The 45499-nt window shown below is 72.6% G+C and carries 47 protein-coding genes and 2 pseudogenes; 19 read left to right on the top strand and 30 right to left on the bottom strand.

Going from position 1 to position 45499, the window contains the following annotated elements; all coding sequences use genetic code 11:
* From VF330_RS02695 to VF330_RS02685, 3 genes are all read left to right on the top strand, one after another.
* Positions 1 to 958: ATP-binding protein (locus VF330_RS02695; protein WP_330849859.1), on the top strand; the 958-nt coding region annotated here is incomplete at its 5' end.
* Positions 959 to 1268: 310 nt separating this feature from the next.
* Positions 1269 to 2327 (top strand): ANTAR domain-containing protein, encoded by a 1059-nt coding sequence (locus VF330_RS02690; protein ID WP_330849858.1) that lies wholly within the window; start codon positions 1269 to 1271, stop codon positions 2325 to 2327.
* A gap of 136 nt (positions 2328 to 2463) precedes the next feature.
* Positions 2464 to 2892 carry a VOC family protein gene (locus VF330_RS02685; protein WP_330849857.1) on the top strand — a complete coding sequence of 143 codons (429 nt, stop codon included), beginning with the start codon at positions 2464 to 2466 and terminating at the stop codon, positions 2890 to 2892.
* Here VF330_RS02685 and VF330_RS02680 read toward each other — a convergent pair.
* On the bottom strand, positions 2882 to 3631 hold the full coding sequence (locus tag VF330_RS02680; protein ID WP_330849856.1) for a GH12 family glycosyl hydrolase domain-containing protein: 750 nt from the start codon (positions 3629 to 3631) through the stop codon (positions 2882 to 2884). The two genes, VF330_RS02685 and VF330_RS02680, sit on opposite strands and share 11 nt — an antisense overlap.
* Before the next feature lie 307 nt (positions 3632 to 3938).
* On the opposite strand from VF330_RS02680, the gene VF330_RS02675 reads away from it, so the two are divergent.
* Positions 3939 to 5000, top strand: a complete 1062-nt coding sequence (locus VF330_RS02675) for a spore photoproduct lyase family protein (protein WP_330849855.1) — start codon at positions 3939 to 3941, stop codon at positions 4998 to 5000.
* On the opposite strand, the gene VF330_RS02670 is transcribed toward VF330_RS02675, so the two are convergent.
* Complete coding sequence (locus VF330_RS02670; RefSeq protein ID WP_330849854.1) at positions 4988 to 5581, bottom strand: TetR/AcrR family transcriptional regulator; 594 nt, start codon at positions 5579 to 5581, stop codon at positions 4988 to 4990. The genes VF330_RS02675 and VF330_RS02670 overlap by 13 nt on opposite strands.
* Before the next feature lie 122 nt (positions 5582 to 5703).
* Between VF330_RS02670 and VF330_RS02665 the strand changes: the two genes are divergently transcribed.
* Positions 5704 to 6606: an NAD-dependent epimerase/dehydratase family protein gene (locus VF330_RS02665; RefSeq protein ID WP_330849853.1), complete on the top strand. Its 903-nt coding sequence runs from the start codon at positions 5704 to 5706 to the stop codon at positions 6604 to 6606.
* Here the strand turns inward: VF330_RS02665 and trpB are convergent.
* The 3 genes from trpB to VF330_RS02650 all read right to left on the bottom strand — a co-directional run bounded on the left by trpB (position 6599) and on the right by VF330_RS02650 (position 9569).
* Positions 6599 to 7816 (bottom strand): tryptophan synthase subunit beta, encoded by a 1218-nt coding sequence (gene trpB, locus VF330_RS02660; RefSeq protein WP_330849852.1) that lies wholly within the window; start codon positions 7814 to 7816, stop codon positions 6599 to 6601. The genes VF330_RS02665 and trpB overlap by 8 nt on opposite strands.
* A gap of 68 nt (positions 7817 to 7884) precedes the next feature.
* Entirely contained in the window at positions 7885 to 8661 is a 777-nt protein-coding gene (locus VF330_RS02655; RefSeq protein ID WP_330849851.1) for an AraC family transcriptional regulator, read from the bottom strand.
* 35 nt (positions 8662 to 8696) lie between these two features.
* On the bottom strand, positions 8697 to 9569 hold the full coding sequence (locus tag VF330_RS02650) for a helix-turn-helix transcriptional regulator (protein ID WP_414675322.1): 873 nt from the start codon (positions 9567 to 9569) through the stop codon (positions 8697 to 8699).
* 103 nt (positions 9570 to 9672) lie between these two features.
* Here VF330_RS02650 and VF330_RS02645 point away from each other — a divergent pair, with 103 nt between their 5' ends.
* Complete coding sequence (locus VF330_RS02645) at positions 9673 to 10374, top strand: SDR family NAD(P)-dependent oxidoreductase (protein ID WP_330849849.1); 702 nt, start codon at positions 9673 to 9675, stop codon at positions 10372 to 10374.
* An 8-nt stretch (positions 10375 to 10382) separates the two neighbouring features.
* On the opposite strand, the gene VF330_RS02640 is transcribed toward VF330_RS02645, so the two are convergent.
* The gene (locus VF330_RS02640; RefSeq protein WP_330849848.1) at positions 10383 to 10583 is read right to left on the bottom strand and encodes a hypothetical protein; all 201 of its coding nucleotides are present in this window, start codon (positions 10581 to 10583) and stop codon (positions 10383 to 10385) included.
* 161 nt (positions 10584 to 10744) lie between these two features.
* On the opposite strand from VF330_RS02640, the gene VF330_RS02635 reads away from it, so the two are divergent.
* On the top strand, positions 10745 to 13900 hold the full coding sequence (locus VF330_RS02635) for a S8 family serine peptidase (protein ID WP_330849847.1): 3156 nt from the start codon (positions 10745 to 10747) through the stop codon (positions 13898 to 13900).
* Positions 13901 to 13907: 7 nt separating this feature from the next.
* Here the strand turns inward: VF330_RS02635 and VF330_RS02630 are convergent, their stop codons facing one another.
* Positions 13908 to 14495, bottom strand: a complete 588-nt coding sequence (locus VF330_RS02630) for a histidine phosphatase family protein (protein ID WP_330849846.1) — start codon at positions 14493 to 14495, stop codon at positions 13908 to 13910.
* 51 nt (positions 14496 to 14546) lie between these two features.
* Positions 14547 to 15248 carry an SDR family oxidoreductase gene (locus tag VF330_RS02625; protein ID WP_330849845.1) on the bottom strand — a complete coding sequence of 234 codons (702 nt, stop codon included), beginning with the start codon at positions 15246 to 15248 and terminating at the stop codon, positions 14547 to 14549.
* Positions 15249 to 15304: 56 nt separating this feature from the next.
* Here VF330_RS02625 and VF330_RS02620 point away from each other — a divergent pair, with 56 nt between their 5' ends.
* Positions 15305 to 16126 carry a helix-turn-helix transcriptional regulator gene (locus tag VF330_RS02620; protein WP_330849844.1) on the top strand — a complete coding sequence of 274 codons (822 nt, stop codon included), beginning with the start codon at positions 15305 to 15307 and terminating at the stop codon, positions 16124 to 16126.
* Here VF330_RS02620 and VF330_RS02615 read toward each other — a convergent pair.
* Positions 16062 to 16874 (bottom strand): hypothetical protein, encoded by an 813-nt coding sequence (locus tag VF330_RS02615; RefSeq protein WP_330849843.1) that lies wholly within the window; start codon positions 16872 to 16874, stop codon positions 16062 to 16064. The two genes, VF330_RS02620 and VF330_RS02615, sit on opposite strands and share 65 nt — an antisense overlap.
* 71 nt (positions 16875 to 16945) lie before the next feature.
* Complete coding sequence (locus VF330_RS02610; RefSeq protein ID WP_330849842.1) at positions 16946 to 17683, bottom strand: D-Ala-D-Ala carboxypeptidase family metallohydrolase; 738 nt, start codon at positions 17681 to 17683, stop codon at positions 16946 to 16948.
* Between the two features lie 223 nt (positions 17684 to 17906).
* Between VF330_RS02610 and VF330_RS02605 the strand changes: the two genes are divergently transcribed.
* Together VF330_RS02605 and VF330_RS02600 are read left to right on the top strand one after the other, a co-directional pair.
* On the top strand, positions 17907 to 18095 hold the full coding sequence (locus VF330_RS02605) for a hypothetical protein (protein WP_330849841.1): 189 nt from the start codon (positions 17907 to 17909) through the stop codon (positions 18093 to 18095).
* A gap of 36 nt (positions 18096 to 18131) precedes the next feature.
* A pseudogene (locus VF330_RS02600) lies at positions 18132 to 18467 on the top strand (TetR/AcrR family transcriptional regulator); the annotation flags it as partial.
* Here the strand turns inward: VF330_RS02600 and VF330_RS02595 are convergent.
* The 3 genes from VF330_RS02595 to VF330_RS02585 all read right to left on the bottom strand — a co-directional run bounded on the left by VF330_RS02595 (position 18460) and on the right by VF330_RS02585 (position 20478).
* Positions 18460 to 18834: a cupin domain-containing protein gene (locus tag VF330_RS02595; RefSeq protein WP_330849840.1), complete on the bottom strand. Its 375-nt coding sequence runs from the start codon at positions 18832 to 18834 to the stop codon at positions 18460 to 18462. The pseudogene VF330_RS02600 and the gene VF330_RS02595 sit on opposite strands and share 8 nt — an antisense overlap.
* A gap of 141 nt (positions 18835 to 18975) precedes the next feature.
* Positions 18976 to 19203 (bottom strand): DUF2188 domain-containing protein, encoded by a 228-nt coding sequence (locus tag VF330_RS02590; RefSeq protein ID WP_330849839.1) that lies wholly within the window; start codon positions 19201 to 19203, stop codon positions 18976 to 18978.
* A gap of 90 nt (positions 19204 to 19293) precedes the next feature.
* Positions 19294 to 20478 (bottom strand): GAF domain-containing SpoIIE family protein phosphatase, encoded by a 1185-nt coding sequence (locus tag VF330_RS02585; protein WP_330849838.1) that lies wholly within the window; start codon positions 20476 to 20478, stop codon positions 19294 to 19296.
* A gap of 99 nt (positions 20479 to 20577) precedes the next feature.
* On the opposite strand from VF330_RS02585, the gene VF330_RS02580 reads away from it, so the two are divergent.
* From VF330_RS02580 to VF330_RS02560, 5 genes are all read left to right on the top strand, one after another.
* Positions 20578 to 21063 carry a MarR family winged helix-turn-helix transcriptional regulator gene (locus VF330_RS02580; protein WP_330849862.1) on the top strand — a complete coding sequence of 162 codons (486 nt, stop codon included), beginning with the start codon at positions 20578 to 20580 and terminating at the stop codon, positions 21061 to 21063.
* Between the two features lie 226 nt (positions 21064 to 21289).
* Complete coding sequence (locus VF330_RS02575; RefSeq protein WP_330849861.1) at positions 21290 to 21682, top strand: ATP-binding protein; 393 nt, start codon at positions 21290 to 21292, stop codon at positions 21680 to 21682.
* Positions 21670 to 22893: a PP2C family protein-serine/threonine phosphatase gene (locus VF330_RS02570; protein ID WP_330849837.1), complete on the top strand. Its 1224-nt coding sequence runs from the start codon at positions 21670 to 21672 to the stop codon at positions 22891 to 22893. Before VF330_RS02575 ends, VF330_RS02570 begins: the two co-directional genes overlap by 13 nt.
* A gap of 79 nt (positions 22894 to 22972) precedes the next feature.
* Positions 22973 to 23560 carry a hypothetical protein gene (locus VF330_RS02565; protein WP_330849836.1) on the top strand — a complete coding sequence of 196 codons (588 nt, stop codon included), beginning with the start codon at positions 22973 to 22975 and terminating at the stop codon, positions 23558 to 23560.
* Positions 23557 to 24297, top strand: a complete 741-nt coding sequence (locus VF330_RS02560; protein ID WP_330849835.1) for a hypothetical protein — start codon at positions 23557 to 23559, stop codon at positions 24295 to 24297. The genes VF330_RS02565 and VF330_RS02560 overlap by 4 nt, the downstream gene beginning before the upstream one ends.
* A 16-nt stretch (positions 24298 to 24313) precedes the next feature.
* On the opposite strand, the gene VF330_RS02555 is transcribed toward VF330_RS02560, so the two are convergent.
* From VF330_RS02555 to VF330_RS02540, 4 genes are read right to left on the bottom strand one after another with little or no spacing between them, the layout of a single operon-like run.
* Positions 24314 to 25135: a hypothetical protein gene (locus VF330_RS02555; protein WP_330849834.1), complete on the bottom strand. Its 822-nt coding sequence runs from the start codon at positions 25133 to 25135 to the stop codon at positions 24314 to 24316.
* The gene (locus tag VF330_RS02550) at positions 25132 to 27621 is read right to left on the bottom strand and encodes an Hsp70 family protein (RefSeq protein WP_330849833.1); all 2490 of its coding nucleotides are present in this window, start codon (positions 27619 to 27621) and stop codon (positions 25132 to 25134) included. Before VF330_RS02550 ends, VF330_RS02555 begins: the two co-directional genes overlap by 4 nt.
* Positions 27614 to 28069: a hypothetical protein gene (locus VF330_RS02545; protein WP_330849832.1), complete on the bottom strand. Its 456-nt coding sequence runs from the start codon at positions 28067 to 28069 to the stop codon at positions 27614 to 27616. Before VF330_RS02545 ends, VF330_RS02550 begins: the two co-directional genes overlap by 8 nt.
* The gene (locus VF330_RS02540) at positions 28066 to 29445 is read right to left on the bottom strand and encodes a hypothetical protein (RefSeq protein WP_330849831.1); all 1380 of its coding nucleotides are present in this window, start codon (positions 29443 to 29445) and stop codon (positions 28066 to 28068) included. The genes VF330_RS02545 and VF330_RS02540 overlap by 4 nt, the downstream gene beginning before the upstream one ends.
* 157 nt (positions 29446 to 29602) lie before the next feature.
* Here VF330_RS02540 and VF330_RS02535 point away from each other — a divergent pair, with 157 nt between their 5' ends.
* Positions 29603 to 30895, top strand: a complete 1293-nt coding sequence (locus VF330_RS02535; protein WP_330849830.1) for a protein kinase domain-containing protein — start codon at positions 29603 to 29605, stop codon at positions 30893 to 30895.
* A 160-nt stretch (positions 30896 to 31055) separates the two neighbouring features.
* Here VF330_RS02535 and VF330_RS02530 read toward each other — a convergent pair whose 3' ends face one another.
* From VF330_RS02530 to VF330_RS02505, 6 genes are read right to left on the bottom strand one after another with little or no spacing between them, the layout of a single operon-like run.
* The gene (locus tag VF330_RS02530; RefSeq protein ID WP_330849829.1) at positions 31056 to 33128 is read right to left on the bottom strand and encodes a transglutaminase TgpA family protein; all 2073 of its coding nucleotides are present in this window, start codon (positions 33126 to 33128) and stop codon (positions 31056 to 31058) included.
* The gene (locus VF330_RS02525) at positions 33125 to 34240 is read right to left on the bottom strand and encodes a DUF58 domain-containing protein (RefSeq protein WP_330849828.1); all 1116 of its coding nucleotides are present in this window, start codon (positions 34238 to 34240) and stop codon (positions 33125 to 33127) included. Before VF330_RS02525 ends, VF330_RS02530 begins: the two co-directional genes overlap by 4 nt.
* Before the next feature lie 2 nt (positions 34241 to 34242).
* Positions 34243 to 35202 carry a MoxR family ATPase gene (locus VF330_RS02520; RefSeq protein ID WP_330849827.1) on the bottom strand — a complete coding sequence of 320 codons (960 nt, stop codon included), beginning with the start codon at positions 35200 to 35202 and terminating at the stop codon, positions 34243 to 34245.
* Positions 35199 to 37010, bottom strand: coding sequence for a fibronectin type III domain-containing protein (locus VF330_RS02515; RefSeq protein WP_330849826.1), 1812 nt, complete (start codon positions 37008 to 37010; stop codon positions 35199 to 35201). Before VF330_RS02515 ends, VF330_RS02520 begins: the two co-directional genes overlap by 4 nt.
* 50 nt (positions 37011 to 37060) lie before the next feature.
* The gene (locus tag VF330_RS02510) at positions 37061 to 38308 is read right to left on the bottom strand and encodes a HAMP domain-containing sensor histidine kinase (protein ID WP_330849825.1); all 1248 of its coding nucleotides are present in this window, start codon (positions 38306 to 38308) and stop codon (positions 37061 to 37063) included.
* Positions 38305 to 38961 (bottom strand): response regulator transcription factor, encoded by a 657-nt coding sequence (locus VF330_RS02505; protein ID WP_330849860.1) that lies wholly within the window; start codon positions 38959 to 38961, stop codon positions 38305 to 38307. The genes VF330_RS02510 and VF330_RS02505 overlap by 4 nt, the downstream gene beginning before the upstream one ends.
* Before the next feature lie 298 nt (positions 38962 to 39259).
* On the opposite strand from VF330_RS02505, the gene VF330_RS02500 reads away from it, so the two are divergent.
* From VF330_RS02500 to VF330_RS02490, 3 genes are all read left to right on the top strand, one after another.
* Positions 39260 to 39889 (top strand): helix-turn-helix transcriptional regulator, encoded by a 630-nt coding sequence (locus tag VF330_RS02500; RefSeq protein WP_330849824.1) that lies wholly within the window; start codon positions 39260 to 39262, stop codon positions 39887 to 39889.
* 19 nt (positions 39890 to 39908) lie between these two features.
* Positions 39909 to 40553: a response regulator transcription factor gene (locus VF330_RS02495; RefSeq protein ID WP_330849823.1), complete on the top strand. Its 645-nt coding sequence runs from the start codon at positions 39909 to 39911 to the stop codon at positions 40551 to 40553.
* Positions 40554 to 40711: 158 nt separating this feature from the next.
* The gene (locus VF330_RS02490; RefSeq protein WP_330849822.1) at positions 40712 to 40987 is read left to right on the top strand and encodes a hypothetical protein; all 276 of its coding nucleotides are present in this window, start codon (positions 40712 to 40714) and stop codon (positions 40985 to 40987) included.
* Here VF330_RS02490 and VF330_RS02485 read toward each other — a convergent pair.
* The 7 genes and pseudogenes from VF330_RS02485 to VF330_RS02455 all read right to left on the bottom strand — a co-directional run.
* A complete protein-coding gene (locus tag VF330_RS02485; protein WP_330849821.1) occupies positions 40984 to 42195 on the bottom strand; it encodes an RNA polymerase sigma factor in 1212 nt (403 codons plus the stop codon). The genes VF330_RS02490 and VF330_RS02485 overlap by 4 nt on opposite strands.
* The gene (locus VF330_RS02480) at positions 42192 to 42515 is read right to left on the bottom strand and encodes a YciI family protein (RefSeq protein WP_330849820.1); all 324 of its coding nucleotides are present in this window, start codon (positions 42513 to 42515) and stop codon (positions 42192 to 42194) included. Before VF330_RS02480 ends, VF330_RS02485 begins: the two co-directional genes overlap by 4 nt.
* Before the next feature lie 21 nt (positions 42516 to 42536).
* Positions 42537 to 43151 carry a dihydrofolate reductase family protein gene (locus VF330_RS02475; protein WP_330849819.1) on the bottom strand — a complete coding sequence of 205 codons (615 nt, stop codon included), beginning with the start codon at positions 43149 to 43151 and terminating at the stop codon, positions 42537 to 42539.
* 114 nt (positions 43152 to 43265) lie between these two features.
* A complete protein-coding gene (locus VF330_RS02470; RefSeq protein WP_330849818.1) occupies positions 43266 to 44027 on the bottom strand; it encodes an IclR family transcriptional regulator in 762 nt (253 codons plus the stop codon).
* A 73-nt stretch (positions 44028 to 44100) separates the two neighbouring features.
* Complete coding sequence (locus VF330_RS02465) at positions 44101 to 45051, bottom strand: cyclase family protein (protein ID WP_330849817.1); 951 nt, start codon at positions 45049 to 45051, stop codon at positions 44101 to 44103.
* Complete coding sequence (locus tag VF330_RS02460) at positions 45044 to 45283, bottom strand: hypothetical protein (RefSeq protein ID WP_330849816.1); 240 nt, start codon at positions 45281 to 45283, stop codon at positions 45044 to 45046. The genes VF330_RS02465 and VF330_RS02460 overlap by 8 nt, the downstream gene beginning before the upstream one ends.
* Positions 45284 to 45294: 11 nt before the next feature.
* Positions 45295 to 45499, bottom strand: a pseudogene (locus VF330_RS02455) (C4-dicarboxylate ABC transporter permease); the annotation flags it as partial.

Raw genomic sequence — 45499 nt, 5'->3', positions numbered from 1 at the left:
TCGCGAGCTCGCCGGGAGCACCGTCGAGCTCGCCGGGGTCGTCGCGGACGCCACCGCCGACCGGATCATGCGCGGCGACGTCGCACTGGCCGTGGAACGCGCGTGCACGCAGACCGTGGAGCTGCTGACCAGGGCCACCGGGCACAGCGACGACATCACGCTGCTGGCCGCGCAGCTCACCGCCCCGCCCGCCGCGCTGGAGCTCACCCTGCCGGCGAGCGAGGAGTCCCTGGCGACGGCCCGGACCGCGGTCGACGGCTGGCTGGCGACCATCCCGGCCGACTCCGCGGACGCCGACGCGGTCCGGCACGCGGTGGTCGAACTGGTCACCAACGCCGCCGAGCACGCCTACGTCGACTCCGCGGAGCGGCACACCTGCACCGTGACCGCCGGCCTCGCCGACGACGGCACGCTGTCGATCAGCGTCTCCGACCAGGGCCGGTGGCGCACACCGCGCCCCTCCGCCGACCGCGGACTCGGCCTGCAGATGGTCGAGCAGCTGATGGACACCGTGCGCCTCGACCACGACGAGCACGGCACCACCGCCGGAGCCGACCTGCGGCTGACCAGGCCCGCGCGGCTGATCACCACGGGAAGCGCCGCGCCGCCCGCGCGCGGGACGCAGGCCGATCCGCTGCTGGTGCTGGAACAGCCGGCCGCGCCCTCACCGAGGATCCGCGTCGACGGCCCCGTCGACGCGGCGACGACCCCGTTCGTGCGCAAGGAGATCCTCACCGCGGGCTCGACCGGGGCACGCACCCTGACCGTGGACCTGACCGGCGTCACCCACCTGGCCAGCTCCGGCGTCGCCGCCCTGCACCGGTTGGTCGCCCTGCACCGCGCCAACGGGTCCGAGCTGCGGCTGCTCGCCCCGCCCGGCTCGAACGCGGACAGCATCCTGTCCCTGGTCGAGCTGGACCACCACACCACCGACCCCGACCACCCCGGGACGGACTGACAGTCCACTCCGGACGCCGCGCAGCCGCGGCCGGGGGCGCTTTCCCGTGTGGTGACCAGCTGATGCGGCGATGGCCACGGAACCCTTCCTCCGCGATCTGGACCGTCGAGGACCACGCCCGCCGTCGCGGTCGTGACGGCGCAGGCCGGACAGTCCGTCCGAAGTGGATGCCGCCCGGAGTGTCCGAGTGGTACGCCCGCGCCTTTCGTGCCAGGTTTGAACACCCGACGCGGGGAAACTCGTTCCGGACGACTTTCGACCGTCGCGCGGCCGCCGGCCGGCTCAGCGCGACTCGGCGGGAGGGAGCAGGGTGCCCACCGGCTTGGACGTCACCACCAGTCCGTCCGGCGAGGCCGTGGTCGTGCGGCTGACCGGCGACGTGACGGGAACAGGGGCCGAGGTCGTCGCGCTCCGGAATGCCGTGCTGACCGACCCGGTGCCCGATCGGGTGACATTCGAGCTGCGCGGGACGCGGTTGCTCTCGGCCGCCGGACTGCGGATGCTCCTCGACGTCATCGGCCTGGCGCAGGAGCGGGACGTGCGGTGCTCCGTGCTGGTCGGCCGGGGGAGTCCGGTCGCGGGCGTGCTGGAAGTCACCGGCCTGCCGGCATCGGCCGGCGGCGAGGTGCTGGTGGTCCGTCAACCGGTCGAACGGGATGTCGACGTGCGTGGTGCGCTGCGTGAGCTCGCCTCGCTGGTGGGCTCGAGAACGGCGGGAGAGGTCCTGTCCGGGGTCGCGACCGCCGCCTCGAGGCTCGTGCCGGGTGCAGACCTGGTCAGCGTGACCCTCCGCGACCGCACCGGTGCCTCCTCCAGCCCTGCCGGGACCGAGTCGGTGGTGCAGCCGCTAGACGCCGTGCAGCGCCGTAGCGGCCGGGGACCGTGCCTGGACGCGGCACGCCCGGACGGTCCTGGCTTCGCGGTCAGCGACGACCTCTCGGCCGAGCCGCGGTGGCCGGAGTTCGCGGAGAGCGCCGCAGCGTTCGGCTTCTCGTCCGTCCTGGTGGTGGACCCGCCCGCGGTGGGCCGTCCACCGGCACCCCGCGGAGCGCTCAGCATCTACTCGCGGTGCGTCGGCGGACTGACCGCGGGGGACCTGGCCGTCGCGTCGGCGCTGGCCGGCCACGCCGCCCTGGCGCTGGCGCACGTCACGACCACCGAGCTGGCGGCGGTCGAGCGACGCCAGCTGCTCAGGGCGATGGCCTCGCGGGACGTCATCGGCCAGGCGAAGGGCATCCTCATGGCGAGGCAGGGCATGACCGGCGACGAGGCGTTCGCCGTGCTGCGCAGCACCTCGCAGGACCTCAACGTCAAGCTAGTCGAGCTCGCCCGCACCCTCGCCTCGAACCCGGCCGGCCTGGAGGGGTGAGGCCTCGTCCGCGCGACTGGCGGGGTTGCTGCCGGACGGAAGGTCCGGTTCTCGCGGGAGTAGGTGCCAATCCCTGGCACCTACTCCTGCGAACCTCCTCCTGAGTGAACGAGCTGTTCGAACAGGAGAAAGCACCATGAGCATCGAGACGACCGTGCACCTCAACTTCCGGGACCAGGCGCGCGAGGCGCTGGAGTTCTACCGGTCGGTCTTCGGCGGTCACGTCGTCGCGTTCACCTACGGCCAGGCCGGCGACGTCGAGCACCCGGCCGACGCCGACCGGCTGTCGTGGGGCGAGGTCCGCACCGAGGAGGGCTTCCACGTCATGGCCTACGACGTCCGCGAGAACCAGACCCACGACGCGGGTGACCGCCCGTTCTTCGTGTCGGTGCGCGGCACCGACGCCGAGGAGGTCACCCGCTACTGGAAGGGACTGGCCGAGGGGGCCGAGGTCGTGGCCGACCTGGGGCCGGCCGGGTGGTCACCGCTCTACGGCATGCTCCGCGACCGCTTCGGCGTGACCTGGACGCTCGACGTCGCCGCGGGCCGACCTCTCAGCCGCTGACCGAGGCCGAGAAGTTGTCCACCGCCAGGCCGGCGCCGCCGTTCCACGGTTCGAAGCCCGCCTGGATGCTGGTCAGGTACCAGGAGTTGGTGATCGCGCCGCGGTTGCGCACGTCGTTGACGAAGTCGAGGACGTTGAACGACCACGAGTTGATCGGCGACGGCGCCACGTAGGAGATGACGTTGTTGGAGCCGTTGCTGCCGCGCCACACCTGCCAGCTGCGGCCGCCGACGGTGGTCGTGCCGACCGCGCTGCCGATGGGCTGGATCGAGCCCTGGCGGTTGAACCAGATCATGATCTCCATCTGGTTCACGCCGTTGGTCTTGGGCGTCGGGTCGAGCCAGATGTCGTACGAGGCGTTGTAGGTGCCGCCGGCGAACCGGTAGTTGATCGACGACGTCGCACTGCGGATGCGGCTGACCTGCATCGGCAGCGTGGAGCCGGGGGAGCAGTTGGTGTAGTGGCAGCCGAGGAACACCGACGGGTACGACACCGGCGCCCCGTTGGTCGGGGACGAGCCCTGCTGGGTGGTGATCTGGAACCCGGACGACGTGGCGTTGATGCACTGCTGCGCCGAGGTGCCCCACCGGTTGTTCTGGACCACGTACCGGCCCTGGATGGTGGTGGACCCGTACTGGTCGCAGATGGTCACGTCGGCCTGGGCAGGGCCCGCCGTCGCGACGACCGTGCTCGCCACGAGCAGGCCCGCGGCGGCGACGGCACGGATTGTCTTTCGCATGATGACTCCTCCGACAGGTTCTGGGAGCGCTCCCACAATACCGCGGTGTCAACAGTGACGCGCTTTGTCGAATGAGCGTTTAAATGTGTGGTGAAAGGAAAACAGGCTGGTCGTCGCGGTATTTTATCGTCTCTTCGGATATGGGTGGGCCGTCGAACGCCGTGTCGAATCGACGGGGACGCCTGGCTGTGGAGTCAGTACACGATCCGGTGTGATGTGCCGAACAACGTCGGCGTTGACCAGCGGTTATGGTCCTGCTCCCAGAGGAAGAGCCGGTTTTTGTCGGTGTCGTGTGGACACTGCAGTAGTGAGCACACCTCTGCTGAACCCGACCCGGATCTACGTGGAGCCCGCCGCCGCACTGCTGCCGCGGGGCCGTGAGGTGCTCGACAGATTTCCGGACGCCGACCGGGTCGAGGTCGACAGCCATTGGCGCATTCCTGAGCTGCACGGCGACGAGGCGAACGCACGGCGGTGGGTGCGCATCAAAAGCGAGGCGCTGGTGCTCGGCGTGAAGAAGTCGCTCAGTGCGCGGCCCAACGGGCGTTCGGCGCATTTCATCGCCCCGTCCACGGCCAACGGGTGCGCGATGGCGTGCGCCTACTGCTACGTGCCGCGGCGCAAGGGCTACTCGAACCCGATCACGGTGTTCGCGAACATCGAGCAGATCACCGGCTACCTCGCGCGGCACGTCGCCCGGCAGGGCCCGATGTCCGAGCCGGGCCAGGTCGACGACCGGGCGTGGGTCTACGACATCGGTGAGAACTCCGACTGCTCGGCGGACGCGCTGGTCAGCGACAACGTGCGGGACCTGGTGGAGCTGTTCCGCGGCCTGCCCACCGCGAAGGCGTCCTTCGCGACCAAGTACGTCAACCGCGACCTGCTGGAGTGGGACCCGCGGGGCCGCACGCGCATCCGGTTCTCGCTGATGCCCGAACGCACCGCGAAACTGCTCGACATCCGCACCACCCCGGTCGCGGAACGCCTCGCCGCCCTGGACGACTTCCGCGCCGCCGGCTACGAGGTGCACGTGAACCTCAGCCCGGTCGTCGTGCACGACGGCTGGCTCGACGACTGGCGGCAGCTGTTGGAGTCGCTCGGCGACGCGACCTCGGCCGCCACCCGTGATCAGCTGGCCGCCGAGGTCATCATGCTCACCCACAACCAGCCCTTGCACGAGGTCAACCTGCGCTGGCACCCGCGGGCGGAGGACCTGCTGTGGCGGCCGGACCTCCAGGAGGTCAAGCGCAGCGAGGGCGGCGGCGTCAACGTCCGCTACCGGCGCGGCCTCAAGCGGGAGCTGCTCGACTCGTTCCTCGACCTGGTCGGCGATCACGCCCCGTACCTGCGCGTCCGCTACGCCTTCTGACCGGCGGCCTCGGTTCGCCAGCCGAGCAGGAGGGCGCGGAGCGCCTGTTCGGCGAGGAGCGGGGCCCGGTCGCTGCCGAGGTGGAGCGAGGCGATGCCGTAGAGCGTGCCCCAGAGGACCTCGCAGGCCTCGCCGGGATCGGGCAGGACGACGTCGTGCGCGGCCGACCAGGCCGTGAGCAGCTCGTCGAGGGCGTCGATGGCCGGTTGCGCGACGCGGCGGCGTTCGTCCGCGTCGATCGCCGGGTCGTTCATGACCCGGTAGAGGTGCGGGTGCGCGCCGGCGAACCGGACGTACTCCGACGCCACGCGGAGCACGCGGCGGTCCGCGTCGGGCTCCCGCAGGGCGTGCCGGAACTCGTCCAGCATCAGCCGGTGGCCGTGCGCGACCAGCTCCAGCAGGAGCGCGTCCTTGCCGGCGAAGTGCTGGTAGACGACGGGCGCGGTGTACTCGACGTCGGTGGCGATCCGCCGGATCGTGAGGGCCGCGACGCCCTCGGTCTCGAGGACGTGCAGCGCGGCCTCGATGATCCGCTCGCGGGTGTTCGCCCGTTCGCGGGCCCGTCTCGTGCTGGTCGGCATGCTCCGCCACTTCGCCTCGGTCGTGTCCTCGAACACTAGCCACCGCCCTTGACCGGGCCGCCGCCGTGCGTGACAGTTAACGACGTTAGAAAATCTAACGTCGTTAGAAACGAGAAGTCACCATGGCCCTGCACGTCGTCATCGGCGCCGGTTCCATCGGCACGAACGTCGCCCGCCTCCTCGCCGAGCGCGGCGAGAGCGTCCGGATCGTCACCCGCGGCGGGTCCGGCCCGGAGCACCCGCTGGTCGACCGGGTCGCCGCCGACGCGTCCGACCCGGTCCGGCTGACCGAGCTGTCCCGAGGCGCGCAGGCGATCTACCACTGCGCCAACCCGCCCTCGTACACGACGTGGGAACGCCTGCTGCCACCGCTGCAGACGGCCGCCGTCGCCGCGGCCGGGGCGAACGACGCCGTCCTCGCCCTGACCGGCAGCATGTACGCCTACGGCCCGCAGCCCGGCGGACGCATGGACGAGCACACCCCGATGGCCGCCACCGGCCGCAAGGGCCGCCTGCGCAGACGGATGTGGGAACAGGCCCTCGCCGCGGGCATCCGCACGGTCGAGGTCCGCGGTTCCGACTACGTCGGCAAGGGCGCCAACGGCATCTACCCCCTGCTGCTCCAACCCGCCCTCGCGAAGGGGAGGGCGGCCTGGATCACCGGTCACCTGGACGTGCCGCACACCTTCACCGTCAACGTCGACATGGCCCAGGCGCTGGTCGCGCTGGCGCGGGACGAACGCGCGTGGGGCCGCGCCTGGCACGTGCCGTCACCGCCGGCCGTCACGATCCGCGAGCTGGCCCGGCGCTACGCCGCCGCCGCGGGTGTGCCGCCCGTCCGGTTGATCTCGTTGCCGCGCTTCGCGATGCGCGCGGCCGGGCTCGTCGTGCCGATGGCCCGCGAGGTGGCCGAGATGGACTACCAGTGGTACGCGCCGTTCCACGTCGACGCGGCGGAGACGGCCGGGACGTTCGGCCTGACGGCCACCGACCTCGACACCGCGGTGCGCGACGAGGTCAGCTGAGCTCCTCCCGCGCCAGCACGAAACCGGCGTCCTTGTCGCCGCGTCCCGACAGGTTGACCAGGACGCGTTCGGTGGGCGGCCTGGAAGCCGCCAGGCGGATCGCGTACGCGAGGGCGTGCGAGCTCTCCAGCGCCGGGATGATGCCCTCCGACCGCGCGACCCGCAGGAACGTGGCGACGGCTTCGTCGTCGGACGCCGTGCCGACGGACACCCGTCCTGACCGGCCCAGCATGGCCATCTCCGGGCCGATGCCGGGGTAGGCGAGCCCGGAGGCGATCGACAGCACCGCCGCCGGGCGCCCGCCGGCCTCCTGCAGGACCACGGACGAGGCGCCGTGCAGGGTCCCCGGACGTCCGAACGTCAGCGTGGCCGCGTGCTGACCGGGGTCGGCGCCCCTGCCGAGGGGTTCGACGGCGTGCAGCGCGACCTCGGGGTCGTCGAGGAAACCCGCGTACAGCCCGAGCGCGTTGGAGCCGCCGGCGACGCAGGCGACGACGTGGTCGGGCAGCGTTCCGCCGGTGAGCGAGAGGACCTGCGCGCGGGCCTCCTGCCCGACCACCGACTGGAAGTCCCGGACGATCATCGGGAACGGGTGCGGTCCGATCGCCGACCCGATCGCGTAGAGCGCGTGGTCGTGCTGCTCGGAGTAGGCGTCCAGCGCGGAGTCGCTGGCCTCCTTCAACGTCGACTGGCCGGCGGCCACCGGCACGACCCGCGCGCCCAGCAGGCGCATCAGGCCGACGTTCGCGTTCACCTTCTCGAAGTCGGCCGCTCCTATGTGGACCTCGCAGTCGAGGCCGAACCGGGCGGCGGCACTGGCGAGCGCGACGCCGTGCTGGCCGGCTCCCGTCTCGGCGATCAGCTTGCGCTTGCCCGTCTTCCTGGCCAGCAGGGCGAACCCGACGCAGTGGTTGATCTTGTGCGCGCCGGTGTGGTTGAGGTCCTCGCGCTTGACGAGGATCTGCGCGCCGCCGACCTGGCTCGAGAGGTTCTCCAGGTGGTGCACCGGTGTCGGGCGGCCCTGGAGTCCTCTGCGGACGGTGTCGAGCTCGTGCAGGAACTCCGGTTCCGACCGCAGTTCCTCGTACGCGGTGGTGAGCTCCCGCAGCGCGGGCGCCAGGTGCGCGGGCCAGTGGTTGCCGCCGAAGTCGCCGAAGTAGCCGTCGGCGTCGGGGAAGCGGCTGGTGTGCGTGCTCGTGCTGTGCGGCATCGTGACCACCTTTCAGGCAGGTCGACGGTAGGCACGGCGTGCCGCGAAATCTTGAACAGGATGTGCGTTCAGCGGCCGAGGCCGCGCGACAGCGCTCCCGGAGGCACGCCGAACACCTTCTTGAACTCGCGGGTGAGGTGCGGCTGGTCGGAGAAGTTCGCCATCTGCGCGACGTCGTCCAGCTCGAACCCGGCGCAGATGAGCTCCCGCGCCCTGGCGACGCGGACCTGGCGGGCGTAGGTCTGCGGCGGGATGCCGATGGTCTGCCGGAAGGAGCGGGCGAGGTGGCTCGGGTTGACGCCGATCTCGCGCGCCAGGTCGTCCGTGCGCGTCGAGCGCGGGTCGTTCTGCCGCAGCAGCCGCGACACCGTGCGGGCGAGCGACGCCGGGGTGGGGGAGTCGGCGTCGTAGCTGCATTCCCGCAGCACCTGCCGGAGCGACTCTTCGACCGACGCGTTGTCGACGACCGGTGCCGACAGCGCGTCGACCAGCGCACGGGTCGTCCGGCCGCGCGTCACCACGTCGGTGCGGATCGTGCGGACCTCGCCCGGCCGCGTCGTGCCCGTGCAGCTGTCGAGGAACGCCTCCGACGGGTACAGGACGTGGTACTGCGCCGGGCTGCCCGCGCTCTGGCCCGCGTGCACCTCGAACGGGTTGAAGAAGAACACGTCGCCGGTGTGGACGGTCCGGCTCCAGCGGCTGGACCGGATGTGCGCGGAACCACCCGTGACGACCACGACCGAGTACGTGCCGTGCAGGTGCGGGTCGAAGTCGACGGCCGCCGCACGCGCGCGGAGCAGGTCCGCGCGGGGCAGCGCGAACGTCATCGAGTCGACACGGGTCACGCCACCGAGTCTCGCACGCGGCCCTCGCGGCACTCCTAGTTCACCGGGCGGGGCTCCACGGGGTGACCGGCGATCGCGGCGAGCCGGAGCTTGGTCTCGTCCTCGCTGCCGGGCACGGCCGTCATGACGACGATCTTCAGCTCGGTGTCGCCCTCGGTCAGGACGTCGCAGTCCACCGCGACCGGGCCGACGGACGGGTGGTGGATCGTCTTGTGGTCCTCGCGGTGCGCGCCGACCCGCCCGGCCGCCCACAGCGCGGCGAACCGGCTGTTGCGGGCGGTCAGCTCCGCGACGAGCGCGGCCAGGCGGCGGTCGTGCGGGTAGCGGCCGGTGGCGCGGCGCAGGTCGGAGACGACCGCGGCGTCGGTGGCGTCCCGGTCGGCCTCGCTCACCGGCCACCGCGCGAGGTGCGGGGCGCCGCCGTCCACCGGGAACCTGTCGCGGGCGAAGTTGCGCGACGCGGGCGGGGACTCGGCGGGGTCACCGAGCAGGGCCGCCCACGCGCGGTTCCACCGGACCAGCTGCCAGTCGGCCGCGAACACGGCGGCCGCTGCGTCGCCGAGGCGGGCGAGCACCCGCTGCACGCCGGGCGGCAGGTGGTCGGAGATCTCGCCGGTCGACGGCCGCACGAGCCGGGCGAGGAGGTAGAGGTGGTCCCGTTCCTCGGAGGACAGCTGCAGGGCCCGCGCCAGGGACGCCACCACCGACGCCGAGGGGGTCGTCGCCCGGCCCTGCTCCAGGCGCACGACGTAGTCGACCGACACCCCCGCGAGGTCGGCCAGCTCCTCGCGCCGCAGCCCCGCCGCACGCCTTCCGCGCGCCGATCCCAGCCCGGCGGCCGAGGGCGGCAGGCGGTCGCGCCACACGCGGATCATCGCGCCGAGCCCGTTGCCGGATGCATTGGTCACGGAGCCCATCCTCCCACCCGCGGCAGGCGCGAAGGTGGTACTGCTCCTCCTACCGTCACGGCGTTCCTGGTTGCCGTCCCGCCGCGGGAGCAGCATCGGAGCCATGACGATCACCTTCATCACCGGGGCCGGCAAGGGCCTCGGCCGCGAGACCGCCCGCCGCCTGACCGACCTCGGCCACACCGTCCTGATCGGCACCCGGGACCGGGCGCAGGGCGAGGAGGCCGCCGCCGCGCTCGGCGCGCGCCACGTCCTCATCGACGTCACCGACGACGCGTCCGTGGCCGCCGCGGCGGCGGACGTCCTCGCCCACGAGGGCAGGATCGACGTGCTGGTCAACAACGCCGGGGTGCACGGCCCCGCCGGAGGCGACCCGGCGGACCTCACCGGCGCCGACGCCCTCGCCGTGTTCCAGGTCAACGTCGTCGGCGTCGTCCGCGTCACGAACGCGTTCCTGCCGCTGCTGCGCCGCTCGGACGACCCCGTGGTCGTCAACGTCAGCAGCGGCATGGGTTCGCTCGACCTCACCCACGACCCGGACCGGCCGGAGTCGAAGGTCGTCGCACCGCTCTACACCGCGTCGAAGGCGGCGCTGACGATGATGACCACCCAGTACGCCAAGGGACTGGAGGGCGTGCGCGTCAACGCCGCCGACCCCGGCTACACCGCGACCGACCTCAACGGCCACACCGGTTTCCAGACCGTCACGGAGGGCACGGACGCGATCGTCGCCCTGGCCACCGAGGGCCCCGGCGCCGGTTCCGGGCGCTTCGTCTCCCGCGAGGGCGAGACCACCTGGCCGTGACGCCGCCGTCAGTCGCCGCGCAGCGACCTGCGGATCTCCTCCAGCCGGTCGCGGCCGGCCTCCTCGCGCCGGTCGAACTGGTCCTGGGTGTTCCGCGGGTCGCCGGTCAGCTCGGCGGCGGCCTCGGTGGTGAGGTGCCGGCCCTCGATCTTGTCGCGCACGTAGTCGAACGTGGGCACGCCGTCGTCGGTGTAGTCCGGTTCAGTCATGTCCCCATCATCCCCGAGATGCGCGCAACAGGTCGGGTGCGGAGACCTCTGGGGCACTGCCGAACAGAGGTTTAGACCAATACTGGCAACTGGCAAGGCGTGGAAACCCGCCGCCCGGCCAGTAGATGTCTGTGTGGGCGCCGGACATCTCTGGAGGGTGCATGAGCGACAGGTGGAGACGGTCCGTCGCGGTCGCCGTGATCGCGGCGACCGGTCTCGTCGGGCCGGTGACGCGGGCGGAGGCGGCTCCGGCCGTGCCGGACGGGCCGGGGCGCGCGGTCACGCTCGTCACCGGGGACAGGGTGCTGCTGACCGGATCCGGTCGCGCGGTGGTCCGGGCGGGCGCGGGCAGGGAGAAGATCGGGTTCGTCACCCGGACCGACGTCAACGGCGACGTGAACGTCACCCCGTTCGACGCGCTCGGCCCTCTTCGGTCCGGACTGCTCGATCCTCGGCTGTTCAACGTCACGAAGCTGCTCGGCAGCGGCTACGGCGACGACGCGCGCGGCGACATCCCGTTGATCGTGACCCAGCCCGGTCTGAACGCGCGGACGGTGCGCGATTTGCCGAGCATCGGCGGTGCGGCCGTGGTCGCGGCCAAGGGCACGGCGTTCTGGAACTCCCGCAGCGCCACCAGGATCTGGCTCGACGGGCCGGTGCACGCCGTGCTGGACCGGAGCGTCCCGCAGATCGGGGCACCGGCCGCCTGGCAGGCCGGGCACACCGGCGCCGACACCAAGGTCGCGGTGCTCGACACCGGCATCGACCCCGCGCACCCCGACCTCCTCGACGCGGTCGTCGAGGCCAGGGACTTCACCGGCAGCGCGAGCGGAACCGCGGACAAGCACGGGCACGGCACGCACGTGGCGTCCATCGTGACCGGCAACCACACCAAGTACCTCGGAGTCGCGCCGGACACCAGGCTGCTCGTCGGCAAGGTGCTCGACGACTCCGGCAGCGGCACCGAGTCCGGGATCATCGCCGGCATGGAGTGGGCCGCGGCCGGCGGCGCCCAGGTCGTCAACATGAGCCTGGGCAGCGACGCGCCCAGCGACGGCACCGACCCGTTGTCGCAGGCGGTCGACCGGCTCACCGCGCGGACCGGGACCCTGTTCGTGATCGCCTCGGGCAACAGCGGCCGCGCACCGGGGTCACCGGCGGCCGCGGACGCCGCCCTCACCGTCGGCGCGGTCGACCGGACCGACGCGCTGGCCGACTTCTCCAGCCGCGGTCCGCGGTTGCGGGACAACGCCATCAAGCCGGACATCACCGCGCCCGGCGTGGAGATCGTCGCCGCGCTGGCGAAGGACAGCCTGATCAGCCGCCAGGTCCCGCCGGTGGGGGAGGACCACGTCGCGCTGTCCGGGACGTCCATGGCCACCCCGCACGTGACGGGCGCCGCCGCCCTGCTGGCCGGTCAGCACCCGGACTGGAGGGCGCCGCAGCTGAAGGCGGCCCTGATGGGCAGCGCGAGGCCGAACCCGGCGCTGACCCCGTTCGAGCAGGGCGCGGGCCGGGTCGACGTCGCCAAGGCGGTGACGACGACGGTCCTCGCGTCCGTCGGGAGCATCAACAACGGCATCGTGCGGTGGCCGCACACCGATGACGCGCCGATCGCGACCGCGGTGACCTACCGCAACACCGGCACGTCGCCCATGACGGTGCACCTCGCCGTGGACGCGCAGGGCCCCGACGGCAAAGCCGCTCCGGCCGGGATGTTCACCGTCGCCCCGGCGGCTCTGACCATCGCTCCCGGTGCGACCGCCCAGGCCACCGTCACCACGAACACGAAGATCGACGGCGTCGACGGCGTCTACAGCGGAGTCGTCACCGCCGGGGACCTCCGCACACCCATCACGGTCACGCGCGAGGTGGAGAGCTACGACCTCAAGGTGAACTTCCTCGGCACCGACGGCAAGCCCACGCCGGACTACGCCTTCCGGCTGGTCGACCTGGCGAAGCCGGAGGCACGGCTGCCGTACGACGCATCGGGTTCGCTCACGGTCCGCGCACCCAAGGGGCACTACTACTTCGAGTCGCAGGTGTACACATCGGACGGTCGCCTGTCCGTCGCCATCGAGCCCGACGTGGACCTCGACGCGCCAACCACGGTCACGGCCGACGCGCGGCAGGGCAAACCCGCTGGCCTCGTCCTCGACCGGCGTGGAGCCGAGGCGGGCGAGAGGTTCGTGGAGTTCGCCCGTTCCACCTCCTACGGCGGCAAGGACTTCCTGCGCACGACGATCAGCCCGCCGGAGTACGGGGACGTCCTCGTCAGCCCGTCGAAGACCTCGGCACCAGGCCGGTTCCGCTACTCGACGGGTGGCAGGTTCGCCGCACAGGACAGCGCCGGGAGCTTCGACGCCAGCCCGTACCTCTACAACGTGCGCGGTGATGTCAACGGACGCATGCCTGCCGACCCCGTGCTCCGCGTGCACGACAGGGACCTGGTCAAGGTCCGCACCACGCACGGCGCTACTGCCACCGGCACCACCGGCACCCGCGAGGGCATGATCACCAAGCCGCTGCCGTTCGTCCTCGACGAGCTCTACTCGCCGGAAACGCCGTGGTACAACGAGTTCACGGAGGTCACCGCCGCGGGCGAGTACCAGTCGCGCCTGTTCTCCAGCGCACCGAGGAGCTTCCCGCGGGCGCGGACCGCCACCGACTCGTTCAACCTGGCGGTGTTCGGTCCCGACCTGCCCTCGAACCCGGACAGGCCGTCGCGCTACGCCGGTCGCTCGGCCGACACGATGGTGTTCCAGATCCCGCTGTTCTCCGACTCCGGCAACGACCGCGAGGGCTTCTCGGCACACACCGGGACCGCCGCGCTGTTCCGGGACGGCGTTGAGATCGGCAGGAACACCGGCGCGAGCGGGCTGTTCGCGGTGCCGCCCGGCCCGGCCACCTACCGGCTGCACGCGGAGGCCGTGCGCGACCGCGCGCTGACCAGCAAGATCGTCGCCGACTGGACCTTCAGGTCCGACACGGTCGCCGAGGGCCCGGCGAAGCCGTTGCCGTTGATGGCCGTGAAGTTCACGCCCGCCGTGGACGGCCACAACCGGGCCTCGTCGGCGATCGTGCCGTTGTCGGTCAACCACAACACCGGCCTCGACGCCCGGCCGACCGGTGTCCAGGTGTCCTACGACCGGGGCGCGACCTGGCGGGCCACGCCGCTGGTGCGCGGCAACGGCACGTGGGTCACCGTGCTGAGCCACCCGAAGGGGGCCACGTCGGTGTCGCTCAGGGCGTCGGCTCAGGACAGCGAGGGCAACTCCGTCACGGAGACCGTCGTCGACGCGTTCCTGCTCAGGTGACGGGAGGTCACGGGCGCACGCCCGGCCCGAACCCCGTCCAGCGCAGCTCGGGCGGCAGGTGGCCCATGTCGTTGTAGAGCACCAGGGCAGGAGGTGTGCCGTCGCGGTGCTGGATCACCGTGACGGCGGTGTTGCCGCAGCTCATGGCGAGCCAGCGGGCGGGCGGAGCGGCGAGGGCGTCCCGCACCAGCCAGGCCACCTGGTAGGCGTGGGTGACCAGCACCTCGTGCGTCTCGGTCGCGGCGGGCCGCGCGAACCGGTCGGTCAGCGCGGCCGCCAGCCGTGCCCCGGTGGCGGCTTCCTCGGCGTCGTAGCCGTCGAAGAAGCCCGCCCAGGCCGGTGGCACGTCGGCCGGGACGTGCGGCACGTGGTCGACCAGTTCCTCTGCTTCGCCGACGACGGCGCTCGGCAGGTGTTCCCCGAGGACGTGCGCGGTCGCGGTCGCGCGGGGCAGAGGGGAGTGCCAGACGGCGTCGATCGGCAGCCCGGCGAGGCGTCGTCCGAGCAGGTGGGCCTGCTTCCGCCCGGTCTCGGTCAGTTCACCGAACGGGCTCGCCGCGCCGTGCCTGACCACGTACAGGTGCCGAGCTGCCATCGGTTCGCCCCCATGCTCACGTCATTCAGATGATGAGAGCATCTTAAGCCGTCACCAGGGCACGGGGGAGCCGTCCCAGGAGAAGAAGCCCCCGGTCGGGCCGTCGTCGGGTAGCAACGCCAGGCGGACGGCTCCCTCGGCGGCTTCGGCCGGGTCGCCGCCGGCCGCGGCGCGGGCGGTCAGGTCGGTCGAGCGCAGGCCGGGGGCCAGGGCGTTGACCTTGAAGCCGTCCAGCGTCAGTGCGTAGAAGACGGTCAGGGCGTTCAGCGCGGCCTTGGAGGAGCGGTACGCGGCGGCACCTCCGTGGCCGGGCGCGAACTGCGGGTTCGGGTTCGTGCTCCAGGTCAGGGAGGCGGTGCCGCTGGAGACGTTGACGATGCGCGGGTGCGCCGACCCGCGCAGTGCGGGCAGGAAGGCGTTGGTCACCGCGACCACGCCGAACACGTTCGTCTCGAACGTGCGGCGCAGCTCGTCGAGGTCCGTGCCGGCCGGCGGTGCCATCGACGGCGCGATGCCCGCGTTGTTGACCAGCACGTCCAGGCGGTCGATCCGGGCCGCGGCGTCGGCGATGGTGCCGGGGTCGGTCACGTCGAGGACCAGCGGCCGGCCGCCGATCTCCTCGGCGGCGCGTCTGCCCAGCTCCGGGTCGCGCGCGGCGACGTGCACGGTGAAGCCCTCGGCGACGAGCAGGCGGGCGATGTGGTGGCCGATGCCCTTGTTGGCGCCGGTCACCAGGGCGGTGCGATCGTTCATGGTGATCACCGTGCTCCGCCGGCGCGGGCACTGCCAGGGATAGCCTGTACCCGGCAGTGGAGGAGGTGGTGGCGATGGCGCGGCAGGAACTGGCCCGCTTCCTGCGGGAGCGCCGGACGGTCCTGCGGCCGCACGACGTCGGGCTGACGGCGACGGGCACCGACCGTCGCACGCCCGGTCTGCGCCGGGAGGAGGTCGCGGACCTCGCCCACATGTCGGTCGACTACTACGCGCGGCTCGAACAGGCCCGCGGTCCCCGCCCGTCCGACCGGATCCTGGAGGGGCTGTCCCGGGCGTTGCTGCTCACGTCCGCCGAGCGCAGCCACCTGTTCCGCCTCGCGGGAACGGTCACGCCGCCCGCCGCGAGCGCGGTGCGGGGGGTGCGCCCGCACGTGGCGCGGATGCTGGAGCGGCTGCCCGGGACCGCCGCGATCGTCACGGACGCGTCCTACGGCGTCGTCGCCTGGAACCCGCTGGCGGAGATGCTGCTCGGCTTGGGGGACGGGACGACGAACCTCGCGCGGCGGCGCTTCCTCGGCAGCACGTACGAGAGCTCCAGCGCCGAGGAGTTCGGGCACGTCGTGGTGGCCCGGCTGCAGCGCGCCGCCGAGCGCTACCCGCACGACCCGCAGCTCGCGGCCCTGCTGGACGAGCTGCACGCGGGCAGTGAGGAGTTCCGGCGGATCTGGCGGACGCGTCCGGTGCACGCCCCCGGCCACCGCACCAAGACCATCCGGCACCCCGACGCCGGCACGCTGCGGCTGAACTGCGACGTCCTGCTGGTGCCCGAGGACGACCAGGAGGTCGTGCTGGTCACGGCCGACGCGGGGTCGCCCTCCGCGCGGACGCTGAGCCGGCTGGCCAGGCAGGCGGTCTGAACCCGAGCCGGGTGACCACGAGCTGCACGGCCGCGGCCACGACGATGCCGAGCCCGAACGCCGCCGTCCCGAGCGGAACCGTGAACACGGCGAGCACGAAGCAGAACGACGCGAACGCGAACAGGCCCGTCAGCACGCCGACCATCGCCCGTGTGGCCATCGCGGAACCCTGCTGGGCGTGGATGAAACCGGCCAGAACCGTTGACGCGACGGGAAAAGGTGCCAGCAGACCGGTCCAGCCCGGACCGAGAGCGGCGGACGCCGTGGTGATCACGAGCACCAGCACGCCGGTGGCGACGGCGCGGGCCGGCAGGTCCCACGTCGGCGCCTTCTTGAGCGCGTCCACGGGTTCGGGCTTCGGCATGCACAGCATCGCGAGAGCGGTCGCGACGAGGCTGCACGCGAACGAGACGAGTACCGGAACGCGGACGAACGACAGCGCGAAGTCCGCGCCCAGCACGGTGATCCACGTCGTCGCGACGGTGACGACCCACCCGGCCTGACTGCCGACGTGCGCGAAGACCACGGCGAACACGGCCAGGGAGACGAGTGCGAGCAGCGAGGACGAGGCGGCTCGCGCGGCGAACTCCGCGCCGTGCTGGCGGTAGGTGATGAACAGGATCGGCCCGGCCACGATCGGCAGTCCGACGAGCACCCCGGCGACGGCGGGTCCCCACCGGCGTCCGGCCACAGAGGACACCACGACGAGCGCGGGAGCGAGGAAGAGCTTGAGCAGCAGGACGTCCACTTACCGGCAGTCTGCCAGACGGACCGCGGTGACCCGGGCGTGCCGTTGGTCACCGCGATCCGTCACGACATCTAGGACACGCCGCAGCTCGGCGCGGACCAGAAGCGGCTCGACTTGTGCGCGACGTGCACGTGGTCGTTGTGACCGGTGTAGCCCGGGCCGAGGATCTCGTTGAAGCCGTGGTTGCGGGCCTGCTTCGCCAGCGCGCAGAAGCCCTGCGCCCCGGCGCCGAGGTCGACGGCGTCGCCGTAGAGGTGGCGGCTGCCCGACGCGCCGCCGACGGCGTTGTTGCAGGAGACGCTGCGGAAGCCGCCGTTGACGACGATCGCCCGGTCGCCCATCGCGTGCCGCATGGCCTGGAGCTTCCACATGGACACCAACGCGTTGGCGCGCGCGGTCGCCGCCGAGACGTTGCCGCCCGACCAGTCGGAGTTGCAGTTGTTCAGCTCGTCGTAGCTGAAGTTGACCGGCGTGCAGTCGTTGTCCTGCAACGCGTAGAGCTTCGAGAACGTCGCGGACCCGGCGATGCCGTCCGCGCCCAGCCCGTAGGCCTGCTGGAACCGCGTCACGGCCGCCTTCGTGGCCGGCCCGAACTGCCCGTCGATGCCGAGCACCGCGCCGTAGCCGGGGTAGCCCGCCACGCGGATCTGGAGCTGCCGCACGTCCTCGCCCGATGCCCCCTGCGAGAGGGTGCGTCCCCAGGTGTAGCAGGCATCGGCCGCGCCGATGGGGTCCGCCTGCGCCGCGGCCGGCGTGACGACGACACCGGCGAACAGGGCGAGCGCCGGTAAGAGAAAACGGAGTTTCACGACAAGGCACCTTTCGATCGCAGGGACGTGCAGCCTGTCGAGTGCGCGCTGGTTCTGTCAACGACCAACCAACTGAACATCCAGTGAGGCGGAGGGAAACCACCCGGACAGCCCTGGCCGCGCGACCAGGTCGACCCCGCGAACGGGGGTGGAGCCTGCTCCACCTCGACTCCGGCAGTGGAGGGGATCTTCACGCCACCGCTCGCTCACTAGCGTTCTGGTCATGACGAACAATGAGATCACCACCGGCAACTCCCGCACTCGCGCCCTTCTGTGGACCGGCCTGGCCCTGAGCGCGGCCGTCAACGCCGCCGTGCAGACGACCGGTGTCAGCACGGTCGTCGGCATCGTCTTCGGCGTGCTCGCCCTGGTGTTCGGCGCCGGCCTGGTCGTGCACTACCGCAAGCACTGAACCGCATCCGTCGAAAATGTACCTGCGAGTACGACGCTCGACGACGTGGGCCGGCGCAGCGGCACCGGCAAGAGCCAGCTGTTCCACTACTTCCCGCAGGGCAGGGAACAGCTGCTGCTCGCGGTACTGCTCGACGACCGGCAGCCGTACCTGGACGAGCTCGTCTCGCGCGCGGCCTGGGAGTCGTGGCGCGACCTGGTCGTCGAGCAGTACCGCGACCAGGGCCTGTACTACCCGCTCGGCGTGCTGATCAGCGAGGTCGGCCGGCACAGCCCGGCGGCGAGGGCCGTCACGGCGGAGCTGGTGCGGCGGTGGCAGGCCTGCCTGCGCGCCGGCGGGCTGAACCTGTGCCTCGACCACCTGTTCAAGTGAGCTGGTCGTCGCGCCGCGAGTAGCTCCACTCCGGCTTTCCGCCGGCCGCGGTCGACGTGATCTCCGGTCCCACGAGCAGGAAACGCGCCTCCTCCTCGGCCACCGGGCAGTGCTCCGTGCCGCGCGGGATCACGAACAGCTCGCCGGGGCCGAGCTCGACGTCGCGGTCCCTGAGCTGGATGGTGATCCGCCCGGAGAGGACGAGGAAGACCTCGTCCTGGTCGTCGTGCGCGTGCCAGTTCGTGGAGCCGATGCCCTTGGCGACCTTGAAGAGGTTGCCGTTGGCTCGGGCCACCTCCCGCTGCGACCAGAACTCCGTCAGCGCCGCCGCCTGCGCCGCGAGGTCGGCCTTCTCCGTGTGTGCCATGACGCCACTGTCGCAGCGGAGGAGGCCACGGGACTGTCAACCTCCGCAAGGATCCTGTCATCCGCGGTGGGATCGCCCGCGGCGCGGGCCGGGTTCGGGATCCCGGCCGGCACTCGGACGTCTCGCCGCGCTACCGGCTGGTCAGCCGGGGATGTCGCGCGGGTCGCTGCTGCGCGGATAGGTGTTCTTCTCGCCGATCGTGCCGTCCAGGTTGCGGATGACGTGCTCGACTCCGCGTTCGATCGCCATCTCGCGCCCCTTGGCGACGGCCTCTTCCTTGGTGTCGTGCGTGCTCGATGCCTGCGAGTTGCCTTCCACCTTGGTCTTCCAGGTGTCGTTCTCGTGGTAGGTCTCGACATCGCCCTGCATCAGTTCCTCCTCGCTGGTCCGTTTCGCGAGGAGGGTGCCCAGCCGGCGGGCCGCTGACACCACCGGACCGGCATTGTCCACAGTGGACGGTCAGTCCGCGGTGGTCCTGCCGTGCCAGTCGAGGCACAGCACCATCGCGTCGTCGTCGGCGAGACCGGAGGTGCGGTGCCCGGCGAGCTGCTGGAGCACCTCCCTGGGGACCTGCGCCGCGGGCAGCAGGCGCGTCAGGTTGATCGCGCGGGCCAGCGAACGCGCGCCGTACAGCTCGCCGGCGGGCGACGGCACGTCGTACACGCCGTCGCTGACGAAGACCAGGCGGTCGCCGGGCAGGACCTGGAACTCCTCGGCGGCGTACGGGGTGTCTTCGAACATGCCGAGGGGGAGCTGGGCGTCGAACCCGATCGGTTCGACGGTGCCGCCGCGCTGCCGCCACATGCGCGGCGACCCTGCGTCGATCACCTCGACCCTGCCGGTCTTGAGCTCGAACCGGAGCAGGAGCACCGAGACGTGCAGCCGTCCGCCGTACTGGCCGTAGACGGCCTGGTCGGCCAGCGCGGCCTGGTCCGCCAGCGGGACGCCGGCGCGGCGGGCGTTGCGCAACGCGCTGATCGCGAGGTTCGTCAGCAGTGCCGCGTCGAGGCCCTCGCCCATGCCGTTGGTGAGCGTCAGCGTCAGGTGCTCGGCGGAGACGGACCAGTCGAAGTTGTCGCCGTAGATCGCGTACGCGGGCTCCAGCTGGCCGCCCAGGTCGTACTCGGCGCCGCGGCACGACCTGCCCGGCAGCAGCTGCCACTGCATCTCCGCGGCGAGGGTGAGCCGTGTGGCCCGCCGGGCCTGCAGGTACAGGTCGGTGTCGCGTTCGGCGATGACGATCTCGTGGCCCAGCGTCCGCGCGATCGACGTCAGCTCGGCCAGGTCAGCCTCATCGGGGACGTCCGGCAGCTCCACCGCGAGGACGCCGAGGCGGTCGCCGCGGACGGTGACCGGGAGGTAGGCGGTGGCCGACGGGCCGGGACGGCGTTCGGTGAACGGCTGCTGCGCGCCGAAGGCCTGGCCGGGCGTGCTGCCGTTCACCGGGATCGGCTTGCTGGTGTAGGGCAGTTCGGAGACGGGCTGCAGCATGGTCAGCGCGTAGTCGGCCAGGAGCAGGTCCACCGCGTCGGCCTGGAACAGCCGCCGCAGCTCCGCGCGCACGACGGTCAGCAGCTCGTGCGGCTCCGCGGTGCGGAGGGCCTGCTCGACGGCCAGGTATCTGTTCTCGGCGGGGGCGGCCACGGGGTTCCTGCTTTCTGGTGACGGGTGCCGATCGTGCATCGCAGACGGCAGGACATGACACGGGGAACATGATGATGCGACAGTGGGCGCGTGAACCGGATGCGGCCCCACGCCGGAGTCGACGACGTGCTCCAGGTTCTCACCCAGGTGGTCGAACAGATCGAGGTGATGTGGGAGCGGAGCAAGGACGTCTCGCCCGCCCCGATCTCGGTCTCCCAGCTGCGCGTGATGTTCGTGCTGGAGAAGTCGTCGGGTACGAACCTGCGCGCGCTCGGTGAGGCGCTGGACGCCGCGCCGTCCTCGGTGAGCAGGCTCTGCGACCGGCTCCAGGCGGTCGGCTTCCTGGACCGCGCCCTGAGCCCCACCAGCAGGCGGGAGGTCGAGCTGTCGCTCAGCGAGCGCGGCCGGGCCTACCTGCTCGACCTGCGCGAACGGCGGCGCGAGCACCTGCGCGAGATCGTCGGCGAGCTGCCCCCGGCGGCCAGGTCCACGCTGGTCAGCGGCCTGCGGAAGTTCCGCGACGCGGCCACGTCGGTGCACCCGCTCGAGGACGGCCACGACGAGGCCGGCAGCCAGTCCGCCTGACAGGTCCCGCACCCCCTCACGACACGCCGGAGCTCCTGTGCCGCAACGCCGGAATCGGCGTGTCGCCTCTGCTAACGTTTGTCGCGCGACAATATTTCAGAGCGGAATGACTCGGTGGTGGGGGCGTGGGTGGCGACAGATGAGCCAGACGTGTGCGCCCCTCGCCGACCTCGTCCTCGTGCGACCGGCTGAGCCGCGTGTCCTGCTCCGGCCGGCGGCGGACGAGATGATCCGCGAGGTCCGTTCGGAGGAGGACGTGCTGGCGGCGCGCCACGCCGTGCGGGCGGCGGCCGTCGTGGCGGGGCTCGACCTCATCGGGCAGACCAAGATCGTCACCGCGGCCAGCGAGATGGGCCGCAACGCCTACGTCCACGGCGGCGGGGGCACCATGGTCATCACCGAGCTCGTCGGACCGGGCGGTCGTCGCGGACTGCGCCTGGCCGTCACCGACCGCGGCCCCGGCATCTTCGACGTCGAAGCGGCGCTGGTCGACGGCTTCAGCACGTGCGCGGGGCTCGGCCACGGGCTGGGCGGGACGCGCAGGCTCGTCGACGAGTTCAGCATCGACACGGCCGTGGGCGAGGGCACCACGGTCACCGTCGTGCGGTGGGTGGCGTGACCGCGGACGTGCCCGTCACCCCTGCCGCGACCGACGGCGTCAGCGCGTTGCGAGCGCGGCTGCGGTCGCTGTGCGACGACCACGGCGTGGACGTCGAGCTGCGCGCACGGCTGGTGCTCAGCGCGACGACCCTGGCGCGGGCGGGTCTGACGACCGAACCGCCGACCGCGGCCGCGCACGTCAAACCCGGCACCGGCACAGTGGTGGTGACGGTGCCGCTGCGCGCGCCGCTGGACCGCAGCCGGCCGCTGAACCTGCCGTTGCTCCCCGAACCCGTGGACGACCCCGCCGCCGTGTGGCACCTCTCCGGCCGCGCGAGCGCGTCCGAAGGAGGAGGATCGGACCCGATGGACGACCTCCGCGCCACCGAGCTCGAACTGCGCGCCAGCCTGGCGCGCATCGACGCGCTGGAGCGCGAGCACCGGCAGCTCAAGCACGAGCTGTCCGAGACGAACAGCGGCGTGCTGGCCATGTACGTCGAACTGGAGCAGCGCGACGAACAGCTGCGCCGCGCCCACGCCGTGATCTTCCAGGAGCTCGAGGACGCCCTGCGCCCGCCGCCCCCGACCGTCGAGGGCGTCGAGCTGGCCGTGCACTACGCGCCCGCCGACCGCGACGCCCCGACCGGCGGCGACCTCTACGACTGGTTCGTCCTCGCGGACGGCACCCTGCAGATCACGGTCGTCGACGCCGTCGGCCACGGCGTCACCTGCACCCGCAACGCCCTCAACGTCACCCACACCATCCGCACGCTGACCCTCGAAGGCCACCCGTTCGAACACCTCGTGCGCCGCGCCGCCGAGATCGACGAGGGCCTCATGGCCACCGTGCTGCTGGCCCGCCTGGACCCGCGCACCGGCGAGCTGCGCCTGGCCGGCGGCGGCCACCCGCCCGCCCTGCTGGTACCCGCGGAGGGCGAGCCGACCTATCTGCACGCGCCCGGCCGCGGCGTCGGGTTCCCCGATCCCGGCAGCCACGGCACTCCCGGCGTCGTCCTGTCGCCGGGGGACCAGGTGCTCCTGTACACCGACGGGCTCGTCGAGAGCCGCGGTGACGTGGACGAGGGCGAGCAGCGGCTCGTCCGTGCCGCCACTGCGTACGCTTCCCACCCTCTCGGCGTCGCGTTGTCGTCGATCGTGCGGGACATGCACGACATCGTCGTGTACACCGACGACACCGTCCTGCTGGGCGTGCGGTTCAGCGGCCGGTAACAGGGGCGGTGTCCGGCACGATTCCATCTGCACCTGATGGACCAGCGTCACGGCGGGACGCTCCGAGAGGAGCCTTGCCATGGCACAGCCCGGTTTGCTGGAGCGGTTCGAGCACGTCGCCGAGATGATGCACATGCCGGTGGGTGAGCTCGCCGCCTGGCTGGAGGTGGTCGCGGCGGCCGGTTTCGCCGGACGCGAGCCGTCGAGGCTGGACGAGCGCGAACGCGCTGTCCTGCGGCAGATGGAGATCTCGGACCGCAAGCCGGTGCACGTCTCCCACCGCGCGTCGGTGCGGGCGATGGAGATCTACATCGGACTCGTCGAGGACAGCTGGAGCCCATCGGAAGTCGCCGAGCAGCTGCGGTGCACCGTGGAGGAAGTGCGGCGGCGGGTCGAGGACAGGTCGTTCTTCGCCTTCGCCCTGCAACAGGACGTGCGGTTGCCGTCGTTCCAGTTCGTCGGCCACAACCAGATCCCCGGGTTGGGCCGTGTGCTCCAACACCTGCCGGAGGGCTTCGACCCGTTGGCGACGCTGGGCTTCCTGAACACCCAGGCGCCCGAGCTCGCCGTCGCCGGCCGGCGTCTGACCCCGTTGGAATGGCTCCGGTCGGAACGGCCCGTCGCGCCCGTCATCGCCATCGCCGAACTGCTGGGGGTGCCGGCATGAGCGAGGTGCTCCCGCCCCCGTGCCGCGACCGGTTCCCCGAGCTCGAGAAGAGCTTCCTCAGCTTCGTGAACCCCACCGACACCATCGGCCGGGTCTACTCCGCGGCCGGACCGCACCCGGTCAGGTGGAACACGTTCCGCACCTACGGGCCCTCCGACTCCCGCTTCGACCACCACCCCGCTCCGGCCGGCAACCACCCGCGGCGCGGAATCGCGTACGGCGTGTCGAGGCCCGAGGACCCGAACGAGGAGATGCTGCTCGTCTGCCTCCTGGAACGGTTCCAGCGCACCAGGGTGGTCGATCGCTGGTTCGACCGGCCGCACTTCGCGACCTACCGTCCTCGGCGGCAGCTCTGCCTCCTCAACGTCGGTTCCCGGTGGGCCACGAGAGCGGGGTGCAACGGTGCCATCTCGAGCGGGCCCCACGAGATGGCCCGGCGCTGGTCGCGAGCGATCTACCTGCACTACCGCGGCGACAGGGCGAAGTACGTCGACGACGACGGCCGCACGCGGCCGGTGCGCCTGGACGGCCTGCTCTACCGGTGTTCCCTGTGGCAGGAACGGAACGCGATAGCCCTGTACGAGCGGGCGGCGGACGCCCTGCCGGCAGCGCCGCTGCTGGACGCTCCGCTGGGTGACTCGCAGTTCGACGAGTTCATGGACGACGTCGACCAGGTGGGACTGCGGCTCGTCGTCCCCGGCATCGGAGCCCTGCCGGTGCCGCCTTCGCGGGCCTGACCTCCGGCTGGGCTGGTCAGAGCGGGTCCACCACGAGCGTGACCGTCCGGTTCAGGGCGGCATCGGCGTGCGGCAGGTCCGACTGTTCGGCCGACCGCAGCAAGAAAGCGGTCGTCGGCTGGCCGCCCACCGCGGCCAGCACCTCGACCGCCGCCGCGGCCCTCGCCAGCGCCGTCGTCGAGCCGCCGGTCGCCGGGCCGCCGGGAACCGCCACGCCGTGCCCGACGACCGTCACACGCACCTCCTTGCCGCGCAGCAGCGGACCCCACCGCTCCAACTGCTGGAGCCCCTGAAGGCTCAGTGACGTGCTGTCCGGCAGGAACATCCCCTGCCGGAAGACCACGCGAACCCCGGCGCCGACGGCTTCGAGCCGCACGTCCGGACTCGCCAGCAGGACCATCAGCGCCGGAGTCGCCGCGGTGGTCGTGACCGGTTGAGCGGTCGGCTGGGCTGTGACCGGAGGAGGCTCCGGCGCGACCGGGGGACGTTCGTGCTGGAGCAGCAGGGCCGCGGCGACCGTGACGACGACCAGTGAACCGCCGATGAGCGCGATCGGCAGTGGGCGGGCACGGCGTCGTCCGCCGGTGATGTCGGCGATCAGCCGCGTGCCCGCCAGTGCCGAGGCGTGCTCCGGGTTCTGGGACAGGACGTCGGCCCACACGGCCCGGGCGGCGGCCAGGTCACCGCGCTGGGCGTGCACCCGCGCCAGCAGGTCCAAAGTGGACGGATCGCGGCCGAGGCCCTCGAGGATCCGCTGGGCTGACGCGTGGTCTCCTGCCCTGGCCAGGTCCGCGGCACGGGCCCGGTCGACGTCGCGGGCGTGGGCGACGGCGTTCATCGTGGCCTGGTGTTCAGGCTGCGGACGCCGCCGGGCGCGCGGTCCTGCTCGCCGGCGGGCCACAGGCCGCGCAGCTCCTGGTTGATCGCGGGCAGGAGGCGCCAGTCGCTCTGGGCGAGAGCCAGGTTCCCCTCGGCGACCAGGGCTCGGGCGCGCACCGGTTGCCGGAGCTTCGCCAGGTTGGTGCGGAAGTGGTGGAAGAGCGCGACGTCGTAGGTCTCGTCGCGCTTCATGACCGTCGTCGCGAGGTGGGTGGCGCGGTTGAGCAGCTCCTCGATCGCCGCGCGTTCGGGGGTGGCGCGGAGATCGGCGGCGCGGCGTTCCAGGTCGGCCAGTTCCAGGTGGTCGTCGGGGGCGCCCGAGAGGTCGAGCAGCTCACGGCAGTGGGCGAGCTGCTCGTCCAGCTCGTCGAGCAGGCCGCGCAGGTCGCGTTCCCGTTCGACCTCGTCCAGCACGTCCTGGGCTTCGCGCAGGTGTTCGTCCGCGGCGGACGCCCGGCCGGGGTCGGTGGCGGCGGCCTTGACGTCGTCACGGGTCAGCGCGAGCACCTGCTCGCTCTCCAGCTGGTCCAGCCTGTCGCGGGCGTGCGCCGGCAGCCGGTCGTCCTCCCGCAACGACGCCAGCCTGCCGTGCACCTCGCGCAGTTCCCGTTCCAGCGCGGCCGGGTCGGGAGGCGGCACGTTCGAGAGGTCGATCACCGCCTCGAACTGCTCGTCCACCAGCGGCACGTCGGCGACGACGGTGAGCAGGCGCGACTCGTCCGCCTCGAGGGTGATCTCGACCTCGCTGCCGCTGGGCAGGTCGAAGCGGACGTCGCTGGACCGGATCTCGATCAGCCCGATCCGCGTGTTGCGGTCGGCGCGCGTCCGTTCGCCCTCGACCAGCGGGATGCGGATGACCGCGTCGGAGTCGGTGCGGTGCAACGGGACCGTCGTGTAGAAGGTGCCCGACATGACAGCGGGAAGGCGGGTGCCCCTGTGCAGCACGGGGGTGAAGGTCCCGTCCGCTTCGGACAGTCCGAGGGAGTTGGTCAGCGATTGGCCGCCCAGCTCGTTCACCACGTGCGTGATCGTCACGGTGGCGGGGTCCACCGCGTGCCGCACGCCGTCCGCATCGCCGAGCAGCAGGGTGAACGTCGACGTCGTCCGCTCGTCCAGCCGCACCTCGGTGACGAACGCGCCCTGCGCGTCCAGGCTCACCTGCGGCGTGCGGAACGGCGGCGTGCCGGTCTCGTTGGCCAGCACGACGTGGAACCGCGACCAGTCCTGCTCGCCGGCGCTGCCGAACCTGCCCTGCACCGGGACGACGTCCAGGCTGGTGGCGCGCGGGTAGCGGAGGTCGGCGGTGAACTCGCCCGCCACGGCCCGTGCCCTAGTGCGCTCCAGCGGCACGGTGCTCGCGAACACCGCCGCGCCGCGGGCGACCACCGTGCTCGGGTCCTGGCTGTGGTCGAGCTCGACGCCGAGACCGACCACCGGGTCCGCCAGGCGTTCGCGCAGCCCCGGCGCCAGCGTCGTGCCGCCGACGAGGAGCAGTTTGTCGATGTCGGCGGCGCCCAGGCCGGCGGCTTCGAGCGCGTCGCGGCACAGGCTGATCGCGCGCAGGTAGTACGGCTCGGCGACGCGGTCGACGTCGTCGCGGCGCAACGCGTGGTCGAAGACCACCTTGCGGCCGCCGATCTCCAGCTCGACGTCCACCTCGGCGACCTCGGCGCGCGACAGCGCGATCTTCGCGCGTTCCGCCGCGTCCTTGAGCAGCGCGAAGTTGCCGGACCACGACGGGTCGCCGCGGCGCACGCCGCGCAGGCCCAGCCCGGACTCCACCGCCGGGACGAGGAGGCGTTCGACGATCGCCCAGTCGACCAGCTTGCCGCCGAGGTGCCGGTCGCCCGCGTGGTCGAGCACCCGCAGCTCGCCGTCGTGCGTGCTGACGATCGCCGAGTCGAACGTGCCGCCGCCGAAGTCGAACACCATCCAGTGCGCGTCGGCGCTCTCGTTCTGGAACCCGAAGGCGAACGCGGCGGCCGTCGGTTCCTGCACCAGGGGGCAGGTGCCGAACCCCGCCAGCGCGGCGGCCTCGTAGGTGGCGTTGTTCTCGTGCATGCGGAACGCGGCCGGCACCGTGATGACCGCGGCCGGCGGCGCCTCGCCGTAGCGGTGCGCGGCGTCGGCCCGCAGCGACTTCAGCACCTCGGCCGACAGTTGTTGCGGCGTCAGGGAGACGCCCGCCTTCGGGAAGCTCCTGGCCGTGCCCGCGAGTCCCATCTCCTGCTTGAACTCGAGGTGCACGTTGGCCGGGTCGATCGGGATGCGGTCCCGCGCGCCGCGGCCGACGTGCGTGACGCCCGGCCTCGGGATCCACACGGCGGACGGCGTGTAGTCCCAGCTCTCGTTGTTCTTGACCACCTCCACCGCGCCGTCGCGCACGACGGCCATCGCGCTGTTGGTGGTGCCGAGGTCGATGCCGAAGTCGATGGTGTCACGCACCGGTTTCCTCCGAGTCGTCACCGGGGTAGCCGACGATGACCTGCCCCATCTGGATGCGTTTTCCCGCCAGGTAGACCGACGGCCGCACGGTCTCGCGCACGACCTCGTGCCGCAGCGCCGGATCCGGCTGCATGGTCAGCACCTCGATCGACAGGCCGGGGTGGAACGTGGTGCCGTCGTGGTCCTGGACCAGCAGGCCCGCCTCGTCGAGCGCGCGCTGCGCGGCCTGCAGGTAGCGGCCGACCCGCCTGGCCTCCCGCGAGTCCTCCTCGACGAGCCGGGAGAGCCTGCGCCGCGCGCGCCAGAGGTTCGTCGCGGCGTCGGCCAGGTCCCCCTCGTCCAGGACCGGGCCGCCGGCCCGCTCGACCATCCCGGCCAGCGACACCGGTTCCGGCCAGCGCGGCGCGGCGATCCGGAACTCGCGGTGGTACCTGCGCTGCCCCCTCACCGGCGGTCCCGCCAGTCGGCCACCAGGGCGTAGGTGAAGGGGGAGACGAGGACGAAGGCGGCGGCGGACCACCAGAACGGCCCCAGCACGTCCGACGGGAGCGCGCTCACGGCCCACCAGCCACCGATGAACGCGAGAGCGCCCACGAGGAGCGTCACCAGGTCGCCCACCAGCGACCGGTACCCGTTCGAGGTGATGACCCTCATCGGTATCCAGGAGAACAGGACCGTCGCGACGACCGCGAGCCACGTCGGGGCACCGAGGAAGCCGGCGACGAAGGTCGTCGTCGCGGCCACGTAAAGGGCGGACACCGCGAGGTTCGAAGGCCACCGGGTCGGCAGCAGAGGCTTCACCGCCGTCGCCGGCAGCGGCTCCGCCGTCCGTCGCCGCCCGAACGCGGCCGGGCGCGGTGTGTCCGCCAGGTTGTCCTGGACGGTGCTCCGGTCGCTCTGCTCGACGACGTACGACAGCGCCCGTTCCAGCAGGTCGACGGATTGGTGCCGGTCGCTGTTCTTCACCGCCATCGCGGTGTTGTTGAGCATCACGGCGACCCTGTTGCGCTGCTGCGCGGACCACCGGTACCGCTCGTGCGGCGCGAGCTCGTCGAGCAGGTCGGCGAGCGCGGGCAGGTGGACGACCCGCTCGGCCGCTCGGACGTGAGCGTTGTCCAGCAACAACCGGTTCACCTCCTCGACCAGTTCGTCGATCCGCCGGGACGTGGGCGCGGCGGCGGTGTGCCGGGCGTCGTCGACCAGTGCGGCGGGCACGTCCCACGTGTCGAGCAGGCGGGCGAGCACCGGCCTGGCGGCGGCGAGCGCGACCTGGGGTGCGAGAAGTGCCTGCGGCAGAGCGGTCCGCAGACCCTCCACAGTGGACTCGTTCATCCTCCGGTCCGACGACGCGCCCATCCGGTGCCGCACGTGGTCCCAGAACCCCGGCAGGTCCAGCGCGTCCATCCACGCGTCCGCCGCGTCGACCCAGAGGTCCTCGTCCGCCTCGGCGTCGAGCGCCCTGGCGTGCGCCTCGACGGCCGCGTCGTGTGCTTCGTGCGTCGCCGGCGCGCATCCGCAGGCACCCGGTCCGGCCCACCACCAGAACAGTTCGTCGACCAGGCGGTGGTCCGGGCGCTCCAGCGCGTCGAAGGCGGTGCGCACGTCCTGCGCCGAGGGCGGCCGCGGCAGGGGAAGCCGCCGGTCACCGGGCACGGTGCCGCCGAGGTCCAGGGCACCGAGCAGGAGGTGGCGGTGGGCGCGCACCTGTGCGGGCTTGGCGGTGGTGGCCAGGCCGGTGACGCGGAACGGGTTGCGCCGGTACAGGTCCGGGCCCGCCACGTCGCGCAGCCTCGCGGCTGTGCTCCTGTCCTGGCTGATCGGCATGGGATCACGCTAGGGCGGTGGAGGCCCGCGGCGTGGGGTGCTGACCGCTTCCTGCCAGCGCCGGGTTCCACCCGGCCACGTCCTTACGATCACCGGAGGAGGACCGGTTCGTCGGGTAGCGGTCACCGAGGAGGACTTCTCTAGGATGGGACCCGCGATGGGGACTGATCACGGGTTCGGGGACCTGGTGCCGCGCGGCACCGGGCCGAGGGCGACGGTGTACGCGGGGCTCCGCGCCGCCACGGGAGAGGCCGTCGCGCTCAAGGTGTTCCGCGCCAAGCTGCCCCGCCGCACCCGCACCGAGGTCGAACGCGAGCTCGCCCGCCTCGTCCCGTTGCGCTCGCGGGCCGCCGTCCTGGTCGCCGACGCCATGGAGGACCTGGGCGACCGCACCGCGTTGCGCATGGAGCTGTGCACGGAGTCGCTGACCGACGTCGTGGAGCAGGAAGGCCCGTTGCCCGTCGCGGAGGTGGTCGCGCTCGGCCGGACGCTCGCCGAGGCGCTGGCCGCCGCTCACGAGGCCGGTCTCGTCCACGGCGGCGTCACGCCGGGCAACGTCCTGTTCCGGCCGTCCGGCGAACCGGTCCTCGCGGACTTCGGCGTCACGCTGCGCCGCGCGTTCCCGCATGAGGGCGGCGACGGCATCGACTTCCTCGCGCCGGAGACCCTGGAGCACGGCACCGCCGACGAGCGGTCCGACCTCTACGGCCTGGGCACCGTGCTGCACCTGGCGTTGTCGGGGCTGTCCCCGCACCCCGCACGGCTCGGCGAGCACCCGGACGACCGCAAGCTCCGCGTGCTCGGCTCGGCCGTCGCCCGTCCCGACCGCACCGACCTGCCCGACGAGCTGGCCGAGATGGTGCGGGCGCTCCTCGCGAAGGACCCCGCCATCCGGCCCGGCGGCATGCGCGAGGTGGTGACGTGGCTCGGCGGTCTGTCCACATCGGACCAGCCGGTGGCGGAGCCCGGCCTCGCCGACCCGCCGGTCGAGCGCAGGCCCGTGCCGCGGGGAGCTCCGGTGCTCGTGTCCTCACCCGGCGCGAGCTCGGGGAGGCACCCCGCGTTGCCGGTGATCGCCGGAGCGGCCGCGTTGCTCCTCGTCGTGGTGCTCGGCGTGTTCCTGATGCGCGGCGACCCGGAGGTGCGCGGGGCCGGGTCCGCGTCCGTCCCGGTGACCTCGTCCAAGGCCGTGCTGCTCCAGCTCCTCGACCCCGTCGACAAGGTCGACCACGTCGAGCTGCGCTGGGAGAGCGAGGAGCAGCTGGAGTTCGCGGTGGTGGTGGCGACGGAGGGCGAACGACCGCAGATCAAGCCGGCGAAGCGGAACCGGTCGATCGAGCTCGACGTGGACCCGACCCGCAAGTACTGCTTCCTCGTCCAGGGAACCGACGGCACGCGCGTCTACGAGAGCAAGCCGAAGGCGCTGCGCGGCGCCACCTGCAAGCTCTAGTGCGGTGACCACAATCCTCACCGGGTTGCGCGCGGCCCAGGTGGACGCCTCGCGGCACCTCCCCCACGCCCCCGTACCACCAGTACGAGGACGTGGGGGAGGCACCACGATGCATCGTCCTGGACCGGTCGCAACCCGGCAAGGGTTCGTGGCCACCGCACTAGCCCCGCAACGTGCGAGGGTCGACGGCGGCCCGCACCCGCGCCCGCACACCCCGTGCGCGCAACCCCTTCCGGACCTCCCGCACGGCCGCCCAGGCGGCGTCCCGAACCTGCTCGTCCGGCGCGGCACCCGACCAGAGTGCGAAGTCCACTGTGGACGCGAGCGTCCGCAGGCCGTCCGCGCTGCGCGGCAGGCCCGCACCGGCGGCGGCCGCGGCCATCTCCAACGGGGTCGTGCCGGCCGTGAGCGGAACCCGGTGCTCGCGCAGCCGGTCGCGTGCCTCCAGCCACGCACCCCGCACGGCGGCGTTGCCGGGCTTGCGCCGCCGTCCGCGCGCTCTCAGCCACTTCGCCGCCGGCACCCCGGCCAGCCACAGCAGCACGAGCACCGCGATCGGGACGACCACCGCGGCGACGGGGAACGGCCGGTCCTGCCCGTCTGGCGCGGCCTGCCCGCCGGGATCGACCGGTGGGCTCCGGGGAACGGGCGGCAGCCGGTCGCGGGCGCTCTGCGTCGCCTCGGCCAGGCCGCCGTCGCCGCCGGACCCGCGTGGCGCCGTACCGGCCGGGTCCAGCGGCACCCAGCCGACACCCGCGACGGCGACCTCGGGCCACGCGAACGCGTTCTCGTTGCGGACGACGTACTCGTCGCCGGACTTCCGCTCCGGCGTGCGGTACCCGACCACGAGCCGGGCCGGGATGCCCAGCACTCGCGCCAGCACCACGTACGCGGCCGCGAACTGCTCGCTGGTGCCCTCGCGGGTGTCGAGCAGGAACCGCCGCAGCTCCGGCCAGCTCTGCCCGCCCGTGCCGTCCACCAGCCGGTACTCCTGCCGCAGGAACCGCTCCAGCTGCAACGCCGACGTGAAGCTCGACCGGACGCCGTCGACCGCCTTGCCGGCCAGTTCGGCGACACCGGGCGGGGGAGTGCCCACGCCGTCCCGGCCGCCCAGCGCGGGGTCGATCGCGAACCCGTCGAGCGAGCCGCGGACCTCCGGTTCCCACCAGCTCAGGCCGTACCCGATGTTCGTCCTTTCCGGACTCTCGGTGAGCAGGCTGCCCTGGTTCTCCTCGACCAGCGGGTCGGCTCCGGTCACCGCGGCGGGCCACGGCTGGCTGGGCAGCCACCGGGCCTCCTGGTCGCGCACGGTGATCTCCGCGTCCCTGCGGGTCGCCGGGACACCGAGGTCCGGCGGCGGCAGCTCGGTGCCGAGCCGGCGGTACCGGCTGCCGGTCGCCCAGGCGACGCCGTCGTAGGTGTCGAGGACGACGACCGGCCACCGGCGGGGCAGGCAGTCGTCGCACGCCGGTCGCACGGTGAACACCGCGGCGTCCGGACGCGTCCGCCGGTACGCCACGTCGTCCAGCGGACTGGTCAGGCGGGCGGACACCGGCACCAGCTGGTCCTGCTTGAGCGAGTAGGCCGGGCCGGGCATCGGCACGAGCAGACCGACCACGACGACGACCGCCGTGACGACCAGGGGAACGGGCAGGAACGCCGGTGCGGACTGGTGTTCGTCCGACGGCCTGCTCACCGCGAACAACGCCGCGGCCACGCCGACGTACGACAGCGCGGCGACCACGGCGGCCAGTCCGGTGAGAGCGCCGAACAGCTGGCTCAGCACGACCACGGCGAAGCTCGGCACCAGCGCGAGCACCGGTTTCTGCGCCCGCAGCAGGACCTCCAGGCCGAACACGCACGCCACCAGCACGAGCAACGGCACGAACAGCAGGAGCTGCGCCTCGGGCCGCGCCGGCCAGGTCGACTGCAGGGTGAGCTGCCAGGAGTCCGTGACACCCCGAGCCAGCAAACCGGCCGTGTCGCCGGTCGGCAGCCCGGCGAGAGTCGTCGGGAACAGCAGCACTTCCACGACGGCCAGCACCCCGGCGAGCGCGACGATCAGCGGACGCCAGGCCACCACCGAACCGGACAACAGCGCGGCGCCACCGGTCACCACGGCGACGACGCCGACGACCGGGAGCAGGGCGGCCACACCGAAGACCGGGGTGAAGCAGAGCCCGGCCACGGCGGCGGCGAGGACGACCAACGCGACGGGCAGGCGCTCTCTCACGTCCGCACCTCGTTCCACATCCCGACGAGCCCGGCGGCGTCACCGGCCGTCAGCACCCGCACACCCGGCACCGCACCGGCGTTCTCGCCCAGCGCCAGCAGGAAGATCGACGAGTACCGCGACCGCAGACCGGACAGTTCCACCACGTCCGCCGCCCCCGACGTCACCACGGCGAGACAACCGCCCTGGTGCCGGACGGTCGACAGCAACGTTCCCGCCTCGGTGCTCTGACCGATCAGGCACAGCTGGTCGAGCAGCTGCCGCGCGGCGAGCGGACCACCCGCCGTGGCGACGTCCGTCCCGCACGACGTCAGCAGCCGGGCGTGGTGCCCGGCCAGCGCCGCCGACCGCAGCAGGGACGCGGCGACGTCCACCGCCTCCTCGAACGCGGGTGCCGCGAGCACCGGGGCGCGGGTGTCCAGCACGACGGTGAGCCGCGGCTGGTCCGGGTCCGCCGACTCCTTCACCATCAACCGGCCGGTGCGCGCGGTCGCCTTCCAGTGGATGTCGCGGACCTGGTCGCCCGGCACGTACTCGCGCAGCTCGCGGAGGTCGAGCGACCCGCGCAGGCGGTCGTTCGACCGGCCCTCGTGGTGGTGCCGCGGGAACCCGCCGGTCCGCGCCAGAGCGGGGAACGAGCGCGGGTGCACCCAGAGCGTCACCGTCCCGCCGACCGTCACCCCGGTGCGCGCCAAGCCGAACGGGTCCGTCCGCGACAGCACCAGCGGCCCGACCGGCATCCTGCCGCGCACCGGCGTCGGCAGCTGGTAGTCGTACGGCCGCGAGGCACCCGGCGCCAGACCGTGCACCTGGACCGTGCGGTGGAACCCGCCCGCCGTGTCCACGGCGAGGAAACCGCGCTGCCACCTCGCCGACGGGTTGCGCACCTTGAGCTTCCCCAGCGCCTGCGCGCCCCGCTCCACCCGGTCCGGGTACACGTCCCGCGTCACCTCGACGTCCACCCGCCGCAACGTCACGAGCACCGCCGCCACCACCGCGACCAGCCCGGCCGCCGCCAGCAGCAGGAACAACGGGAAGCGCCCCCACAGCCCGGCCGCGCCCACCACCGCCGACACCACCAGAACGGCGCTGCCCCGCACGGTCAGCCGCACGACTACCGCCCCGCGGCGCTCATCGTCGGCGCCGGGGTCGTCGCGAGGACCTCCGCCACCACGTCCGCCGCCGACCGCTGCTTCAGCTCGGCCTCCGCGGTCAGCACGAGCCGATGCGCGAGCGCGGGCACCGCCACGTGCTTGACGTCGTCGGCGGTCACGAACGACCGGCCGGCGGTGGCCGCCAGCGCCTGGCCCGCCCGCACCAGCGCGATGCTGCCGCGCGGGCTCGCCCCGAACCGCACCGAGGCGTGGATCCGGGTCGCGGCGCAGATCCGGGCCGCGTACTCGCAGATCGCGCCGTCCACGTACAGGCCGCGCACCTCGTCGATCGCCTCCACCAGCGCGGCGATCTCCACCACCGGCTGCAGGCGGTCGGCGTTCATGCCGGTCACGGTGTTCATGATGATCGACACCTCGTCCGCGACGTCCGGGTAGCCCACGGACAGCCGCAGCAGGAACCGGTCGAGCTGCGCCTCCGGCAACCGGTAGGTGCCCTCCATCTCGATCGGGTTCTGCGTCGCCACCACCAGGAACGGCGCCGGCACGTCGTGCGTCGCGCCGTCCACGGTGACGCGGCGCTCCGACATGACCTCCAGCATCGCGGACTGGGTCTTCGGCGTGCCGCGGTTGATCTCGTCGGCCACGACGACGTTCGCGAAGACCGCGCCGGGGTGGAAGGTGAACCGCTCGTCCTTCTGGTGGTACACCGTCACCCCGGTGATGTCGCCGGGCAGCAGGTCGGGCGTGAACTGGATGCGGCTCCAGCTCCCGCCGATGCTGCGCGCGAGGCACCGGGCCAGCGTCGTCTTGCCCAGCCCCGGCACGTCCTCGACGAGCAGGTGCCCCTCGGCGAGCAGCGCGACGACGGCGAGCCGCACGACGTCCTGCTTCCCCCTGATCACCAGCTGGACGTTGTCGGAGATCGCCGCGAAGACCGCGGCGGCACGCATCTGGTTCATCCCGTCCATTCCAGCCGGTTCGATTCGACGCCACCCGCCGTGACCCACACGGAGGTACCGGTGATGTAGTAGTAGAACGCGTCGAACTCCGCGTAGCCCTTGCTGTCCACCGTGGTACCGCGGCCTGGGTTGTTGTAGTTGTCGTGCGACGAGTGCGGCATCACGTCGTACTTCGTGTTCGGCGTGAAACCGGTCATGACGACGTGCATCCAGTAGCAGTTCGGCTTGCCGCACGATTCGGCGCGCTTGCCCTTGGTGAGGGCGATCTTCGGAGTCGGCCGCGGCGGGACGTACCGCGCCGTCGCGGGTGTGCCCCGCCCGGCGCTGTTCTGCGCCACCACGGTGACCGTGAACGGCTGGGCACCACCCTGCCCGATGCCGGCGATCACGTACGACAGCGACGTCACCGTCTGCTGTCCGGTCCGGCCGCCGTCGCTCTGCCACGACACGTGGTAAGCAGTTACCGGCGCACCGTTGGCCGGGGCCGCGCCCCACGTGACGGTCGCGTTGGCCTGGTTCGGCGCGAGGGCGAGGTTCTGCGGCATTCCCGGCGGTGTCACCGGGATGGGCGGCGGTGTCCGCACCGGGGGAGGCGTCTGCGTCTGAGGAGGCGCCGGCGGCGGCACGGGCCGGCCGGGGTTCGGCACCGGGTTGTCGGCGGACTTCTCCACCGACGGCTCGACCGGCGCCGGCAGCCGCTTCTCCTCCGGTTTCGCGCCGACCACGGGCACCGGCTGCACCGAGCCGTCCTTGTCGACGACCACGACGTGCCTGCCCTCACCGCCGTCGACGTACACGCGGGCGTCCTCGCCGCGGGAGAGCTCCGGCCTGCCCTTCTCCTGCGGGAGCGGCGTGGAGTTCCGCCGGCCGCCCCGGTTGTCGTACGTGTGCACGGAGTTGCGCGTGCGGTCGAGCAGCACGACGGTCTCGCCGCTGACGGACGGGCCGTCGTACTCACCGGCCTGGAGCGCCACGGTGACGGTCGGCGCACGTCGGTCGGCCAGCGCACCCTTCTCGTCCACCCGCGCTTCCACGAGGTGCAGCCGGTTCGCGGACGGTTCCAGCACCGCCACCCGGCCGGCGGCGTCCGCGGGAGCGATCCGGGCGTCCGGCGGCACGTCGACCCCGACCGGCACCGCAGGGCCGAACCCCTTGGACTCGACGACTCTCATCGTGTCGTCGGTGGCGTCGACGAACAGCAGCTTGCCGCCGCTGACGGTGAGATTGCCGGCGTGACCGGCGGGCGCCACGGCGGCGCAGGCGAAGCTCGTCGCGCCGCGGGCCACACCGCAGATCGCGCCGGAGTCCGTGCGGTGCACCCACACCGTGCCGTCGCCGGTCGCCACGGGCGGCCCCACCGGACCGCCGGCGCCCAGCACCAGCGGGGGCACGCCGAGGCGCACGACCTGGCCGCTCTGCTGGTAGACCGAGTACGCGCCTCCGGCGGTCTCGATCGGCACCGACGGCTCGCCCGGCGCGGGCGAGGGCACCGTCGTCTCCACGGACAGCGTCGACTTGCCGAAGACCGTCACGTCGCCCGAGCCGACGACGTACCCGCGGGCCTCGTCCTGCACGACGTGGTCGCCGGGTGCGAGGCCGGGGACGGACACCTGCGTGTCGGGCTTCTTCGTCGCGCCGTTCACGCGGATCACCAGCCCGAGGACGGGACTCGAGACCCAGTGCCCCGACGGGATGAACTCGAGACCCGGAACCTTCTTCGCGGCACCCGTCAACGCCAGCGTCGCGACCGCGACGACGGTGATGACCAACCCCAGAAGTGGCCAGCGGGAGTGCCTGCGCTCACTCACGGCCCGAAGCGTAACGAGGCCGGTACACGAAACGTCCGGGTTCGGTACATTCACGGCCGTTCGGCGGACAGGACGATCTCGAAGACTGCTCCGCCCGTCTCGGACCGGTAGATGGTGAGCGTGCCGCCGTGCGCGTGCACGATCCGTTGCACCAAGTGCAGACCAAGCCCGGTGGACGTGCCGCTGAACCGCTGGAGGGCCTGCTGTGCGGCCTCCGGGCCGAGTCCGGGGCCCTCGTCGGCGACGACGACCCCGCCGTGGCGCACGTCGACGTGCACGACCGCGTCGACGCCGGGCCGGTGGCCGTGCTGGATCGCGTTGCCGATGAGGTTCTCGACCGCGCGCCCGATCATGTCCGGGTCCGCGTCGACCCTGGTCGGCACGGACGTGAACGTGATGCGCGCGCCGTCGGCCGGGATGTCCTCGACGACGGCGGCGACGAGCTGGTCGAGCTGCACCGACTGGATCGCGAGCTGCTGCACGCCCGCCTCGAACTTGGCGTGCATCAGCTGGGTTCCCACGATCCCGCCCATCCGCTTGGACAGCCGCACTATGCGCGGCAACACCTTCCCGACGCTGGCGGGGTTGCGCAGCGCGGTGTCGGCGAGCGCCCGCAGCCCGGTCACCGGCCGCTTCAGGTCGTGCGCGATGCCGTTGAGCATCTCCTCGTGCTGGTCGAGTGCGTGCGCGGCGGGCCTGATCGCCAGTCCGGACAGGACGTGGCCGGTGCCGCCGAGCGCGGCGACGAGGACCACCGCGCCCAGTGCCACGTACAGCACGCGCCGGTCGTGGCCGTCCTTCTCCACTTGGGCGTCCGCCTGCGTGACCACCGCGCCGACGTACGCCCCGGCGTCGCTGCTGAACGGCTGCGCGTAGACCCGGACGAGGTTGCCGTCCACCGCACGCACGTAAGCGCTTTGCGGCGCGCGGGCACTCACCGCGTCGGCCGCGAGCCCGCTGAGCACGGACTGGTCGACGTCGACGCACGACCTGGCGCTCAGGTAGGGCTCGAACCGCCCGGCGCCGGCCGGGAGCACCGCGAACTGCGGGCACTCCACCGTGATCGAGTCGCCGAAGAGACCGCTCGTGTCGAGCTTCCCGTCGCGGAACTCCAGCTGCCGCACCACCAGCGGCGGCACCCGGCTCAGCGCGCTGTCGATCGCCTGCTCGCCCTTCTGCTCGTCGAGGTCGAGCATCAGCCACGCGACCAGCAGGACACCCGCCGCGTTCAGCAGCGTGAACAGGCCGGTGAGCACCCACCTCAGCCCGCGCAGCCGGGCGGCGGCGCCGGTGGTCACCGCGCGGCCTCCAGCCGGAACCCGACACCGCGCACCGTGTGGATGAGCTCGGGTTCGAGCAGCTTGCGCCGCAGCCGCGTGACGACCTTGTCGACGACGTTGGACATCGGGTCGGTGCTGGTGTCCCAGCAGTGCTCGATCAGGTCGGACCTGGTGACGGTCGTGCCCGCGCGCGAGAGCAGGTGTTCGAGCACCGCGAACTCCTTGTGGCTCAACGTCAGCAGCGCGCCCGACCGCCGTGCCTCCCGGCGCGCGCAGTCGACCTCCAGGTCGGCGTGCCGCAGCACGGACGGCCGGGCGCGACCCGCCCGGCGGCACATCGCCCGGACCCGCGCGGTCACCACGGCCAGGTCGCACGGCTTGACCACGTAGTCGTCCCCGCCGTGGTCGAACCCGGCGACCCGGTCGGCGACGCTGTCGAGCTGCGTCAGGAACAGCACGGGCGTGGACCAGCCCTCCCGGCGCCGGCGGTGCACGTAGGTGACCGAGTCGCCGTCGGGCAGCAGCCGGTCGAACACGACGCAGTCGTAGTCGTTGCGCCGCAACGCCTCGTCGGCGTCCGCGATGTCCGCCGCGTCGTCGACGTCGAAGCCGGCGGCCTCCAGCTCGACCACCAGGGCGACGCGCGTGTCCTCGTAGTCCTCGACGAGCAGCACGCGCGCAGGGACCCCTCCCGCCGGTCGTGTCATCAAATCCTCATGTGGTCACGGAGATGGTGGGCACTGTGACACCGACGACCTTCCACGTGCTCGGGGTGCTCCTGCTGCACCCTAACGCCTGGCTGCCCACCGGCGGGCCCGTCCGGGCGACGTGGCCGGAACATGCCGTTCCCGCGCTGGTGCGGGAACCGACGAACCAGGACCCGTCGCGCGTGCGCCGGTCCGGGGGAGCTGCTGTCCGAAAAGGACGTTCGATCGACCGTGGCTCTGGCCCACATCGGAGGGGAACACCGTGAACACGCTGTCCTTGGTGCCGTCCGGCCCGACCGCTGTCGGCGTGGAGGCGAAACTGGCGGCCGCTGCCGGCGAGGTGATGATCGCCAGGTCGTCGGCGGCCCACCTCGTGCCGGTCCGCCGGGCCGACCACGACAACCTGCGCAGGGGAGTGCGCTACCGCGTCCTGGTGCCCGACCGCGCCCGCACGACGCCCGGCACCGGGCTGGGCGCGCTGGCGTCGGCGGGAGCGGACATCCGGACGGCGCCCAAGGTCCCGCTGGACGCGGTGGTCGTCGACCGCGCGCTGATCGTGCTGCCCGCGGGACGCCGGGACGCCGTGGCGGCGTTCGAGCTCGCCAGTGTCGTGACGACCGCGGTGGAGCTGTTCGAACGGGTCTGGCAGGTGGCGGTCCCGTTCACCGCCACGGCGGCGTCGGCGGGGGAGGTCACGGACCGCGAACGCGAGCTGCTGACGTTGCTGTTCGAGGGGAGCACCGACGAGGCCGCGGCCGCCCGGCTCAACATCTCGGTCCGCACGGTCCGCCGCACGGTGTCGCAGCTGATGGACCGGTTGGGCGCGCGCAGCCGGTTCCAGGCGGGTGCCAAGGCCGCCGACCGCGGCTGGCTGCTCGACCGCGCGGGGTGATCCGCTACGTTCGGTCGTTGTGCGCGTTCTGGTGACCGAAGACGACGACGACACCCGCTTCGCCGTGGAGACCTCCTTGCGAGCCGCGGGTTTCGCCGTCGACGTCGCCACCGACCTGCCCGCGGCCGACGAGGCGTTGTTCGTGAACACCTACGACTGCGTGGTCTTCGACCGCGTCCTGCCGTCCGGGGACGCGTTGCACTACGTGAAGCACCGCCGCCAAGCCGGGTGGACCGCACCGGTGCTGTTCCTGACCGGCATCGACAACCCCGTCGAGGGCCTGCCCTACGGCGACGACTACCTGGTGAAGCCGTTCGCCATGCCGGAGCTGATCGCGCGGGTGCGCAGCCTGTGCCGCCTCACCGCGGTCGCGCCGCCGCCCGTGCTGCGACTCGGTGACCTGGAACTGGACCCGGGCAGACGCACCGCCACCCGCGCCGGCCGGGCGTTGAGCCTGACGGTGAAGGAGTTCACCGTGCTGGAACGCCTGGTGGCCGCGGGCGGGCAGCAGGTGCGGCGCGACGACCTGATCGCGGCGGCCTGGGACGCCGAGGTGCGGCCGTCGTCCAACGTGCTGGACGTGGTGATCACCGCGTTGCGCCAGAAGCTCGGACCGCCTCCCGTGGTGCAGACCGTGCGCGGCTTCGGGTACCGCTGCGCATGAGGTCCACAGTGGACTGAGGCAGGGTCGTTCTCGTGGAGATTTCCGCCGGACGGCTTCGGGGTGTGGTCGAGTGGGGGAAAGGCTCTGCGGAACCGGTCCGAGCCGAGGGAAGGGGAGCCTCGTGCGTCGGGACGGGGCCCGGCTACGAGGAGCAGCACTTGCAGCAGGCGCGGGACTTCGCCGCACGGAGACCGGTCAGGACGCCGACCGCGGCCGAGGCCGAGAAGGCGTTGCGGGAGCTGGAGGAAGCCGGGTTCGGCGGAGGTTCCGTGGTGCGCGTCGCCCGCGAGACGGATCCCGCGCCCGCGGGCAGCCTCTTCTTCGCCGCCGAGCTCCCGGCCGGCGGGTGCGTGGTCGGCCACCTCGCCGAGGTGCCGGGTGGCGCCGGAAGCCGTGCCGTGGTGGGAAAACGACCGGACGGGCGCTGCGCCTAACCCAGCTGGTCCCGTCGCCGCACCAGGTGCGCGGTCTCCGCGGTGTTCCCGGTCAGCCCGATCGCCCTGTCGTACGCCGCCCGCGACTCCGCACTGCGACCCATCCGCCGCAACAGGTCGGCGCGGGTGACGTGGAACGGGTGGTAGCCGGCGAGCCGCCCCTCCAGCTGGTCGACGGCGGCCAGCGCCACCTCCGGCCCGTCGAGCTCGGCCACCGCGATGGCGCGGTTGAGCGCCACGACCGGGGACGGGTCGACTCGCACGAGCTGGTCGTAGAGCGCGAGGACCTGCGGCCAGTCCGTGTCGCTCATGGCGCGGGCCGAGGTGTGCACGGCGTTGATCGCGGCGAGGAGCTGGTAGCGGCCTGGCGCCACCCCGGAGGCGAGCCGTTCGCGCACCAGTTGGTGTCCCTCGGCGATCAGCGTCCGGTCCCAGGCGCCGCGGTCCTGCTCGTCCAGCGGGACCAGGTCGCCGGTCGCGGAGACGCGGGCCGGGCGGCGCGCCTCGGTGAGGAGCATCAACGCCAGCAGTCCGGTCACCTCGCCGTCGTCGGGCAGCAGGGCGCGGATCAGGCGGGTCAGCCGGATCGCCTCGGCGGTCAGGTCGTGCCGCACGGGGTCGGTGCCGGGGCCGGTGGCGAGGTAGCCCTCGTTGAACACCAGGAACAACGCGGTCAGCACGCCGCCGACGCGCGCCGGGAGGTCCTCGGCGGACGGCACCCGGTACGGGATGCGCGCCGCCTTGATCTTGGCCTTCGCGCGGGTGATCCGCCGGCCCACGGCGCTCTCGGCCACCAGGAAGGCCCGCGCGATCTCCGGCACGGTCAGGCCGCCGACCATCCGCAACGTCAGCGCGACGCGTGCCTCGGCCGCCAGCACGGGGTGGCAGCAGCTGAAGACCAGGCGCAGCCGGTCGTCGTCGATCACGCCGAGGGGCTCGGCCGGGTCGTGCACCACGTGAGCCTCCCTGTGCTTGCCGTCGCGCTTGTTCTCGCGCCGGATCCGGTCGATGGCCTTGCGCTGGGCGGTCGTCGTCAGCCACGCGCCGGGGTTGGGCGGCACGCCGTCGGACGGCCAGCGCTCCACGGCCGTCGCGAACGCCTCGGCCGCCGCCTCCTCGGCGAGGTCGAGGTCGCCGAAGCGCCTGGTCAGCGCGGCGACGATCCGCGCCCACTCCTCGCGGTGGGCGCGGGCGACCGCGTCGGTCACTGAAACGGCCTGACCTCGATCTTGCGGTGGCAGCTCCTCGACCCGTCGGCCGCGAGCGCGAGCGCCACGTCGAGGTCGGGTGCCTCGATGATCCAGAAGCCGGCGAGGTACTCCTTCGACTCCAGGAACGGGCCGTCGGTGACCAGGGCCTCGCCGTCCCGGCTGTCGACGACGGTGGCGGTGGCGGGCGCGGCGAGGCCGCCCGCGAACACCCAGTGGCCCTCGGCCCGCAGCCGGTCGTTGAACACGTCGATCGCGGCGTCCACCTCCGGGGTGGTGATGCCGGTGCCGTCGTCGACGACGGAGATCAGGTACCGCATCGGACGATCCTCTCCCGTGCTTCAGCGGCCCGCGTACCGCGGGCGCCCGGCCGGCCGGTAGACCTGGGTGGTCACGCCCTTCGAGTCGGCGCGCGACTCCACGAGGTCGAGCGCGAGGTCCGGCCCGTCCTGCGGGAACAGCCGCGTGCCCTGGCCGACCACGACCGGCACCACGACCAGCGTCATCTCGTCGACCAGGTCGTGCTCCAGCAGCCACCGGACCAGCGTGCCGCTGCCGTGGACCTGCAGCTCGCCGCCGGGCTTCGCCTTGAGTCCGGCGATCGCGGCCGCGTCGGGCAGCAACGTGGTGCCGGCCCACGCCGGGTCCCCCGCCGTCGTCGACACCACGTACTTCGGCCGGGTGTTCAGCGCCCGCACGACGGCCTCCCAGCCGGGGGCGTCCTGCTCGGTCATGGACCCCCACGACGAGGCGAACAGGTCGTAGGTCCGCCGCCCGAACAGGAACGCGTCGGCGCGGGCGTAGGTGTCCCGGATGAACGCGTGGGTCTCGGCGTCACCCTTGCCCAGCGCCCAGCCGCCGCGCTCGAACCCGTTCCCGCGGTCCTCCTCCGACGCGCCGCCGTTGCCCTGCACGACGCCGTCGAGGGTGATCTGGGTGATGGTCGTGAGCTTCATGGTTCCTCCAGGGTCGTGGCCACCTCCGCGGGAGGCCTCACCCCTGCTACGAACATGCTCGACCGGATCCGACACAGCCGCCGGAAAAGTTTGAAGATCTTTTCGGGCGGGTCGTCAGGGGATGCGGCGGGAGATCGCCAGCGCCGCCCGCCGCAGCTCCGCGCCCAGTTCGGGCACCCTGTCCGGCGGGACGTCCGCCGAGGTGCCCGTGACCTGGACGGCGGCCGTCGCACCACCGCCGGGGGCGGGCACGGGCGCCGCGACGGAGGCCATGCCGGGCTCGCGTTCACCGCGGGCGTGGGAGTAACCGAGACTGCGGATGCCCGCCAGCTCCGCCATGAAGTCGTCGCGGCTGACGGCCGACCCGTCGGCGTAGGTGTGGCCGGTGAGCTGGTCGAGGAACTCCACCAGCTCGTCCTCGGGCATCTGGGCCGTCAGCGCCTTGCCCGCGCCCAGGTGCAGCGGGAGCCGTTCGCCGATCGGCAGCTCGTAGCGCAGGGGAGCGGCGCCGCTGACCCGCGCCAGCACGACGCGGGACCAGTCGATGCGCTTGAACAACGACGCCGTGAGGCCGGTCGCCGCGGCCAGGTCCTGGAGCACCGGGCGGGCGGCGTTCAGCAACGGGCTGGTCGTCAGGTAGGCGTGCGCGCCGAAGACCAGGCCGACGCCGGGGCGGTAGCCGTTGGCGTCGCGTTCGACCCGCCCGCGCGCTTCGAGCACGCCCAGGATGCGCTGCGCCGTCGGGATGGGCAGACCCGCCTGACGCGCCACGTCGGTCAGGCGGAGCGCGTGGTGGCTGCTGTCGATGACCTCGAGGATGTCGATGGCGCGTTCGAGGGACCGCATGCTGGTCGCGGGCTTGGCCGGGTCGGACATCGCGCCTCCTGCGAGATCATCGCTGACGACGCCATCCTTCCACACAGTGGTAAGACCTTCCGCGAACCGCCGTCTACCGCAGCGCCGTCGCGTTCGGCGGCGAGCCGACCCCGCCCACCAGGTGCAGCGGCTTCACGACGACTAGCGCGTCCCACCGGCCGTGCGCGCGGCTGTCCTCGACGAGACCGGTCAGGTTCCACAGCTCGCCGAGCGGGACGCCGAGCTTGGCGATCAGCTCCTGGTGCATCATCCCGGCGTCGTCGGGCGCGTCCGCGAGGAACGTGTCCGCGGCGACCGGCAGGACCTCGACGGCGAACGTGTCCGTGGCGAACACCGAGACCCGGTGGTCCCACAGCCACGCCGGCAGGTCGCGCGTCTGCCGGAACCCGGTCGCCCGCCGCGCCTCGCGGACCTCTGCCCGCACGGACGGGTCCGCGTCCAGGAACCACCGCGCCCACCCGGTGTGCACGAGCACCAGGTCACCCGGACGCACCTCCTCGCCCTGCGCCCGCAGGGCCCGGTCCAGCACCTCGACGTCCAGCGCGGGACCGAGCCGGTGGTCCAGGCCCTCCGAGATGTCAACGACCACACCGCGGCCGACGATCGGCTTCTCCGCCCACCGCTGCACACCGAGCGCCGGCCGCCCGGCCCGGATCTCCGAGTCCGGCACGCCGTTGTAGAAGCCGTGGCCGGTCGCCCGGCGGTGGCGCAGGCCGTCGAGCTGGGAGGTGGCCTGGAGGTAGAACTCGCGCAGCACGTCGTCGCGCGAGTTCTCGTGGGCGGACAACAGCTCGTGCCGCGGCGCGGACCGGGCCCGCGCCATCGGCGGGTCGAACGCGTCGAGCGCGTGGTCGAGGCTGAACACCGCCCCGCGCGTGACGGTCGCGGCCACCGCGGCCACCTGGGCCGCTCCCGCGAAGTTCGCCGTCCCGCGCTCGGGGTCGCCGCCGAACACGCCCCAGCTGGAACCGGGTGGGTCGCGGTGGAGCAGCTCCGCGTAGGACGGGTGGTCGTCGTCAGTCACTTTTGTTCTTCTCCCCGTAGGAGAGGGCGAAGGACAGCAGTCCGGCCACCGAGGCGCCGCCGAACGCGAAGGGCGCGACGGCACCCGCCCAGTGCCGGGCCGCCGTGGCGTCCCCGGCGGCCAGCGCCACCGCCTGACCCACCACGATCGCCAGCCCGGCGAGGAGGAAGAACACGACCGACACTCCGAAGAGGACGGCGGCGACACCTGTCGTCCTGGTAGCGGTTTCCATCAGTTCCTCCTTCAGACGGGGAGCACGCCGACGGCGATCAGCACGCCCATGCCGAGGATCGGCAGGCAGTAGTACCGGAGCAGGGGCAGGAACGTCTTCACGGGATCGACCCGCGCGATGCCGGCGGCCACGTAGATCGGCGCGCCGGAGGGCGGCGACGCCCCCTCGGTCGAGGCGAAGATCAGCACCGCGGCGGCCGCGACGGGAGCGGGGATG

Origin of the sequence: Lentzea sp. (genome assembly GCF_036380075.1) — a bacterium.
Taxonomy (GTDB): Bacteria; Actinomycetota; Actinomycetes; order Mycobacteriales; family Pseudonocardiaceae; genus Lentzea.
This window is presented reverse-complemented; position numbering and strand designations above follow the sequence as displayed.

Excerpts from the sequence above, each read along its gene's own strand:
- VF330_RS02605 (WP_330849841.1), top strand. The coding sequence starts at position 17,907 with ATGACGAACAATGAGATCACCACCGGCAACTCCCGCACTCGCGCCCTT.
- VF330_RS02480 (WP_330849820.1), bottom strand. The coding sequence starts at position 42,515 with ATGCGGTACCTGATCTCCGTCGTCGACGACGGCACCGGCATCACCACC.
- VF330_RS02595 (WP_330849840.1), bottom strand. The coding sequence starts at position 18,834 with ATGGCACACACGGAGAAGGCCGACCTCGCGGCGCAGGCGGCGGCGCTG.
- VF330_RS02680 (WP_330849856.1), bottom strand. The coding sequence starts at position 3,631 with ATGCGAAAGACAATCCGTGCCGTCGCCGCCGCGGGCCTGCTCGTGGCG.
- VF330_RS02535 (WP_330849830.1), top strand. The coding sequence starts at position 29,603 with ATGGGGACTGATCACGGGTTCGGGGACCTGGTGCCGCGCGGCACCGGG.
- VF330_RS02670 (WP_330849854.1), bottom strand. The coding sequence starts at position 5,581 with ATGCCGACCAGCACGAGACGGGCCCGCGAACGGGCGAACACCCGCGAG.
- VF330_RS02475 (WP_330849819.1), bottom strand. The coding sequence starts at position 43,151 with ATGAAGCTCACGACCATCACCCAGATCACCCTCGACGGCGTCGTGCAG.
- VF330_RS02520 (WP_330849827.1), bottom strand. The coding sequence starts at position 35,202 with ATGAACCAGATGCGTGCCGCCGCGGTCTTCGCGGCGATCTCCGACAAC.
- VF330_RS02645 (WP_330849849.1), top strand. The coding sequence starts at position 9,673 with ATGACGATCACCTTCATCACCGGGGCCGGCAAGGGCCTCGGCCGCGAG.
- VF330_RS02460 (WP_330849816.1), bottom strand. The coding sequence starts at position 45,283 with ATGGAAACCGCTACCAGGACGACAGGTGTCGCCGCCGTCCTCTTCGGA.
- VF330_RS02590 (WP_330849839.1), bottom strand. The coding sequence starts at position 19,203 with ATGCAGGGCGATGTCGAGACCTACCACGAGAACGACACCTGGAAGACC.
- VF330_RS02665 (WP_330849853.1), top strand. The coding sequence starts at position 5,704 with ATGGCCCTGCACGTCGTCATCGGCGCCGGTTCCATCGGCACGAACGTC.
- VF330_RS02565 (WP_330849836.1), top strand. The coding sequence starts at position 22,973 with ATGGCACAGCCCGGTTTGCTGGAGCGGTTCGAGCACGTCGCCGAGATG.
- trpB (WP_330849852.1), bottom strand. The coding sequence starts at position 7,816 with ATGCCGCACAGCACGAGCACGCACACCAGCCGCTTCCCCGACGCCGAC.
- VF330_RS02540 (WP_330849831.1), bottom strand. The coding sequence starts at position 29,445 with ATGCCGATCAGCCAGGACAGGAGCACAGCCGCGAGGCTGCGCGACGTG.
- VF330_RS02470 (WP_330849818.1), bottom strand. The coding sequence starts at position 44,027 with ATGTCCGACCCGGCCAAGCCCGCGACCAGCATGCGGTCCCTCGAACGC.
- VF330_RS02635 (WP_330849847.1), top strand. The coding sequence starts at position 10,745 with ATGAGCGACAGGTGGAGACGGTCCGTCGCGGTCGCCGTGATCGCGGCG.
- VF330_RS02560 (WP_330849835.1), top strand. The coding sequence starts at position 23,557 with ATGAGCGAGGTGCTCCCGCCCCCGTGCCGCGACCGGTTCCCCGAGCTC.
- VF330_RS02555 (WP_330849834.1), bottom strand. The coding sequence starts at position 25,135 with ATGAACGCCGTCGCCCACGCCCGCGACGTCGACCGGGCCCGTGCCGCG.
- VF330_RS02640 (WP_330849848.1), bottom strand. The coding sequence starts at position 10,583 with ATGACTGAACCGGACTACACCGACGACGGCGTGCCCACGTTCGACTAC.
- VF330_RS02625 (WP_330849845.1), bottom strand. The coding sequence starts at position 15,248 with ATGAACGATCGCACCGCCCTGGTGACCGGCGCCAACAAGGGCATCGGC.
- VF330_RS02580 (WP_330849862.1), top strand. The coding sequence starts at position 20,578 with ATGCGGCCCCACGCCGGAGTCGACGACGTGCTCCAGGTTCTCACCCAG.
- VF330_RS02685 (WP_330849857.1), top strand. The coding sequence starts at position 2,464 with ATGAGCATCGAGACGACCGTGCACCTCAACTTCCGGGACCAGGCGCGC.
- VF330_RS02630 (WP_330849846.1), bottom strand. The coding sequence starts at position 14,495 with ATGGCAGCTCGGCACCTGTACGTGGTCAGGCACGGCGCGGCGAGCCCG.
- VF330_RS02575 (WP_330849861.1), top strand. The coding sequence starts at position 21,290 with ATGATCCGCGAGGTCCGTTCGGAGGAGGACGTGCTGGCGGCGCGCCAC.